Source organism: Nitrososphaera sp. (assembly GCF_037447015.1).
In the GTDB taxonomy this organism is placed as follows: domain Archaea; phylum Thermoproteota; class Nitrososphaeria; order Nitrososphaerales; family Nitrososphaeraceae; genus Nitrososphaera.
Genome location: NZ_JBBIHK010000006.1, coordinates 1 through 55,876 on the forward strand (window position 1 = coordinate 1; position 55,876 = coordinate 55,876).

General features: G+C 57.8%; 61 protein-coding genes and 1 pseudogene (1 of these 62 cut by a window edge). 17 read left to right on the forward strand and 45 right to left on the reverse strand.

The features are described from left to right. The 5 genes and pseudogenes from WKI84_RS03600 to WKI84_RS03620 all read left to right on the forward strand — a co-directional run. Positions 1-452 (forward strand): annotated as a pseudogene (locus tag WKI84_RS03600) (TIGR00300 family protein); the annotation flags it as partial. A 52-nt stretch (positions 453-504) separates the two neighbouring features. Next, positions 505-1,485 carry an SPFH domain-containing protein gene (locus WKI84_RS03605; RefSeq protein ID WP_337862158.1) on the forward strand — a complete coding sequence of 327 codons (981 nt, stop codon included), beginning with the start codon at positions 505-507 and terminating at the stop codon, positions 1,483-1,485. A gap of 51 nt (positions 1,486-1,536) precedes the next feature. After that, entirely contained in the window at positions 1,537-1,941 is a 405-nt protein-coding gene (gene msrB, locus WKI84_RS03610) for a peptide-methionine (R)-S-oxide reductase MsrB (RefSeq protein WP_337862159.1), read from the forward strand. Beyond that, positions 1,917-2,237 carry a hypothetical protein gene (locus tag WKI84_RS03615; RefSeq protein ID WP_337862160.1) on the forward strand — a complete coding sequence of 107 codons (321 nt, stop codon included), beginning with the start codon at positions 1,917-1,919 and terminating at the stop codon, positions 2,235-2,237. The genes msrB and WKI84_RS03615 overlap by 25 nt, the downstream gene beginning before the upstream one ends. After that, complete coding sequence (locus tag WKI84_RS03620; protein ID WP_337862161.1) at positions 2,234-2,356, forward strand: hypothetical protein; 123 nt, start codon at positions 2,234-2,236, stop codon at positions 2,354-2,356. The genes WKI84_RS03615 and WKI84_RS03620 overlap by 4 nt, the downstream gene beginning before the upstream one ends. A gap of 70 nt (positions 2,357-2,426) precedes the next feature. Here WKI84_RS03620 and gatB read toward each other — a convergent pair whose 3' ends face one another. From gatB to WKI84_RS03645, 5 genes are read right to left on the reverse strand one after another with little or no spacing between them, the layout of a single operon-like run. Next, positions 2,427-3,887, reverse strand: a complete 1,461-nt coding sequence (gene gatB, locus WKI84_RS03625) for an Asp-tRNA(Asn)/Glu-tRNA(Gln) amidotransferase subunit GatB (protein WP_337862162.1) — start codon at positions 3,885-3,887, stop codon at positions 2,427-2,429. Between the two features lies 1 nt (position 3,888). Next, positions 3,889-5,370 (reverse strand): Asp-tRNA(Asn)/Glu-tRNA(Gln) amidotransferase subunit GatA, encoded by a 1,482-nt coding sequence (gene gatA, locus WKI84_RS03630; RefSeq protein ID WP_337862163.1) that lies wholly within the window; start codon positions 5,368-5,370, stop codon positions 3,889-3,891. Next, positions 5,367-5,645, reverse strand: a complete 279-nt coding sequence (gatC, locus tag WKI84_RS03635; protein WP_337862164.1) for an Asp-tRNA(Asn)/Glu-tRNA(Gln) amidotransferase subunit GatC — start codon at positions 5,643-5,645, stop codon at positions 5,367-5,369. The genes gatA and gatC overlap by 4 nt, the downstream gene beginning before the upstream one ends. 10 nt (positions 5,646-5,655) lie before the next feature. Continuing rightward, positions 5,656-6,987, reverse strand: a complete 1,332-nt coding sequence (gene aspS, locus WKI84_RS03640) for an aspartate--tRNA(Asn) ligase (RefSeq protein WP_337862165.1) — start codon at positions 6,985-6,987, stop codon at positions 5,656-5,658. Positions 6,988-7,024: 37 nt separating this feature from the next. Then, positions 7,025-7,984, reverse strand: coding sequence for a hypothetical protein (locus WKI84_RS03645; protein WP_337862166.1), 960 nt, complete (start codon positions 7,982-7,984; stop codon positions 7,025-7,027). A gap of 82 nt (positions 7,985-8,066) precedes the next feature. Between WKI84_RS03645 and WKI84_RS03650 the strand changes: the two genes are divergently transcribed. Both WKI84_RS03650 and WKI84_RS03655 read left to right on the forward strand, forming a co-directional pair. Beyond that, positions 8,067-8,981: a cation diffusion facilitator family transporter gene (locus WKI84_RS03650; protein WP_337862167.1), complete on the forward strand. Its 915-nt coding sequence runs from the start codon at positions 8,067-8,069 to the stop codon at positions 8,979-8,981. 34 nt (positions 8,982-9,015) lie between these two features. Next, a complete protein-coding gene (locus WKI84_RS03655; RefSeq protein WP_337862168.1) occupies positions 9,016-10,107 on the forward strand; it encodes a formate--phosphoribosylaminoimidazolecarboxamide ligase in 1,092 nt (363 codons plus the stop codon). Here WKI84_RS03655 and WKI84_RS03660 read toward each other — a convergent pair. The 11 genes from WKI84_RS03660 to WKI84_RS03710 form a co-directional block, all read right to left on the reverse strand. After that, positions 10,100-12,103 carry a CFI-box-CTERM domain-containing protein gene (locus WKI84_RS03660; protein ID WP_337862169.1) on the reverse strand — a complete coding sequence of 668 codons (2,004 nt, stop codon included), beginning with the start codon at positions 12,101-12,103 and terminating at the stop codon, positions 10,100-10,102. The two genes, WKI84_RS03655 and WKI84_RS03660, sit on opposite strands and share 8 nt — an antisense overlap. Positions 12,104-12,204: 101 nt before the next feature. Beyond that, positions 12,205-13,080, reverse strand: coding sequence for a hypothetical protein (locus tag WKI84_RS03665; protein ID WP_337862170.1), 876 nt, complete (start codon positions 13,078-13,080; stop codon positions 12,205-12,207). Between the two features lie 33 nt (positions 13,081-13,113). Then, positions 13,114-14,286: a hypothetical protein gene (locus tag WKI84_RS03670; RefSeq protein WP_337862171.1), complete on the reverse strand. Its 1,173-nt coding sequence runs from the start codon at positions 14,284-14,286 to the stop codon at positions 13,114-13,116. Positions 14,287-14,417: 131 nt separating this feature from the next. Then, positions 14,418-14,933, reverse strand: coding sequence for a hypothetical protein (locus WKI84_RS03675; protein WP_337862172.1), 516 nt, complete (start codon positions 14,931-14,933; stop codon positions 14,418-14,420). A gap of 275 nt (positions 14,934-15,208) precedes the next feature. Then, a complete protein-coding gene (locus WKI84_RS03680) occupies positions 15,209-15,763 on the reverse strand; it encodes a hypothetical protein (RefSeq protein WP_337862173.1) in 555 nt (184 codons plus the stop codon). 10 nt (positions 15,764-15,773) lie between these two features. After that, a complete protein-coding gene (locus WKI84_RS03685; RefSeq protein ID WP_337862174.1) occupies positions 15,774-16,313 on the reverse strand; it encodes a winged helix-turn-helix transcriptional regulator in 540 nt (179 codons plus the stop codon). Between the two features lies 1 nt (position 16,314). Next, the gene (locus WKI84_RS03690; RefSeq protein WP_337862175.1) at positions 16,315-16,734 is read right to left on the reverse strand and encodes a hypothetical protein; all 420 of its coding nucleotides are present in this window, start codon (positions 16,732-16,734) and stop codon (positions 16,315-16,317) included. A 113-nt stretch (positions 16,735-16,847) separates the two neighbouring features. Next, positions 16,848-17,639, reverse strand: coding sequence for a hypothetical protein (locus tag WKI84_RS03695; protein WP_337862176.1), 792 nt, complete (start codon positions 17,637-17,639; stop codon positions 16,848-16,850). A gap of 33 nt (positions 17,640-17,672) precedes the next feature. Beyond that, the gene (locus tag WKI84_RS03700) at positions 17,673-18,335 is read right to left on the reverse strand and encodes a hypothetical protein (protein WP_337862177.1); all 663 of its coding nucleotides are present in this window, start codon (positions 18,333-18,335) and stop codon (positions 17,673-17,675) included. Between the two features lie 115 nt (positions 18,336-18,450). Continuing rightward, positions 18,451-19,497 carry a hypothetical protein gene (locus WKI84_RS03705; protein WP_337862178.1) on the reverse strand — a complete coding sequence of 349 codons (1,047 nt, stop codon included), beginning with the start codon at positions 19,495-19,497 and terminating at the stop codon, positions 18,451-18,453. A 29-nt stretch (positions 19,498-19,526) separates the two neighbouring features. Continuing rightward, positions 19,527-22,541 (reverse strand): DUF4149 domain-containing protein, encoded by a 3,015-nt coding sequence (locus tag WKI84_RS03710; RefSeq protein ID WP_337862179.1) that lies wholly within the window; start codon positions 22,539-22,541, stop codon positions 19,527-19,529. A gap of 115 nt (positions 22,542-22,656) precedes the next feature. Between WKI84_RS03710 and WKI84_RS03715 the strand changes: the two genes are divergently transcribed. Further along, positions 22,657-23,361: a FixH family protein gene (locus tag WKI84_RS03715; RefSeq protein ID WP_337862180.1), complete on the forward strand. Its 705-nt coding sequence runs from the start codon at positions 22,657-22,659 to the stop codon at positions 23,359-23,361. Here WKI84_RS03715 and WKI84_RS03720 read toward each other — a convergent pair whose 3' ends face one another. The 3 genes from WKI84_RS03720 to WKI84_RS03730 form a co-directional block, all read right to left on the reverse strand. Beyond that, a complete protein-coding gene (locus WKI84_RS03720) occupies positions 23,362-23,925 on the reverse strand; it encodes a hypothetical protein (RefSeq protein ID WP_337862181.1) in 564 nt (187 codons plus the stop codon). It lies immediately after the preceding gene. A gap of 32 nt (positions 23,926-23,957) precedes the next feature. After that, positions 23,958-24,476 carry a hypothetical protein gene (locus tag WKI84_RS03725; RefSeq protein WP_337862182.1) on the reverse strand — a complete coding sequence of 173 codons (519 nt, stop codon included), beginning with the start codon at positions 24,474-24,476 and terminating at the stop codon, positions 23,958-23,960. A gap of 75 nt (positions 24,477-24,551) precedes the next feature. Continuing rightward, positions 24,552-25,337, reverse strand: a complete 786-nt coding sequence (locus WKI84_RS03730; RefSeq protein WP_337862183.1) for a plastocyanin/azurin family copper-binding protein — start codon at positions 25,335-25,337, stop codon at positions 24,552-24,554. 161 nt (positions 25,338-25,498) lie between these two features. Here WKI84_RS03730 and WKI84_RS03735 point away from each other — a divergent pair, with 161 nt between their 5' ends. Continuing rightward, positions 25,499-26,440, forward strand: coding sequence for a cobalamin-binding protein (locus WKI84_RS03735; RefSeq protein ID WP_337862184.1), 942 nt, complete (start codon positions 25,499-25,501; stop codon positions 26,438-26,440). On the opposite strand, the gene rpsJ is transcribed toward WKI84_RS03735, so the two are convergent. Then, positions 26,413-26,724, reverse strand: a complete 312-nt coding sequence (gene rpsJ / locus WKI84_RS03740) for a 30S ribosomal protein S10 (protein ID WP_337862185.1) — start codon at positions 26,722-26,724, stop codon at positions 26,413-26,415. The two genes, WKI84_RS03735 and rpsJ, sit on opposite strands and share 28 nt — an antisense overlap. 13 nt (positions 26,725-26,737) lie before the next feature. Further along, a complete protein-coding gene (gene tuf / locus WKI84_RS03745; RefSeq protein WP_337862186.1) occupies positions 26,738-28,051 on the reverse strand; it encodes a translation elongation factor EF-1 subunit alpha in 1,314 nt (437 codons plus the stop codon). Between the two features lie 268 nt (positions 28,052-28,319). On the opposite strand from tuf, the gene fbp reads away from it, so the two are divergent. The 3 genes from fbp (at position 28,320) to WKI84_RS03760 (ending at position 30,396) form a co-directional block, all read left to right on the forward strand. Then, complete coding sequence (gene fbp / locus WKI84_RS03750) at positions 28,320-29,465, forward strand: fructose-1,6-bisphosphate aldolase/phosphatase (protein ID WP_337862187.1); 1,146 nt, start codon at positions 28,320-28,322, stop codon at positions 29,463-29,465. Further along, entirely contained in the window at positions 29,462-30,154 is a 693-nt protein-coding gene (gene tpiA / locus WKI84_RS03755; protein WP_337862188.1) for a triose-phosphate isomerase, read from the forward strand. Before fbp ends, tpiA begins: the two co-directional genes overlap by 4 nt. Before the next feature lie 122 nt (positions 30,155-30,276). Further along, entirely contained in the window at positions 30,277-30,396 is a 120-nt protein-coding gene (locus WKI84_RS03760) for a C2H2-type zinc finger protein (RefSeq protein WP_337862189.1), read from the forward strand. A gap of 88 nt (positions 30,397-30,484) precedes the next feature. Here the strand turns inward: WKI84_RS03760 and WKI84_RS03765 are convergent, their stop codons facing one another. Beyond that, positions 30,485-31,111 (reverse strand): trimeric intracellular cation channel family protein, encoded by a 627-nt coding sequence (locus WKI84_RS03765; RefSeq protein ID WP_337862190.1) that lies wholly within the window; start codon positions 31,109-31,111, stop codon positions 30,485-30,487. A 118-nt stretch (positions 31,112-31,229) separates the two neighbouring features. Between WKI84_RS03765 and ppdK the strand changes: the two genes are divergently transcribed. Both ppdK and WKI84_RS03775 read left to right on the forward strand, forming a co-directional pair. Continuing rightward, positions 31,230-33,926 carry a pyruvate, phosphate dikinase gene (ppdK, locus tag WKI84_RS03770; RefSeq protein WP_337862191.1) on the forward strand — a complete coding sequence of 899 codons (2,697 nt, stop codon included), beginning with the start codon at positions 31,230-31,232 and terminating at the stop codon, positions 33,924-33,926. 61 nt (positions 33,927-33,987) lie between these two features. Continuing rightward, complete coding sequence (locus WKI84_RS03775; protein ID WP_337862192.1) at positions 33,988-34,197, forward strand: hypothetical protein; 210 nt, start codon at positions 33,988-33,990, stop codon at positions 34,195-34,197. Here the strand turns inward: WKI84_RS03775 and WKI84_RS03780 are convergent, their stop codons facing one another. Continuing rightward, a complete protein-coding gene (locus WKI84_RS03780) occupies positions 34,198-34,425 on the reverse strand; it encodes a C2H2-type zinc finger protein (protein ID WP_337862193.1) in 228 nt (75 codons plus the stop codon). Between the two features lie 21 nt (positions 34,426-34,446). Beyond that, entirely contained in the window at positions 34,447-34,824 is a 378-nt protein-coding gene (locus WKI84_RS03785) for a hypothetical protein (protein WP_337862194.1), read from the reverse strand. Positions 34,825-35,016: 192 nt separating this feature from the next. Here WKI84_RS03785 and WKI84_RS03790 point away from each other — a divergent pair, with 192 nt between their 5' ends. Next, a complete protein-coding gene (locus WKI84_RS03790) occupies positions 35,017-35,361 on the forward strand; it encodes a P-II family nitrogen regulator (protein ID WP_337862195.1) in 345 nt (114 codons plus the stop codon). Positions 35,362-35,428: 67 nt separating this feature from the next. On the opposite strand, the gene WKI84_RS03795 is transcribed toward WKI84_RS03790, so the two are convergent. The 9 genes from WKI84_RS03795 to purM form a co-directional block, all read right to left on the reverse strand. Then, entirely contained in the window at positions 35,429-35,563 is a 135-nt protein-coding gene (locus tag WKI84_RS03795) for a hypothetical protein (protein WP_337862196.1), read from the reverse strand. A gap of 51 nt (positions 35,564-35,614) precedes the next feature. Beyond that, positions 35,615-35,959, reverse strand: coding sequence for a P-II family nitrogen regulator (locus tag WKI84_RS03800; protein WP_337862197.1), 345 nt, complete (start codon positions 35,957-35,959; stop codon positions 35,615-35,617). Between the two features lie 109 nt (positions 35,960-36,068). Beyond that, complete coding sequence (locus tag WKI84_RS03805; RefSeq protein ID WP_337862198.1) at positions 36,069-36,836, reverse strand: SDR family NAD(P)-dependent oxidoreductase; 768 nt, start codon at positions 36,834-36,836, stop codon at positions 36,069-36,071. Between the two features lie 42 nt (positions 36,837-36,878). After that, positions 36,879-37,829 (reverse strand): hypothetical protein, encoded by a 951-nt coding sequence (locus WKI84_RS03810; protein ID WP_337862199.1) that lies wholly within the window; start codon positions 37,827-37,829, stop codon positions 36,879-36,881. A gap of 34 nt (positions 37,830-37,863) precedes the next feature. Beyond that, entirely contained in the window at positions 37,864-38,526 is a 663-nt protein-coding gene (locus WKI84_RS03815) for an HAD family phosphatase (RefSeq protein WP_337862200.1), read from the reverse strand. A gap of 45 nt (positions 38,527-38,571) precedes the next feature. Further along, entirely contained in the window at positions 38,572-38,991 is a 420-nt protein-coding gene (locus WKI84_RS03820) for a hypothetical protein (RefSeq protein ID WP_337862201.1), read from the reverse strand. 82 nt (positions 38,992-39,073) lie between these two features. Next, entirely contained in the window at positions 39,074-40,732 is a 1,659-nt protein-coding gene (gene lysS, locus WKI84_RS03825; protein ID WP_337862202.1) for a lysine--tRNA ligase, read from the reverse strand. 6 nt (positions 40,733-40,738) lie between these two features. Continuing rightward, a complete protein-coding gene (locus WKI84_RS03830) occupies positions 40,739-42,424 on the reverse strand; it encodes a tRNA uridine(34) 5-carboxymethylaminomethyl modification radical SAM/GNAT enzyme Elp3 (protein ID WP_337862203.1) in 1,686 nt (561 codons plus the stop codon). Positions 42,425-42,442: 18 nt separating this feature from the next. After that, positions 42,443-43,534, reverse strand: a complete 1,092-nt coding sequence (purM, locus tag WKI84_RS03835; protein WP_337862204.1) for a phosphoribosylformylglycinamidine cyclo-ligase — start codon at positions 43,532-43,534, stop codon at positions 42,443-42,445. A gap of 525 nt (positions 43,535-44,059) precedes the next feature. On the opposite strand from purM, the gene WKI84_RS03840 reads away from it, so the two are divergent. Then, entirely contained in the window at positions 44,060-44,266 is a 207-nt protein-coding gene (locus WKI84_RS03840) for a hypothetical protein (protein WP_337862205.1), read from the forward strand. Between the two features lie 219 nt (positions 44,267-44,485). Here WKI84_RS03840 and WKI84_RS03845 read toward each other — a convergent pair whose 3' ends face one another. The 11 genes from WKI84_RS03845 to WKI84_RS03895 form a co-directional block, all read right to left on the reverse strand. Beyond that, positions 44,486-45,442 (reverse strand): urease accessory protein UreD, encoded by a 957-nt coding sequence (locus tag WKI84_RS03845; RefSeq protein ID WP_337862206.1) that lies wholly within the window; start codon positions 45,440-45,442, stop codon positions 44,486-44,488. Beyond that, entirely contained in the window at positions 45,439-46,104 is a 666-nt protein-coding gene (ureG, locus tag WKI84_RS03850; protein ID WP_337862207.1) for an urease accessory protein UreG, read from the reverse strand. Before ureG ends, WKI84_RS03845 begins: the two co-directional genes overlap by 4 nt. 48 nt (positions 46,105-46,152) lie before the next feature. Beyond that, positions 46,153-46,896 (reverse strand): urease accessory UreF family protein, encoded by a 744-nt coding sequence (locus tag WKI84_RS03855; RefSeq protein ID WP_337862208.1) that lies wholly within the window; start codon positions 46,894-46,896, stop codon positions 46,153-46,155. Then, complete coding sequence (locus tag WKI84_RS03860) at positions 46,886-47,500, reverse strand: hypothetical protein (protein WP_337862209.1); 615 nt, start codon at positions 47,498-47,500, stop codon at positions 46,886-46,888. The genes WKI84_RS03855 and WKI84_RS03860 overlap by 11 nt, the downstream gene beginning before the upstream one ends. Next, positions 47,500-47,898 carry a hypothetical protein gene (locus tag WKI84_RS03865; RefSeq protein WP_337862210.1) on the reverse strand — a complete coding sequence of 133 codons (399 nt, stop codon included), beginning with the start codon at positions 47,896-47,898 and terminating at the stop codon, positions 47,500-47,502. The genes WKI84_RS03860 and WKI84_RS03865 overlap by 1 nt, the downstream gene beginning before the upstream one ends. A 10-nt stretch (positions 47,899-47,908) precedes the next feature. Then, positions 47,909-49,384, reverse strand: a complete 1,476-nt coding sequence (locus WKI84_RS03870) for a TCP-1/cpn60 chaperonin family protein (RefSeq protein ID WP_337862211.1) — start codon at positions 49,382-49,384, stop codon at positions 47,909-47,911. 346 nt (positions 49,385-49,730) lie between these two features. After that, positions 49,731-51,458, reverse strand: a complete 1,728-nt coding sequence (ureC, locus tag WKI84_RS03875) for an urease subunit alpha (RefSeq protein ID WP_337862212.1) — start codon at positions 51,456-51,458, stop codon at positions 49,731-49,733. A gap of 22 nt (positions 51,459-51,480) precedes the next feature. Continuing rightward, a complete protein-coding gene (locus WKI84_RS03880) occupies positions 51,481-51,849 on the reverse strand; it encodes an urease subunit beta (protein WP_337862213.1) in 369 nt (122 codons plus the stop codon). A gap of 115 nt (positions 51,850-51,964) precedes the next feature. Beyond that, positions 51,965-52,267 (reverse strand): urease subunit gamma, encoded by a 303-nt coding sequence (locus WKI84_RS03885; RefSeq protein WP_337862214.1) that lies wholly within the window; start codon positions 52,265-52,267, stop codon positions 51,965-51,967. Positions 52,268-52,440: 173 nt separating this feature from the next. After that, the gene (locus tag WKI84_RS03890) at positions 52,441-53,040 is read right to left on the reverse strand and encodes a hypothetical protein (RefSeq protein ID WP_337862215.1); all 600 of its coding nucleotides are present in this window, start codon (positions 53,038-53,040) and stop codon (positions 52,441-52,443) included. 142 nt (positions 53,041-53,182) lie between these two features. After that, positions 53,183-54,295: an urea transporter gene (locus tag WKI84_RS03895; RefSeq protein ID WP_337862216.1), complete on the reverse strand. Its 1,113-nt coding sequence runs from the start codon at positions 54,293-54,295 to the stop codon at positions 53,183-53,185. 239 nt (positions 54,296-54,534) lie between these two features. Here WKI84_RS03895 and WKI84_RS03900 point away from each other — a divergent pair, with 239 nt between their 5' ends. Then, entirely contained in the window at positions 54,535-55,344 is an 810-nt protein-coding gene (locus WKI84_RS03900; protein WP_337862217.1) for a hypothetical protein, read from the forward strand. Positions 55,345-55,367: 23 nt separating this feature from the next. Here WKI84_RS03900 and WKI84_RS03905 read toward each other — a convergent pair whose 3' ends face one another. Further along, positions 55,368-55,876, reverse strand: partial view of a sodium/solute symporter gene (locus WKI84_RS03905; protein ID WP_337862218.1) — the 3' end only. Its footprint extends 1,873 nt past the window's final position; the window shows 509 of its 2,382 coding nt (coding positions 1,874-2,382); its start codon lies off the right edge, out of view; its stop codon occupies positions 55,368-55,370.

Here is a 55,876-nt window from a genome sequence, read left to right on the forward strand (position 1 = left end):
ACATGCAGGCGATAAACGAGGTGTTCAAGGCAGGCGGCCTGAAGGCGATGGTCGACAAAAAGATACTGAAGAGTGGGATCATGTACGAGTGCATCAAGAACGATGTTCCATTTGTCCTGTCAGGCTCGATACGCGACGACGGCCCGATACCGGACGTGGTGACTGACGTTGTAGAGGCGCAGAGAAAGTACAAAGAGGTATTGAAGGGCGCCAGGATGGTCCTGATGTTCTCCACCATGCTGCACTCGATAGCAGTGGGCAACATGCTGCCCTCCACAGTCAAGGTCGTCGCAGTGGACATCAGCCAGCCGGTCGTGACAAAGCTGATAGACAGGGGGACGGCGCAGGCCATCGGCATTGTGACAGACGTGGGCGCGTTCTTGCCCATAGTGGCAGGCCACCTTGAAAAGATGGCCGATGGCGAGAAGGGCAAGAAGCGCCACAGATCATAGAGATTACGGCTACAAGCCCTATATCCCCGTGCGACTATATACTTTTTAGCGTATGTCGGCCACCAGATCGTTCTTTAGCTTTGACAGGCTCGTGAGCCAGAAAGGCTCCGGCTCGCACGTAATAGCCGGCCTTGTTGTGCTCATCCTAGGAGTCGCCTTTGGCGCCGCCGTCGGCGCCGACTTCATAGGCTGGGCGTTTGCTGCGATAGGGATTGCGATAATAATATCGGCTTTCCTGATGATAATAAAGCAGTACGAGCGGGCCGTGGTGCTCAGGCTCGGCAAGTACCAGAGGCAGGTTGGCCCCGGCGTGCAGACTAGGATCCCGTTCGTGGACAGCATACTCGTAGTCGACATCAGGGAAAAGGTGCGCGAGTTCAAGGCCGAGAGGATGCTGACCCGGGACAACGTGCCAGTCACGATAGACGCGATACTGCGGTACAGGATAATAGAGAGCAGGGCCAAGGACTCTATCCTCAACGTCGAGAACTTTAACGAGATAATCCAGCAGGTCTCGCAGACGACATTGCGGAACAACATCGGCTCGTCGGCGTTCCAAGACATACTTTCAAAGAGAGAGGAGATAAACCAGCACGTCAAGACGATAATCGCGGCAGAGGCTGCCAACTGGGGCATAGAGGTGACCGGAGTAGAGATCAGGCAGGTGATAATCCCGCAGGAGCTTGAGGCGGCCATGTCGATGGAGGCGCAGGCAGAGAGGGAAAAGAACGCCAGAGTGAAATACGGCGAGTCCGAGGTGCAGGTCGCAAGGCAGTTTGAGGAAGCCTCCAGAGTTTACGAGAACAACCCGGTGGCGTACGCGCTCAGGCAGTCCAACATGCTCTACGAGTCGATAAAGGTACAGGGCAACACGATAGTGATGGTTCCCTCAGAGTCGCTCAACGCGATAGGGTTTGGCAACCTTGCGCTGACGCAGGCGTATCTTGAAAACACGAAAAAGGCCGCCAAGCCCCACCAACAACAACAGCAGCAACAGCAGCAACAAGACAAAGAGGCAGCCAATCCGGAATAGATCCGGAACAAGTCTTATACGTCGCGCCAGCGAGATAAAAAAACAGCTGATATGGAGATAGTAAACAAGAACCTCACCCCAGAGCAGAGGGAGGTCTGCTTTAACAAGGGCACCGAGCGCCCTTTTTCCGGCGAGTACTGGAACAGCCACGAGAAGGGCACGTACAGGTGCGTCAACTGCGGCGCCGAGCTGTTCAAGTCGGACACCAAGTTCGACTCTGGCACAGGCTGGCCCAGCTTTTGGGCGCCTGCAAGCGAGAAAAACATCAGGGAGGAGGTTGACACGAGCTACGGCATGGTCAGGACGGAGGTGATGTGCGGCAGGTGCGGCGCGCACCTCGGCCACGTGTTTGACGACGGGCCCAACCCGACCGGCATGCGCTACTGCATCAACTCGCTTTCGCTCAAGCTGGAAAAAGATAAAGAGGAAGCTTGGCAGCAGAACAAGAAGAAATGAGCGTCTGGTCTGACTGGCTCGACTTTGACAGGGCCGGCGTCGAGCAGGTGCCTGAAAAGCCGGGCGTGTACCTGATGCACGCAAGCATGAAGGTGATGCACATAGGGGGCTCAGACAACATGCGCCAGGCGCTTCTGGATTTGCTGGCAGACCCGTGCGCAGGCAAGGCCAGGAGGTTCCACTACATGCCAACAGAGTCGTACGCCCAAGTCAGGGAGCAGATGCTAAAAGAATACGCAGACAAGCACGGAGGAAAGCTGCCGTCTTGCATGGAAGGGGAGGAAGACAGGAAATGATGCTGGTCCGCTGCTACACGTGCAACAGGGTGTTTGACATTGACAAAAAGAGCGAGCGCAAAGAGGCGGCAGAGCACAGCAGGGCGTGCCACGAGATGACCCAGGGGTTCAAGGGCTAGCTTTTCAGGAAACTCCTCGGCCACAATCACGTCAGCCTTCTTCTTTTTCCCTGCCTGCTGCCGGAAAAAATCACGGCCTTTGCAGCTTTTTGCGTATCAGCTCAAGCGTCACCTTTGGATCGGCCCTGCCCTTTGTGTGCTGCATCACCTTGCCGAGGATAAAGTTGGCAGCGGCCGGGTTCTTTTTTGCGTCTTCCACCGCGGCAGGCTCGGCTGCAAACACGGCGTCGATGGCCTGCTCCAGGGCGCCGGCATCTCCGATTTTTGAAGCCTGCATGGTTTTTGCTACTTCAGAGGGCATCTCGCCTGACTTGACCACCTGCGCAAGTATCTGCTTGGCAGTTGCGCGGTTGATGACGTTTTGCTCGACGAGCCGTGCAAGGTCGGCTATGTGGGCCGGGCCAGCTTTCAGGCCGGCAAGCATCGAATGTTCTTCTCCTTCCTTGGCCTTTTCGTCGATAAAGCCCATCAGGTCGGTAACAACCCAGTTTGCTATCTCTTTTGGCGAGTCGTAGACCTTGATGGCAGACTCGAAAAAGTCGGCAAGCTCTTTGTTGTCTATGAGCACCTGCGCGACGTGGGGCGTCAGGGCATACGCAGACACGAAACGGGCCTTTCTTGCGTCTGGCAGCTCGGGCATGGACGACCGGAGCGACTGCACGAACCTTTCCCCGAGGACGACGGAGGGTATGTCCGGCTCTGGAAAGTAGCGGTAGTCCTGCTCTTCCTCTTTAGAGCGCGACTCTTTTGTCACCTTTCTTGCGTCGTCCCAGTGACGGGTCTCCGCCTTGACCTCTATTTCGCGTGAGACCATGGTCTTTTGCCGGGTTATCTCGTAGCGCAGCGCCTTTTCCGCGTCGCCAAACGAGCCCACGTTCTTTATCTCGACGCGCCTTCCGCCTGCGACTGACACGTTCACGTCGCACCTGACTGCTCCTTCTAGCCGCGTGTCGCATACCCCAAGGTGCTCCACTATCGACGTTATCTTGTTGAGGAACTCCCTGACATCTTTGGGGTCGTCAAAGTCCGGCTCGGTCACTATCTCTACAAGCGGCGTGCCGGCCCGGTTATAGTCGACAAGTGTGTAGGTGCTCTTTTCCATGCTCCCGCCTTCGTAGACGAGCCTGCCAGGGTCCTCTTCAAGCTGGACGCGGCGTATGCGCGCAGACTTTATTGTCTCGCCACTGCCGTATTCAAGCGTGCCGTCGACTCCGATGCTCGTCACGCCGTACGCGTTGTACTGGGTGAGCTGAAAGTTCTTGGGCAGGTCTGGGTAGAAATAGTTCTTGCGGTAGAACATTATCTCTGCCGGCACCGCGCAGCCGAGCGCGCGGGACACCATGCCGGCGAATTCAACGGCGCGCTTGTTCAGCAACGGCAGCGTTCCGGGCAGGCCCGTGCATATCGGGCAGGTGTTAGAGTTTGGCTCCTTGCCCCTGTAGTCTGAAGCGCAGGGGCAGAACAGCTTGCTCTTGAGGCCGGTGAGCTGGCAGTGGATTTCAAGCCCTATCTTGACCTGCAGTATTGTCATGTCAGAGGTCGGGGCTCCTTTGCATGCCGGAAGAAGACGATGATTCAAACGTTGCTGCCGCGTCGAGCATGGTCTGCTCCTGGAACTCGTCGGCCATCAGCTGGAGGCCGATTGGCAGGTTATCGGCAGAAAAGCCGGCAGGCACCGACATTGCAGGGATGCCGGCAAGGTTTGCGACCACGGTGTCGATGTCTACCAGATACATCTTTAGCGGATCGTCCACCTTTTCTCCTATCCTGAAGGGCAGTATCGGCATCGTCGGCCCGACCAACACGTCGTATTTTGCAAAGAGCGACTTTAGCTCTTTTTTCAACACCGAGCGGGCCTGCTGCGCCTTCAGGTAATACTTGCCATAATAGCCCGACGAGAGCACGTACGCTCCCGTTATTATCCTGCGCTTTACCTCCTCGCCAAAGCCCGCCCTCGCCTTGGCAAAGTACGCGTTCCACTCGTAGCCTTCTGGGCTCATGTCAAAGCCGTAGCGGACGTTGTCATAGCGGGCAAGGTTGCTCGACGCCTCGGCCATGGCAATGGTGTAGTAAGAGGCAAGCGCGTACTGCACCGACGGGAGCGAGGTCTCCTCGCACTTGCAGCTCTGCCCCGCAAAAACGTCCAGTGAGCGGTATACTGCCTTGGCTACCTGCTCGTCTGCGCCCTCTACCAGCTCCCGGACCAGCCCCACGCGCAGGGCCTTTTTTATTCCAGCGGCAGAATAGTGAGCCGGCCTGTTGCCGTCTTGCGGAGCAGCAACCGTCGTGTGGTCCCGGTCGTCGTGTCCTGCAATCACGCTCAGGGCCGCTGCGACATCGGCCACGGTGCGCGCGGCGGGCCCCACCTGCTCGAGGCTGTTTGCGTACGAGACCAGCCCGTACCTGCTCACAAGCCCGTACGTCGGCTTGAGCCCTACAATGGAGCAAAAGCTCGCAGGGCACCTGACCGAACCGCCGGTGTCAGAGCCCAGAGATATGGCGCACTCCATGGCGGCCACGCTTGCGGCTGTGCCGCCTGAAGAGCCACCGGGCACCCGCGATATGTCCCACGGGTTGCGGGTGGGGCCGTGCCTGCTGAACTCGGTGGTAGAGCCCATCGCAAACTCGTCCAGGTTTACCTTGCCCACGATTATGGCGCCGGCATCCTGCAGCCTCCTTACCACCGTGGCGTCGTACGGCGGCACAAACTCTTCAAGCATCCTTGACGCGCAGGTCGTCCTCATACCCTTTGTGCAGATGTTGTCCTTGATGCTGACTGCGACGCCGGCGAGCGGGCCGACCTGGCCGCCGTCGCGTATCTTTTTGTCCAGCGCGCGCGCCTGCTCGACTGCGCCCTTGTTGACCGTGACAAACGCGTTGACCTTGGGCTCGACCTGCTCCATCCGCTCCATCACCTGGTGTATGTATTCTTCCGCAGAGAACTGGCGCTCCCGCACCCCCTGCGCGACCGCAAGGGCGCCAAGAGAATACAGTTTTGTGGCAGTTGCGGTCATGTCATCCGGGGCCCCTTTACAAAGCCGTCCTTGCGGTATTTAGTCCCAAGCGGGTCGGCGCCAAAAGGCTCGGCAGCGTCTTCCCGCAGCTCCTCGTAGCTCTTGGCCGCCTTGACGGTGCCGGCCTCCCCGAGGAAGGGCATCGAGTCAAGCTTGTCCAGATATGATACTATCTGCTCTATCTGGGAGGCGTACCGCTCGACTTCTTCATCTGACAGCTCTATACGGGAGAGCCAGCCGAGGTGCTTTACCTGCTCTTTTGTGATCGCTGTCATGTCTCTCTATCTAGGGCGCCAGCCTGTCAATGTCCCGGGGATAAAAGGTAGCGTCGCGTATGTTCTCTATTTTTGCGATTGCCATCATGAGCCGCTCAAGGCCGAGGCCAAAGCCTGCGTGGGGCGGCACTCCATAGTCAAACACGCGCAGATGGTAATCAAAAGCGTCCACCTTGAGCCCCTGCTTTTGCATCCGCTCCACCAGCTGGTCCTTGCGGTTGATTCTGGTGCTGCCGGACGACAGCTCCAGCGGGCCGAACATGAGGTCGAAAGACTCGCAGACCCGCGGGTCGTCGGCCTTGGGCTTGACGTAAAAGGGCTTGGTCGACGTGGGCCAGTCGACTATAAAGTAAAAGCCGTCCAGGCGCTCGTCCTGGAGGTTCTTCATCACCTGCGGCGAAATGTCGTCGCCCCACTGGATGCGCTCGCCGGCCTCCTGCAACCTGTCTATCAGGTCGGAATAGGCGTACTTGGGGAGCGGCAGTTCCAGCTTGGGCATCTCTAATTCCAGAAATTTCAAATCGGCAGGGTTGCGCTCCTTGACCGTGTCGATGATGTTCACAATCATCCTCTCCAGAAGCGCCATCACGTCGTGGTAGTCGGCAAACGCCCTTTCCACATCTATAGAGATGGCCTCTGAGAGGTGGCGGTTGGTGCGCGAAGGCTCGGCCCGGAATATTGGACCGATCTCAAACACGCTTTCAAACGCCATGGTCAGCTGCTCTTTGTACAGCTGGGGGCTCTGGGCCAGAAACGCCTCCCTGTCATAGTAGAATATCGGAAAGAGCGCCGCCCCTCCCTCTGTGGCAGTCGCTATCATCTTGGGCGTGCTGACCTCCATGAACTGCTGACGCAGGAGGAACTCTCGCACCGAGTTCACCACTGTCTGCCTTATCCTGAATATGGCGCCCAGCTGGCCCCTGCGCAGGTCGACTGCCCTCAGATCGAGGCGCGTGTCGATTCCCACCGGAGAGGTCTTGCCCTGCGTCATGAAGGGCGCGGCCTTCCTCGCAACAGAGAATGCCCGCATCTCGGTTGGAACGACCTCTGCCCCGTTTGGCGCCTTTGCCTGCGGCCTCACCTTGCCCTTGACGCCCAGCGCAGTGTGCTCCTTCACCTCCTGCGCCATCGAGAACAGCTGCTCGCCGGCCTCGCCCTTTTTCGCAGTAACCTGGACCTCGCCCTGCGAGTCCTTTATTATTATGAACTGGATGTTGCCGTGGTCCCTCACGCTAGAGACCCACCCCATCACGACCACTTCTCTGTCTGCCATCGAGGGCCCTATCTCTGACGAATAGTGGGTCCGCCTCCACTGGCCGAGGTCTTCTTCCTTGATTTCCAAATTAAATAGAGCCTGTTGTACCAGAGAGGTTATTAATTTAACCGTGCAGGACCCGCTCGGCCAGCCTAGCTATGATGTCTGCCGCCTTTTCTTTCTTCAGCACCCCTGTGACAAAGTTGGGCCTGCCCCCTCCCCTCCCGTCCGGGCCGGCCACCTCTCTGAAAACCCTGTTGCAGTCAAGGCCGGCAAGCGACTCGCTCCTTGCAAACACGAAATGCGAGCCATCGGCGCCCTCGTTAGAGATAGCGACCACCGTGCCGGGCGCCTCCTCTATAGCCTTGCCTGCAAACTCTTGCAGCGCCTCGTCTGCAAGGCCCGAGAAGGCACCCGAGTAGACCTGCCTGATTTCGCCACCGGCGCTGCCAACAGCCGGCTTTATGCCGGCAAGCACCTGCTTGCTGAGCGCCTTTAGCTTTTTCGAGCTGGCCTCGCCCTCTGACCGCACCTTCCTTGCGGTGCTTGCAAGGGTGTTCGGGTTGGCGCCCAGCTCCGCGCACACCTGCATCACGAGCGTCGACAGCGTGATTGCGGCAGCCCTCGCATGCTTGCCGACCACAAAGTCGACCTCGTACTCGCCCCCGCTCTTGGCAAGCCGGGTGACCAGGAAAAAGTCGCAGTCGCGCAGGTTGGCGGCGTGCTCCATGGAGCAGGCAGTCACGTCATGGCCCCTGATCTCGACTACGCGCACCTCCTCGCCGGCGGCTGCTATTCGCTCCTCGTTTGCACGCAGGCCAGGGTTCTGGGCGCGGGCCTCCTCAAGCGAGCGGTAAGTCCGGGTTTCGACGGGGTGCCCCTCTGCGATGAGTGCGTTCACCATCTCTTCGGCCTTGACTACGGCTGCAAGGTCGAGCTGCGGCAGGACTATGAAAGCGGTGTTGCTGCCGCTCTTGCCGTCGTGCTCCACCTTTCTCACCCGGAGCGTCTGCCCCAGGATCTTTTGCAGCGCGCCGGCAAACGCGTGCTCGGCGGTGTGCGCCTCCCTCATGTTGCTGCTCATGGCCTGGCTGCAGAAGGGATTATGAAAGTGCAATAAAAGTTGAGACGCTTTAATAGCGCGGATGGCTAGTTTTTCTGCCCCGATGGCAGCAGAATCATCATCGTCACCACATCGACACGAAAACGGGGGCGTCCCGAAGACGCCAGCCCGCCGGCTCGCACTCGTGCTGATCCTGACGGCAGGGTACTTTGCCACCGAGGTGGTGGCCGCGCTGCTGACAGGCAGCCTTGCGCTCCTTGCAGACGCCGGCCACATGCTGACAGACGTTGGCGCACTCGCCCTTGCGCTCCTTGCCATCTCGTTCCGGCAAAAGCCGAGCACCCCCAGGCGCACGTACGGCTTTTACAGGATGGAGATACTTGCCGCCCTAACAAACGGCATAGTGCTTGCGTCGCTTGCAGTCTTTATCATGTTCGAGGCGTACGGGAGGATACTCGACCCGCCAGAGGTGCAGGCGCTCCCCGTGGCAGTCGTGGCCGCAATAGGGCTTGGAGTCAACCTGGCGGGCCTGAAGATCATAGGGCACAGCCACCACGGGAACCTCAACGTAGAGGGGGCGAGGCTGGAGGTGTTCAGCGACGCGCTGGGCTCCGCCGGCGTGGCAGTGGCAGGCATCACGATAGCGCTCACCGGCCTGCAGATAGTCGACCCCATCGTGAGCATCGGCCTTGCCCTCTTTATCCTGCCCCGGATCTGGTCGCTCGCAAACCGCTCGATCCATATCCTCATGGAGGGCGTGCCGCCAGACATACCGTACGAGCAGGTTAGGGACGCCATGCTCGCCGTAAAGGGCGTCACCGGCCTTTTCGACCTGCACATCTGGACCATAACGTCCGGCATGGACGCGCTGTCTGCCCACGTGGTGGTCCTCAACCCAGGCATGGCGCAGGAGATACTGCGCGAGATGACTGCCATGCTGGAAAAGCGCTTTGGGATAACGCACGCGACAATACAGATAGAGACGTACCACCCGCCTGCAGGGAGCCCCCACCGGTAAGGGTTTTAATCCCCCGGCAGGCAATCAACCCCGTTTGGTCAAGGCTAGCAGCAGCAACAAAAAAAGAAATACCATTGCCAGTGGGGGCATCGGCAGCGGCGGCAGGACGACGATGGTGGCGACTCTCGGCTCGCACTGTGCGCTCCAGGTGCTAAAGGGGGCAAAGGACGAGGGGTTCAAGACGCTGCTGGTGTGCGAGGAAAAGCGTGTCGGCCTTTACAAGAGGTTCCCGTTCATAGACGAGATGGTCGTGGTCAAAAGTTTCCGTGAAATCCTCGACGCAAAGGTCCAGGAAAAGCTTGCCGGCTCTGTTCTGGTGCCCCACGGCACGCTCATCGCCCAGATGTCAAGCGACGAGATAGAGGGCATCCAGGTACCGATCTTTGGCAACAAGTGGATACTGCGCTGGGAGGCCGACAGGGAGATGAAGCAGAGGCTGATGGATGAGGCAGGACTAAAGACCCCCCGGCCTGTCAGCTCAAAGGACGAGATAAAGGGGCTGTGCATAGTAAAGCTGCACGGCGCGGCCGGCGGGAGGGGCTACTACCTCGCATGGGACCGCGCAAGCTTTGAGGAAGGCGCCAGCAGGCTGATCTCGCAAAAGATGATAAAAAGCGAGAAGGACCTCTACATCCAGGAATTCATCAGGGGCGTCCCGGCCTATCTGCAGTATTTCTATTCTCCACTCACAAAAGAGATCGAGCTCCTCGGCGTCGACAGGCGCTACGAGTCAGACATTGACGGCATCGGGCGCATACCGGCCAGACAGCAGCTCGGGGCAGGCGGCGAGCCATCGTACACCGTGGTGGGCAACATACCCCTTGTCCTCAGAGAGTCCCTCCTGGAGCAGGTGTACAAGATGGGCGAGGACTTTTGCGCCGCGGCGGAGAGGCTGGTCAGGCCTGGGATGCCTGGCCCCTTCTGCCTGGAGGGCGTCTACGACAGCGAGGGCGGGTTCACCACGTTCGAGTTCTCTGCCCGCATTGTGGCAGGGACGAACCTCTTTGTGGACGGCTCGCCGTACTCGCAGCTCCTCTACAAAGAGCCGATGAGCATGGGCCGCAGGATCGCAAGGGAGATCAAGCTGGCGAAAAGAAAGGGCAGGCTCGCAGACGTAGTTACTTAGAAGAGAGGAGGATGAGCCTGCCTGCAAGCGACGCGACGGCAAGGGCGGCCGCTGCCGTCAGCGACGCCACAAACGCCGAGGTCGCAACGGACAGCGCCGCGGCGGTGGTGGTGGTGATGCTGCTGCCGCCAGTGGCAAGCAGTAGCGCGGTTGCAGCAAGCGAGCCCGCTGCCACTGCGAGCGCGACTGCCGCCGGCCTGACGCCAATACTCTTGCTCCTGTTCCTTTTTGCTGCGATGATCACGCCGGCCGCAAGCGCAGGCGACACATAGACGGCTCCTATCAGCGAGCTTGCAGTAGCGCCTGCAAGGAGCGCCCCGGCCTCGCCTTCCGGCGCCACCGAGAACGCCTTTTCAGAGGCAAGCAGGATGCCAAAGAGCGGGTACAGGCCCGTCTTTACGGCCGACTGCAGCCAGGGCTGCTTGCGCTCATAGTCGGCCACCTGCGGGCTGAAAGAGTAATAGGCAGAGTTGAATGCGCCCATGAACGCCGAGCCGGCCTGCGAATCCATTATATAGTTGTCGCGGAAGCCCCGGAGGAACTGCACCTGCGGCGTAAGTTCAGAGCCAAACGCTGCCGTGGCTATGAGGCAGCCGGAGGGCGGCTGTTGTTGAGGCGGGTTTGCAGAGTTGCTGCCCGTTGTTGCTTTTCCCTGCAGCACCACGATGTCCAGCTGCGCGCTCTCGCCAGAGCCGTTAATGTTTTCGGCTGCTAGCCTGTACGTCCCTGCCTCTGAAAACGTGTACTTGTGCGAAAAGGTGCCCTGCCCCGACGACAGGTGCTGCCTGTACACGACAACATCGCCGCCGTTATTTCCCCCTCCTCCATCTTCTTTTTCAAGCACAAAGTCAAACGAGGAGTTGCGCACGAGGTCGCCTGTCTGCGTGTCCTGCACGTTCATCACAAACGTGGTCTCTGCCCCGGTCTCGATCACTTCAGGCCCCCACGACAGCTGCCACAGGTATTTCTCGGTGGTGGAGAGGATGTCGATAGGGAACTTGGGGGTGCCGGCCGGCGCCAGCGCAAACAGCATCCTGTCGCCGGCAGAGCCCCCTACCCGCTGCGACAGGCTGGCAAGTTTGTCGTTGTTGAGCACAAAGTGCACTATGCGCAGGTTCTCGCTCGAATAGTCGTCTATCAGCACGGCCTCCGGCGACAGCTCGACGCCGTTTATAGCGCCCCGGTAGCCGTTCACCTGCAGGTCCTTGACCGCCTTTGGGAACTGGACTTCCATGTGCACCAGCTGCACCTGCTTGACGTATTCCGTGCTCCAGTCAAAAGGCATGGAGAAGCTTATCCCGGCAGCAGGGTCGTACGAGAAATCTGTTACGTCGGCATAGTAGGTCTTGACCGACATTGTGACGTTTTCTTGTTCGCCGCCCTCTCCAGCCTTCACCGGGACTGCAAAGTTCTGGGTCTTGGACACGCTGACATATAGGTCAAACGTCCTGTCGCTTTCAAGTGCAAGCCCCGTGCTCGACTTTTCAAGCGTGACTGCAAAGTGATAGAGGCCGCCGTCTGACATTATCCTGCTCCGTATCTGCACAGGCTTGTCCTTGCTCACCTCGACGCGTCCTGCGTTTGTCTGGCCGTTGACCTCGGCCTGCTGGGCGCCGGCGTCCGGCACAAGGTTTGCCACCACGAGGCCGTCCGGCGAGCGGAACTGCTGATCCAGCAGAACGTCGCTGCCGCGCTCTATTACCACACGGTAGTCCATGCCTGCGATGGTCGAGTTGGTGCCGGCGTCGTGCGCCCTCACGGTAAAGACTGGCCTCTGCTGCCGCCCGTCTGCTGACACCTGCTCTATGCTGCTTGGCGACATGGTCGCCTCCACGGAAACCTGCCTGTTGCCTATGACTGTGGGCTGGGTCTCGTCAAAGCCCAGGCCGTGGCCGTACGCGCTGCCGGCAGTCGATGCGACCAGCAAGGCGCCGATGATAGTAGTAATGGCGACGACGGAAGCAGGAACGGCAAAAGCAGGTCTCCTTCTTTGCACGGGACTGCTATCCTAAAACGCAAAATAAAGATTTGTCCAAAAAAGCGGACGGATTATTTTTTCCTGCCGGGTTGTTGCCCTCGCTTGGCTGCCGCTGTTCCTTATGTTGCAGTGTCATCCGGCAGCTTTAGGTCGAACGCCTTGATCAGGTTCTCGTGGATCTGGCCGTGGACAATTATCGCCACGTCGTCTGGCGACTCTTTGTGGTTGACGGCAGTCCTGAGCTTGCCAAGCCCTGCCTTGACCTGGGCCATCTCTTCTTCCGAGCCGGCGGGTGCGAGGTTCTTTACCTTGCTGAACATGCCAGACGCCTTGGTCACAAATGCCTTGGAGACTTCGTACGCGTCCTTGTCGTACACCTGGTCCATGTGGCCGTCCATGACGCCAGACGAGCTGTGCGAGGCGGTGGCGTTCATGCTGTTGCTGCTGCCGCCGTGGCTGTTGCCGTGGCTGCCGGCCTCTCCAGGCATCATCATGCCAAAAGCGCGGTTGTATGCGTCGAGCGCCTCGGTGACCATCTGCGCCATCACAATAGCCTGCACGTCGCCGTCCTTCAGGAACTTTTTGTCTATCCTTGCGCTCTGCGCCTCGCCAAGCAGCGAGTTGACGGCCTTGATCTGCTTTTTGATGTCGGCCCTCGGTGCCTTGTCGCCTATCATCCCCTCCAGCTTGTCAAAGGCTGCGCCAAGGTCGGTGGCCACCCGCTTGTTTTTCTCGGCAACCTCGCCAAGTATGTGATCGTCAAAGTGCATCCGGGCGTGTTCCACGTGCGCCAGAGCAACGTCTGACTTGCGCAGGTTCTTGTCTGCCAGCTGGAGGTGCACCTTGGCCTTTTCCACGTTAGCAATAAAGTTCGCGCTTTCGTCGCCAGTGAAATTGTGCGCAAACGCCTGCTGCAGGCCAGCAGATGTCGAGGCGTACGCGAGTCCCGCAAGCACCATCCCTGCCAGAGCAAGTGCCGCGATCTTGGGTTCCATGCCGGTGCTAAGCAGTATGCACTAATTAATATTCTAGTACATTTCTCGAACCAGCAGCAGACGACGGCCTGCAAACGCAACGACCCCTGCAATCGCTGCTGCAAGCACCAGCGCGCCGGCCGGGAACTCGGGCACCACCTGCATCGGCACTTCAAACGTCTCTCCAGGGTCGTTGTTAATGTTCTCCATGCGGAGCGTATAGCTGCCGGGCTCGTCAAACGTATAGTACTGCACCAGCGCCTCCTGCCCGCCCCTGTGCGTCTCGTCAAGGTGCTCCCCATCCTTTAGCAGCATGATGTCGTAGGTGACCACGAACTGCTTGCCTTCCCCGCTTGCAGGCTGGAAGTCGAGCCTGAACTCGCTTTCGCTTCCAATGTCGGCAGGCGTCCAGACTACTGTCACGTTGTACTTGCCGCCCGTGCTTGTGCCGTTGAACGTTATGGGCTCGCCTTCCCCGGTTGTTGATCCGCTTGGCGCCAAGTTGAACGCCTTCCTCAGGTTCTCATGCACCTGGCCGTGCACTATCTCTGTCACGTCGTCCAGCGGCTCTTCTTGGCCGACGGCGCTTGCGAGCCTGTCTATGCCCGACCTGGCCGCGTCAAACGCCGCAGCTGCGTCCGGGCCTGCAGGGGCGTCGATCTCGCCAGACAGCTCCTGCATCCTGGCGGCAAGGGCCTGCGCGGTCTGCAGCGCGCCAAGGTCTACGACCTCGCCCGCCCCGGCAGAGGTCATGGTAGCATTATTGTTGCTGCTGCCGCCGTGGCCGTCGCCTTCTGCCCCAAAGGCGGCGCCGTACTGGGCCAGGACTTTGCCGGCAAGGTTTGCAATAACCAGCGCCTTCACTGTCGAGTTGGTCAGCTGGTCGCGGTCGACCCTTGCAGAAATGGCTTCGTCGAGCAGGTCCTGGGCGTCCTGCACGTTCGTGCCGATGTTTGGCGGCACCTGGACGGCAAGGGCGTCCTGCAGGCCAGAGAGCGCGGCAGGCAGATCAGACGCAATGCGCCTGTTCTTCTCAGCGATCTCGCTAGCCATGTCGTCTGTGAGGAGCTCTGCCGCGTGGTCTGCGTGCTCTGCCGCAAGCTGGGTGTCATCGGCTGCAATGTTGCGGAGGATCAGGCCGAGATGCACGCGTATCTCTTCCATCTTGGAGATAAAGGTGGCGCTCTCGTCGCCGGAAAACTCGTGCGCAGACGCGGTTGACGGCAAGAACGCGAGACTGCAGATCAGCAAGGATAGCAACGTGCCAAAAGCGATCGGGGCAGTGGCTCTTTTCATGGTGTGTATATGCAGAGAACGAATTGTAACTTATCGTTAATTAGTCTTGTAGTACAACCCGCCTAGAGCATCTTTCTAGAATAGAGGTAGACGGCTATGCTGGCTGCAGCCGCGGCAGGTGGAGTGGCATAGTATATCATCAGCTCGTCGATTGGAATGCCAGGCAGGAATGCCGACACGTCAAAGCTGGCAGATAGCGGAACCTCCTGGTATTTTTCATGGCCCGGTATGCGCGCCTGTATCGTGACAGAATAATCGCTCACCCTGTCAAACGTGTAGGGGACGGTGATGTCGCTTGTCTCGTAGAACCGGTAGGGGTCCTGGAACACTGTGGCGCCTGTCTTTTTGTCTGACACTGTCACCGCAGAATACACGCCGAGCAGGTTGGCCCCGCTCCCCTCTTCTAGGATGCTAAAGTTCAGGGTCGCACTTTGACCTACGACAGGCGACTGCGGAGAGGGCTGGAAGATGATGACAAAGCCGTCGACGCTTTGCTGTGCGCCGAAAAAGTGGGCCTCCGCAGGAGCGGCAGCTACCACCACTATCTGCTGCAATGTGAAGAGTGTGAGCAGAAGCAAAATGATGTATCGGCGCACGCCAGACTTTTTCTGCAGCTGCGCATATTTCAATATTGGCGGCGCAGCATCAGCAGTAGCAATGGTGGTACATTCGCAAAATGTACCGGAACTCCTAATATCCAGACAGCAGTAGACATTACGCATGGCACAGTACTAGAGAGGAAGGACCAGCTAGACCTCCCTCTCTCTGCACCGTCACACGCAGCCGCTGTTCATCCACGGGCGGGGGCGGGAGACTTTTTTCCCTCCTCCCCTCTTCCGTGTCTCTTTCTTTCTTACGCGCTTGCATTCTTGTGCCGCCGGCGTCGCACTATCACGATTGCCCCGGCGGCCCCTGCTGCGGCTGCCCCCACGCCGGGCACCAAGAGAAAGAGGTAGTCGTTTGGCCCGGCCACGTTGAGAAAGAACGTAAAAGTCAGCGTCTCGCCGCTGTAGGCATAGTCCTGCAGATCTGCGTATATGACGTACCTGCCCGGCTCTGAAAACACGTGATCAAACTCATAGTGGCCAAACGGGACGACAAAGGGGCCGATGGCCCGCAGCTCTCCTTCCCCGCCCCCGGCCGCCTTGCCTATTCGCAGTGTGAGGGGCACGTCAACTAGGTCGTCGCCGTTCACGCCTGCTATCCGGAGCATCACCTTGGCTGTCTGGCCCGCGACCGGCGGGTTTGGTGTCGTGCCCACCTGAAAGTCATAGTTGCCGATCCGCTGCCGGGTGACGGCGTTGTTCAGCGGGTCGGCTGCGGCGGTATGCGGCAGGACCGGCGCAACAAGAAACATCAGGACAAACTCGATCGCGACTGCTGTAACAAGAGTCTTCTTTCCCTTCACGGCATTTCTTTTACAGCTCGTCCAGCATTTCAACATAGTTGTCGACGACCCTGTCTGCAAACGTCGGCCTGTACTTGGCAAGCACGTCTGCAACCAGGTCGCGGTTTGCCAGGCTGTACAGCTGGTACTCGCCATACCTCACCGACACTATGCCGGCCTCCTTCAGGCGCTTCAGGTGCGACGAGACGGTCGAGGGCGCCTTGCCAGTGTGCTCCACTATCTCGTTAAACGTGGACGTGTCATGCTCCAGCAAAAAGGAAATGATCTCTCGCACAGGTTCGTGGCGCACGTAGCCGAGAACCTGCGACTCGCTCTCTGGCACGTTGACCGGATAGTAGCGGGTCATCCTCGCAGAGTGCCTGTCCACCCTTATCGTGCCGGCCTTTTCAAGGACCGACAGGTGGTAGGTCAGGACGCCGTTTACAAGGCCGGTCTTGCGGAGCAGCTCGCGGTAGCGTATCCCCGGCTCGCCCTGTATGGCCAGCAAGAGCATTTCCGGCGTGCTACTACTACTGCCGCTGCCATTATTATTGCTGAGTGAGAGATCCATGTCACTTGTTCACCTTCAGTACGCCAAGCCCGAAAAGGCTGAGCATTGCAAGCAGTATCAGGTGCGAAGCCTCCACGTTGATGTCCGGCACGTGCAGGGCCGCCAGCAGGCCCGCAGACTGCAGCAGGTAAAACACCTCTGCGACTCCAAGCGCAATAAAGCCCATCGTCATAAAGAGCGTGCGCGAGCCGCCTGCGCGCCTGTACGCCGCAAGCGAGACTATGCTGAGGAACGCGGCTATGGCGATGCTGGCGATATGGATGGCAATGTGGTAGATCATTGAAGGGTGCGTTACGTGCGGCAGCACTATTGGCGCTATCACGCCGACCACGATTGCGGCGGTGAGGCCAAAGAGCATGGGCTTGGTGACCGCCGGATCCGTCGCCGAGGGCTGGCTTTTGCTGCCCGTCTGCATCCCCACTTTATTGATGGCCGTTCTGCACTAATAAACCGACTGGTACATCACCCGAAGTTCGTCAGTTGCAGAAAAAGATGAGAGGAAAGGAGGGAGAGAAAAAAAGGCAGGCTATGCGGTCATTCCGTCCTTGTACCCTTTTTCTTTATCCGGCTCCTCCACCCAAATACGCCGGCTGCGGCGGCAGCCGCCGCGGGGAGCAACAGCGCGTACTGCTGCCCTCCACTGGAGAGCCACACTGACCACCACCAGCCGCCATCATCTTGCTGCTCGACGCCGCTGGTGCTCTTTACGTCCTTGCCACCACCGGTGGCGGCTGCGGGGAAGGCCTGGCCGCTGATGTTCTCGGTGCAGCCAAAACCGCCTGCCCAGCCGGGGCTGTTGAACCTGGACGACGTGTCGCCCTGCGACGACCTGCAAAAGACGGTCGAGTCGACCGGCACCTGAGCCACGCCGAAATAGCTTATGTTGCCGTACAGCCTGTAGCCGTATATGCCCTCCTTTTGCACCTGCCGGGTCACGTAGTGGCCGGTCTCGCCAAAGACCGCCCCCACGTTTACTCCCTTGACGATGGCGTCGGCGTCGTTGACCGACTTGGCCCGGGCAAACGACTTGATGTCCTTAAAGTAGTACTTGTCGGCCTTCAGGCTCGCCCCCGCCAGCGGTAGCTTGGTCGCGCCGTCGCTCAGGAGCACTTCCATCCCGTGCTTGCCGTCGTGGATACCCGGCCTGGCGCCGTAGGCAGGCTCGTTCGTGTGGCCAAGCACCACCTCTATCCTCTTGCCTGCGACCCTTTCGTCCGTGAGGACGAGCGACGTGTGAGCGTGTGCAAAGGCAGGCTGCATCGCAACCGTCGCGGCGGCCGAGGCCAGTGAGACTGCCACCAGAGCAGCGATCAGGGCTTTTGTCATAGTTATTGTCATTCTCCCCCTCAATTCAGCCGCTCACTCCTCTCCCTCTTGGTGCACAAAGCCCAGACCGTCGTTGTCCGGGTCGCCGTCGTTCAGGTCAAAGACAGGGTTGCCGTGCGACAGGTCGGCAGGCAGGCGGGACTGGCGGTATGGCGACTGCGCCATGCTGCCCAGCACGCGCTGGACGTTGATGTCTGCCGCGTCGCCAGGGTTGAACTCGACGTCTTTTCCGGACAGGTTTGCGATGGCGATGTCTGTCACCTGCGGCGCGCCTCCGTTGAGCGGGTCGGGTATGTGCGCATGGTAGACGCAGCTGCCCGTCGCCGGCGAGGAGGCGTGGGCGATGTAGTAGAGCGGCACCTTGTCGACGTACGTGCCGTGCGCGCTCTCGTCGATGTGACCTGCGATCACCGTGACCTGCGGGACGTGCGTGTCAGGGTCGCACGGCGACCGCATCAAAAAGTGGCCGGATACAAAGTTTGGGCTCGAGTCGTACAGCGGGAGCACGGCGCCGGGAGGCAGCGTCAGGCCGTCCAGCCTGACGTGGGTGTTGTCAGGGATGTTGCTCCCCTGGACGCCTGCCTCAAAGCTGTGGCTTGCAAAAACGACAGCCCCGCCATAATAAAAGGCGGCGCCTGTTGCAGCGATAGCGACGCCTGCCGCCAATAGCAGCAGGCTTTTCTTGACATTTACCATTGCCCAAAGTGGCAGGGCATGTTTGAAAAGCCGTGTGGTACATTCGGCAAATGAACCGGAAATGTGGCGGTAGTAGTGGCGGTGGGGTTTGGACCGCGTCTGCTATTTTTCCACGCTACAGGTCAAAGTACCATCCCTTCACTTCCTTGCCCTGCCAGTACTCTAGTCCTCCCTGCTTGGTGGTCGTCTCCACGATGGCGGAAAAGCTGTCTGTCTCGACGTACAAGGCCACGTGGTTGACGTTGTCGGCCCTGTCGGGGTTGGCAGAGTCAAAGTAGGCCATCTGTATCTTCCAGTCCGAGGTGTGCGCCGACGCCTTGAGCATGCTTGCCATCAGTATGACCAGGTCCTCGCAGTCGCCCCCCGACTCGGTGAACGTTTCAAGCGGCCAGCGCGGGTCCTCGCCAATGTCTGTCGAATACCCGGCCAGTTGCGACGTGATGAACCACAGCTCGTACACAAAGTCCCTGTCGCCTGTCGATTTTGCGTACACCTCGTCCACCACGTTTGCAAACGACCAGCCGTCGACGAACCGGGTGTGATCCCGCACCGAGATGAAGGAGCCGCCAGTCGTCTTGAGGCGCAGCTTGTCTTGCGGCTCCGGCGACTCGATGATCTTTCTGTATGTGTCTATGGGCAGGTGCCACTCGTACAGGTTGCCCTTGCTGTCCTTGAACACCCAGCTTATCTCGCGGCCCTTGACGAGAGTGTAGGGCGGCCTGGCGGCAGTCGCAAGCTCGGCCTCGGCGTTCTGCCTCTGGCTGCGCTCGCTTTCGGCCACCTGTTTCAGGAGCGAGCCGCTTGCTCTGAGAGACTCGTTCTCCCCTGCCAGTAGCCGGTTCTGGCTGTCAAGCGCGCCATAGTCCTGGCTCAGCTTCTCGTACTCGGCGCTCTTGGCAGCGTAGCTTGCCTTCCACTGCTGTGCGTCATGCTCGGCGCGTGACTTTTCCCCGGCCAGGGCGGCCGCCTGCGCGTCGAGCCTTGAAACCTGCACGGTTTTTTCCTCTATGTCCTGCTCCATTGCAAAAACGCGGTCTGACAGGAGGCTTGCCTGCCGGAACTGGTACGCTCCAAAAAGCGCGGCGGCTGCAAGCCCCGCAGCCAGGGCTATCGACAGATAACGGTACGGGTGGCGGGGGCGGTGGTGGTGACCCACGGCCAATTGCGGAGTATGCGCATAGATAAAAGGGTTCAGGCGGCCAGCTTTTCGGCAGACCTCACGTTGCGCTTCAGGTCAGACGCGCTCTTGGCGTAAAACAGCGCGGCAAGGGCGACGCCGGCCACTATGCCAGGCCCTGCCACGTCGGCGACTGAAGAGCCCTTGAGGAACGACGGGCCGCTGCCGGCTCCTCCGTCCGGAGAAGGCGGCTGCGGCGGAGGCGCCGTCTGCGGCTTGGCAGCCACGGTGACGACCCCGATTGCGGCGCCGCGCTGCTCTGCAAACCATATCCTGCCCCGGTCGTCTGAGGTCAGCCACTGGACAAACGAGCCGGCAGTCGGGATCTTGACCTCCGTGCCCCTGCCCGTGCGCGGGTCGATCACCGCAAGCCGGTCAATCTCGTGCTGGGCGTACCACAGGTTGCCAAAGTTGTCCTTTGCCATGCCAAACGGCAGGCCGCCCTCGTTCAGGACCGGGTATTCTCTGAACGTCCTGAACAGCGGGTTAAAGGCAGTCACCGAGTGTCCGTCGTGCTCGGCGACATAGACGTCATAGCCGTCAGGGTCTGGGAACACGGCTGTCGGGACGGCCAGCTTGTTCGACCCCTGCGGCTCAAACTCGGAAATTTGCAGCGTGGCGGGGTCAACCATGGCTATCTTGCCGGTCGACTCTGCAAACCAGATGTTGCCGGACCTGTCTGCTGCGATGCCGACTGGCCGCGACTCGGGCGTGGGTATGTCAAGCTGGGTAAACTGGCCGCTTGCAGGGTCAAAGCGCACCACCTTGTTTGCCTGCACCACCGGCATCCAAAGGCTGCCGTCCAGTCCCTGCGCGAGACCAGATATGACGCCCGGCGCAGGCAGCACGTGCTGCTCCACGTTTTCCCGGGTCTCGGGGTTGTACAGCCCAAGCTTGTTCTGGGTCGGGTCTATGTACCACAGCCCGCCCGACTTGCCGTCGACCACCACCTGCGTGACGAGCGTGACGTTATCTACCCTGTGCGCGGTATAGTTGCCAGTCTGCATGTCAAGCTGCCATATCCGGCCGCTGCGCGGGAGGGTGTCGCCTGCCCAGATCGACTGCCTCTCTGCGTCGTAAACAGGAAACAGCGGCAGGCTCTGCGCAGGTATCCTGAACTCTTTCAGGTCAAAAGACAGGCTGGAGATGGCTGGCCTGACCTGCACGTCAAGGCTGGCGACGATGTTGGCCGAGCCGGGCCTGACGCCTTCCACCTGCACGTTCCACCTGCCGGGGAGCGTAAAGGCGGCGTCGGCAGAGAACACGCCGGGCGACGATTCCTGCTTATTCAGCCCGACTGCTATGGGCCCGATGTTCTTTTCCACCTGCGTCAGCTTGACGGTCGCCTGCGTCACGTCGGAGGCGATCTTGCCTCCAGAGTCGTAAAAGGTCAGCGTGAACTTGTTCTGGCCCCCTGCAACGAACGGGTCTATCTTTAGATCGGCCCTCCCCGCCCCGGTGTAGAGGGTCTGCACGTATTCTGTGCCAGTGGCAGTAGTAGCAGCAGACGCCGTTGCGGCCGTAGTCCCGGGCTGCGCAAAAGCCTGCTGTTGCTGCTGCGTATCGATCCGCCGGGCCTGCTGGAACTCGCCGGCCGGGAGCGTGCCGTTTGCCATGAGCGAAACCAAGAGCAAGAGCGCGATGCCGACTCCGGCCTCGGCCTTTAGGCTTCTGCCAAACGAGCGGCCCGGCGCACTGACAGCGGAGCTGCTGCTGCCACCGCTGACCATTACGCCTGCCGCCTTTTTCTGGACTGCAAACTGCGAGTACGCCCCCATCGCGACCATGACGCCGGCAAGGCCGAGCTTGGCGGCAAGTATCTTGCCGTACGTCGAGGCAAGCGTGAGGGAAAGGTCGCTCTCTATCAGGTAGAGGAGGAGCGGCCCCGTTATCACGGCAAGGCCAAGTATTGCGACCACCACGGTCGAAAACCGGGGTATCAGTACCGACACGGCGGCAGACCTGGCCCGCTCGTCTGCAAGCTCTAGTATCCGGGGCACCGCCACGAACCCCATGAGCACGAGGCCGCCTATCCATATGCTTGCCGCCGCGTTGTGGAAAAAGTCGAGTAGTATCGCGGCGATGTTTTCAGTGGCCGCCGCGTGCGCTATCAGGCTGGACGTGACGAGCACCGCAAGCCCCATGACCAGTATTGCAAGCACCTCTGCCCGGCTTGGCGAGGCGCCTGTCCTGGCCACCTTGCGCCACGTCGCAAGGGCTATGAGCATCAGTATCGACGACTCGATCATGCGGGTCATCCAGACCATGCCAAAGCGCGTCCCTATCACGTCCTGGACGCTTGCGTTGATGTCCACGGCCTGCACGAGGACTATGGCGACGTTTGACGCGATCACAAGGCCGGTGCCTATCACGATCAGCTTGACCATGCCTCTGTCTATCGCAAGGCGCTTGCCAGAGACCGCAGAGGCAAGCCACGGGATGCGGTCAAGCGGCTTCCAGAGCCACAGCGTTCCAAACGCCGCTCCGACCACTACTATCTGCCCGACCATCCCCGGAAACCGCGAGGCAGATTCGGCCGGCGAGATGATCACTTTGGACGAGCCGGGACCTGACGGCCCGCCAGGGGAAGTCACTGCGGGCGTCGTCCCTATGCCAAACGTGTAGGCGCTTTCTATCACGTGGCCGTCGACTGCCGACAGCACCTTGGTAGTGACCGTATAGACGCCCTCCGGCAGGCTCGGCTGCAGGCTGACTGCCATCGTGGCGGTGTCGCCGTCGACGTTGTGCGGGTCGTTCAAGTCCACCCTAGAGCCGCCGGGGCCGAGCACCTTGATCTCGCTGTACTGCAGCTCTATCGGCTCGGAAAAGTAGACAGAGACCTGCTTTGGAGTCGAAGGCACGCTTGCAAAGGGCCCGGGGTCAGAATCTATGGTCACGGGGTGGGCAAAGGCGCGGGGCAGCAGCCCCGCCGGCACCAGTAGCAATAGGATGACGACGATGGCGGCTGCAAGGGCGGCAGGCAGTGCAGGTTGCACCAGGCGCGCAGGCAACAACGACGACATCATCATTACCGATAGACGTTGTAAATAATGTCCACACCGTATTTGACTCTTGCGTGATTTGTAGTACAAAGCCCGAACTATTGCTAAAAGTTATATTCACAGCAGGAGTAGTTTTGGCTGCATGATGATGATAGACAAGGCCGCCTTTTTGCTCATGGCTGTTGCTGTCCCGATTCTTCTTTTGATGTTTTCAGCTGTCCTGCCTGCCGCGCCGCCGGCCTTTGCGCACAAAGAGGCCAACTTCGGAGGTATCACCGTGGCCGCAGGCTGGGGCGTCGAGCCGCCGCTGCAGGGCCAGCTGAACACCATAGAGCTTGAAGTGACGCGGGGCGGAGAGCCCGTTGCAAACGCGTTTGCAGACGCCGAGGTAAGCATCAAAAAGGGCGGCTCTGAAAAGACGCTCGATGTCAAGCCGGGCGAGCAGGCGGGCACCTACGTCGCCGACATCATCCCAACCCAGCTGGGCCAGTATTCCATAGTCATAAACGGCACAATCGACGGCCAGACCATCAACAGCGGCGAAATAGCCATCGAAGACGCCCAGGATACAGGCAGCATCAGCTTTCCCGATGCAGGAGGCGCCGGCCAGGGCGACGTCCCCCAGGGCTTTATCGACCAGATGCGCTCCGTGATAACCGACCTCACCACCCAAGTAGAGGGCGCCAAGGGAGCCGCGCAGAGCGCAGGCGACGCGGCGGCAAGCGCGTCCGAGTCTGCATTGCAGGCCAAAGGGTCGGCTGACAGGGCCTACCTGGTCGGCATGGTGGGCATTGGAGTCGGCGTCGCAGGCATTGCGATAGCAGTCATGGCCCTCAAGAGAGCCTAGTTATCTCAGCCTTTTTGCTGCAAGCCCGGCAGACGCGGCCATGGCGGCGGCAAGGGCGACTGCGGCCATGGCTGCCGCTGCGGGGAACTCGGGCGTGACCTGGATGTTGAATGAAGCCTTTTCGTCGGTCGGGATGGCAGGCAGTCCCACGCCATAGATCCTCACCTCGACGGTGTAGCTGCCGTTCTCTGCAAACTTGTACGGGACTGTGATCGTCCCTTCCACGTTGTGTATCAGCTGCTGGTTGACCTGCTTTGCCGCGCTAAAGACTTCCCTGCCGTCCTGCAATATCACAAAGTCATAGTCCTGGTGCTGGTGGAGGCTGCTGGTGGATCCGGGCTCAAGAAAGCTCACCTTGAAACGGGTGGTGTCGCTGCTCCAGTCCGGCTCCAGCTTTATGTTTAGCGAGTTTCCGCTCGTTGGCTGTACCATGGCGCCGCTACCGTCATCAGCGCCCTGCGCGTGCGCGGGCAGGGCGGCTGCAAACCCGGAGGCCATCACAGACAGGACGGCGACAGTGGCAAGTACTGCAGATACCGTATGCAGTGATTTCGGCTGTGTCAACGGCTTTTTGTATGCACCAGAGTAAATAAAAATTATCTGATCAATCTTCTGCACGCTGCCATACCGGCAAATGCAGCTGCCGCTATCGCGGCGGCTGGAACCGAGGGGAACTCGGGCGTAACGTTTATCGAAAATACGGCGCTTTCGCCCAGCCCGTCAATGTCTGCCACCGTTATCGTGTGCGAGCCCATTGCATCAAAGGTGACGCTGTGCGGGGATCCCGATGATGATAATGACGATGCCTGCGTATCGCCGTCGACCAAAAGGCTGTACGACACGTCTTCGATCTCTTTGCCGGTCTCGGCGTCGCGGAACGACACGGAAAACTCGCTGGTGCCAAGGCCGACCTCTGGCGGCCGGGAGGAACCTGCCGTCGCATTATTGGCAGCAGTAGCAGCATTTGTCCATTCCAGCTGTATAGTGAACGTGCCCTGGTCGCTTTGCGCCTCAAGCGTCGCCTGCGCATAGGCGTCATCAGCAAGCCCGCAGGGCAGCATGACCAGCGCCACCAACGCGGTCATGAGCATCAGAGGAAGAGTGGACGACAACAACGACATATAGATACACCCGCAGCTGTGTCACAGGAAAGAGAAGGAATAATAAAAAGAAAGGGGAAAAAGAGAAGGCTAGAACCTTCCGAATCCCAGTGAGCTGCCCTTGAAGCGAGCAATGCCCACCATCGCAACGAGCGAGGCAGCAAGTACAAGGGCTGCTATCACGCCAAACTCGGGTACTACCTTTGTGCCCGTGATCTCGGCAAACGTCTGGCCTTCAGGGAGCGTGAACGAGATTGTCGTGTCCGTTGCAGTAGAGTTCACTTCCTGGAACTCGATCTCGCCCTCGTCCGTGCTGACCATCGTGATGTTTTCGATCATGCTCCTTGGCAGGGTCAGTTCGACAGGGCCGGAGCCTTCAAAGTCCACGCCCACCGACTCGCTTGGATTGATCGTGGCGTCTATGACGTGTGCGTTCTCGGATTTGCTCTTTATTGTGTATGTCTGGCCGTCATACTCTGTCTCTACCTCGGTTTCCTTCGTCGCGCCGTCGCCGTTTCCATTCTCGCCACCATTACCGTTGTCGCCACCGCCGCCTTCGCCCACGAGCACGGTGCCTACCATGGTCGGGTGCAGGAGGCAATAGTATGCAAAGTTGCCTTCTTCATCAAAAGTGTGGCTGAACGTCTTGTTCGGGCCCATTATCCCGGAATCAAACCCACCTTCCACCTGGCCTTCCGACGGGTTGCCTTGCGTCACCGTGTGGGCCGCGGTGTCGGCGTTTGTCCACGTCACCGTGTCACCCTGCGCGGCATTTATCGGGTTTGGCGAATATGCCTTGTCTGCAAGGTTCGTCGCACCCTTGACGATCGTCGCATTTATGGTGGCTGCGAATGCAGATTGGGCTGGTAGCGCCATGGCTGTCGCAAAGATGGCCACCAGTCCAACGACTAGTGCTGTATGTCTGTTCATCAAAATCAAGCTTGCTGGTGAACTTAAAACAGTTTTGAAGTATTATTCTATTCGTGTGTTCTATAGTACGTCGCCACGTTTTTAAAATTCAGCCGCAGAGTACCGCTGTGCGCATAGTATCCTTTCTGCCCAGCGCGACAGAGACGCTGTACGGCCTAGGCCTTGGCAGGAGCATAGTCGGGGTGACGCACGAGTGCAAATACCCGGCCTCTGCAAGGAGCAAGCCGCAGGTGATACACCCGTCCTTTGATCCGGCCAGGATGACAGGGAGGGAGATAGACATCAAGATAGTAGAGCTGGTGCGCTCCGGCAGAGATATCTACGTCGTCGACGAAGAGCTTTTGAAAGAGGCGAACCCGGACCTGATAGTGGCACAGGGCCTGTGCGAGGTCTGCTCGCCCTTTACAAAAGAGATAACAAGGGCAGTGGGCGTGCTCAAGGGCAAGCCGGAGGTGCTCGTGCTCGACCCGCACGACCTTGACGACGTGCTAGTCAGCATTATGGACGTGGCGGAAAAGGTCGGCAGGGTGGACAGGGGGCGCAGGATGGTGTCATCGCTCCAGAAGCGGCTGGACGCCGTGCGCCTTCTAAAGACAAGGAGCAGGCCAAAGGTGGTGTGCGTCGAGTGGGCCGACCCGCTGTTCACCGCAGGCCACTGGGTGCCCCAGATGGTAGATTATGCAGGTGGCGTGAACGGGATAAGCGCGACAGGCGAGCAGTCCCGGCGCATGGACGTCAAGGAAATCGCGGCGTTTGACCCGGACATCATCGTGATGATGCCCTGCGGGTTTGGAGTCAAACGGACGCTGCAGGAGATGCGGCCGCTCAAAAATAACAGGGAATGGACGTCGCTTCGCGCCGTAAAGGAGGGAAACGTCTACGCAGTGGACGCAGGCTCTTACTTCAGCAAGCCCAGCCCGCGCACCGTGACAGGCGTCGAGATCCTGTCAAAGATAATGCACCCGAAAGAAGCAAGGGAGATAAAAGTGCCGAAAGGCTCGTACAAAAAAGTGGAAAAGAGTTACTGGGTCAGCGAGACTTCGATGTAGACATCGTCAGGGATCTTCAGCCTCATCAGCTGCCTTATCGCCCTGTCGTCGGCGCCCACGTCGATTACCCGCCTGTGGATCCTCAGCTCGTACTTGTCGTACGTGTTTGTGCCCTGGCCGCAGGGGGATTTCCTCGTCACGACCTTCATCCTCTTTGTCGGAAGAGGGTGGGGGCCGCGGATCTTGATCCCGCTCTTTTCGCCCATCCCCTTTATCTCGGTGCATACGCCCTCAAGCGTGTTGAGGTTCGTGCTTGTCAGTTTGATTCTTGCTGCCTGTGGCATCTGGGTTCACTTTCTACTTTTTGGTCGGGTCGTACTTTTCGGTGATGCTCAAGACCACGCCGGCCGCGATGGTGGTGCCCATGTCGCGCAGCGCAAACCTGCCGATTTCTGGAAAGTCCTTGAAGGTCTCTATCGGCAATGGCCTCACTGGCTTTATCCTGACGATTGCGGCGTCGCCGGTCTTCAGGAACTTGGGGTTCTCCTCGGTGGTGGCGCCGGTCCTCGGGTCAATCTTGGACACGAACTGCGAAAGCGTTGCTGCGACCTGCGCAGTGTGAGCGTGCAGCACCGGCGTGTAGCCGGGCGCGATCGCTGTCGGGTGCGAGATGACGATGATGCGTGCCTCGAACTCTTTAGCCACCATCGGCGGGTTGTCCACAGGGCCGATGACATCGCCGCGTTTGATCTGCTTCTTGTCGATGCCCCTGAGGTTAAAGCCGACGTTGTCGCCTGCCTCTGCCTGCTCGAGCTGCGTGTGGTGGGTCTCTATCGACTTGACCTCGCCCACCGCGCCTGACGGCATGACTATTACTTTGTCGTTTGGCTTCATCCTGCCAGTCTCTACCCTGCCGACCGGCACGGTGCCTGCGCCGGTGATGGTGTAAACGTCCTGCACCGGGATGCGGAGCGGCTTGCCTACCGGCTTCTCTGGCGGCTCGAACGCGTCGAGCGCCTCTGCAAGCGTGAGGCCCTTGTACCAGGGCATGTTCTCGCTCTTCTTTACCAGATTGTCGCCCTTCCATCCCGACACCGGGACAAAGTGCGTCTTGGCGGTGTTAAAGCCGACGGACTTTAGCATCTTTTCCACCTGCTCCTTGACCTCCTTGTAGCGGGCTTCGGAGTAGCCCACGTCGTCCATCTTGTTCAGCGCGACGACGATCTGGCCCACGCCCAGCGTCTTCGCCAGGAATGCGTGCTCCCTGCCCTGTCCTCCCGGCTCTATCGAAGCTTCGGTCTCACCTGGCTTGACAGAGATGACCAAGATTGCGGCGTCTGCCTCGGAGGCGCCGGTGATCATGTTCTTGATAAAGTCCTTGTGGCCGGGTGCGTCTATGAGTGTGAAAAAGTACTTGCTGGTCTCGAATTTCTGGAACGCAAGGTCGATGGTGATACCCCTCTCGCGCTCGTCCTTGATCGAGTCCATGACCCAGGCGTACTTGAAAGTATCGCCCTTGCCTGTCGCTTCGGATTCCTTTGCATATGCGTCGATGGTTCTCTGGTCAATAGCGCCCAGATCAACCAGCAGGTGACCCACAGTAGTAGATTTACCATTATCAACGTGGCCGGTGACCACGATGTTCATGTGCGGCTTTTTGCTAGCGCTCATAGAAGAACAGCGCTCCATGGGCTTTATTTATATTTCGCCCTCGGTTTTTGCGAAATATTGTACGCCTCATTGGCGAATTTTTCAGCTGGCTGCTTTTATCCTCCCGGCACCTTGCGAAATAGGCTGCAAGGTCGGTGTGCGGCCCCGTACAGACGATGCCATTACCGAGCAGCAGAGCCCCGCAACGATACAACAGCAATCACACAGCCCACTTTATGCAGAGAAACTTATCGCAAGAGTTTTAAACCAAGGATAGCGGTTTCAAAATATGCGAGTCACAATCAGCGCCATCAAGGCTGACATAGGAGGCATAGGCGGCCACACGCGCCCAAGCGACGAGCTTGTAGCGGCGGTCAAGAACCACGTGGCCAAGAACGCAAAAGGCATGTTAATCGACTATTACATCGGGTTTACCGGCGACGATATACACATCATAATGACCCACCAGCTTGGAGTCGACAACGAAAAGATCCACAAGCTTGCGTGGGACGCCTTTACAGTCGGCACGGAGGTAGCAAAGGAGCAGGGCCTCTACGGCGCAGGCCAGGACTTGCTGAAGGACTCGTTCTCCGGCAACGTCAAGGGGATGGGCCCAGGCGTGGCAGAGATAGAGATGGAGGAGAGGCCAAGCGAGGTGTTTTGCATATTCGCGGCAGACAAGACAGAGCCGGGCGCCTACAATTTCCCGCTGTGGCGCATGTTCGTCGACGCGCGCAGCAACACAGGCCTTTTGATTAACGAAAAGCTGGCGGCCGGAGTCGTTTTCAGGGTGCTCGACGTTATGACGGGCAAGGTCGCAGACCTGAAAATGTGGGAGGACAAGGCCGAGCTCGAAGCGGCGCTGATGTATCCGGGCAGGTACGTCGTTTCCGCAGTCTTTTCGGCAGACATGGAAGACCAGATCGTCTCTGCCTCCACAGACAGGCTCCACAACATCGCCGGCACCTACGTCGGCAAGGACGACCCGATAATGATAGTGAGGACGCAAAAGAACTTTCCTGCCACAGAGGAGGCCGGGAGCGCGTTCAACGACCCGCACTATGTGGCAGGCAACACGCGGGGCAGCCACCACATGCCGCTGCAGCCGGTCAAGCTGAACTCGGCTGCGTCGCTCAACTACTCTATCCCGATAGTGTCGTGCCTGCTTTTCAGTATGCACAACGGCAAGCTGACCGGACCACACGACGGCTTTGGCACGGTCGACTGGGATCTCCAGAGGATGTGGGCCGCAGAGAGGGCGATGATAATGCGCAACCAGGGCTTTATCCACCCCGCCACACTGATACCGGAGGAGCTTGAATACAACAAGGGCTACCAGGCGCGCATGGACAAGCTGTCGTCCAAGTTCAGGGACATGGACGAGAAATCGACAACAGCAGCAACGGCGACAAAGAAGGGCAAAGGCAAGCGTTGATCCGGCGGCCCCCCCTCATCATCAATTTCAAGAACTATATCGAAGCGGCGTCTGCCGACAGGACGGTCGGCCTTGCGACGGCCGCGCAGCAGGTCGCAAGGCAGCTCGACGTAGAGATAGTGCTGGCTCCCCCGCAGCCGTCGCTTGCGCTCGTCTGCAAATCAGTCGGCATACCCGTGGTGTGCCAGCACGTCGACGACGCGGATGCGGGCGCCACGACGGGATTTTTTGCTCCAGAAATAGCAAAGTTGTACGGGGTGGCAGGCTCGCTTGTCAACCACAGCGAGCACAGGATAATAACGGAAAAAGGAGAGGGGATGCAGGCCATCCAGAGCATCGTCGAGCGGATGCGCAGGGTGCAGATGACTTCCATAGTGTGCGCAAGGACGCCTGACGAGGTCAGCGCGATAGCGCAGTTCAGGCCCGACTTTATCGCAATCGAGCCGCCAGAACTGATTGGCAGTGGCAGGGCCGTCTCGAAAGAGAACCCAAAGATAATCACCGACTCTATCGAGGCTGCTGGAGGGAGGTCAAAGGTGATCTGCGGCGCAGGCATCACCGACGCAAGCGACGTCAGCAAGGCGATGGAGCTTGGCTCGCAGGGGATACTGGCCGCAAGCGGCATTGTGAAGGCCAGGTCGTGGGCCGAAAAGATAGCCGAGCTTGCGCGCAGCATGAAACATAGATAGACAGATACACGTCGCTGCCAAGCCTCCGCCCCGGATTGTCAGGTCAGGCGCAGACGCAGATGTTAGATTTCACAGCAAATGCAGCGGGACACCCATTAAAGTTCTGCATCCCATATCCTGCCATGTCGTCATCAACCAGCCAGCAAGGCGGAGATTACACGTGCCAGGCGTGCGGCGCATCGTTTGGCTCGCAGCAGGATCTACAGCAGCACAACCAACAGCAGCATGAAAGCAGGATGTAAAAAGAAAGACAAGCCATAGCGCCCTGTATTTTTTCCAGCAACCACGTACGCGCGCGCCGCTATGTATGTACGCGTACGCACGGTATCGTCAGGTGTGGGCCCGGGGCAGGTTCCAGTTGTACCTTATGGCAGTCAGCCGGAGCGCCGTGACTGCGGCCATGCTCGGGATTGCCGCCACGTAAAGGTCGACGCCGGCGTACAGCAGCGCAAACAGCGCAACCACGCCGACAAAGCTTGCCGAGGCGTACAGCTCTTTTACGAACACTATGGGCATCTCCCTGACAAACACGTCGCGCAGTATCCCGCCGCCGACTGCCGTTATCATGCCGGCAAACGCCATCGCAAGAAAGTTGAGGCCGGCCAGGTTGTACGCGATTGACGCCCCCAAGACAGTAAAAACTCCAAGCCCTATCGCGTCGAATTTCAGGAACAGGCTCTCGTGTTTTTTAAATGCACGGTAGAGGAAAAAGATGGCGACTGCCATCGCTATGGTTATCACTACGTAAAGCGGGTTTGCGATGGCCGTTGGCGGGAACCTGCCAAACATGATGTCCCTCATGACCCCGCCTGCCACCCCCGTTATGGTTGCAAGGATTATGAGGCCGACTATGTCGGACTTGTGCTCGACTGCCTTGAGTGCCCCCGTGACTGCGAACGCGGCGGTGCCAAAAAGATCCAGGACCTGGAGAAAGGGCACCACTGCCAAGCTTGACACAGGGTCTGCCAACTGCCAGCAGCAGCCTTAGCTCGCCATTGATTTGAAACTATCGCTTGGATGGGCTCTGCCGCACAACATTTTAAACCAGCGGGCGGGAAAAATACCGCATATAAAGATGAGTGGCCCCCCTCTTCCCCCTTCTTCCTTTGCCGCCGTCAAGCCGATCTATTTCTTCGACGAGGCTGACGGGAGCAACAGGGCGCTGCTAGGCGGCAAGGGCGCAGGGCTTGCAGAGATGACCCGGCTGGGCCTGCCGGTCCCGCCCGGCTTTATAATAACCACGGACATTTGCGAAAAGTTCTACGAGGCCGGCCGGCGCCTGCCGGACGGCCTCATGGACGAGGTGCGCAAGTCTATCAAAAAGCTCGAGGCCGCGACTGGCAAAAAGTTTGGCGACCCGGCAAACCCGCTCCTCGTGTCGGTGAGATCGGGCGCGGCAGTGTCGATGCCGGGCATGATGGACACCATCCTGAACCTCGGCCTCAACGACCAGGTGGTCGAAGGGCTTGCCCGGCAGACGGGCGACCCCCGGTTTGCGTGGGACGCGTACAGGCGCTTTATCCAGATGTTTGGCAAGATAGTCCTCGGGGTGGACGACAGGCAGTTTGACAAAGTAATGAGCGCAGAAAAGGATCTGGGCGACAAAGAGGCGCTTCGCAGGCTGGCAGCGTCGTTTAGGGCGCTGTGCGCCGGCACGGGCAAAAAGTTCCCGGACGACCCGTACGACCAGCTCAAGCTTGCCATCGACGCCGTGTTCAGGTCGTGGATGGGCAAGCGCGCAGTCGAGTACCGCAGGCAGTACGGCATCACGCCGGACATGGCAAACGGCACTGCGGTTACAGTCGTGGCAATGGTGTTTGGCAACATGGGCAGAGACAGCGCGACCGGCGTCGTGTTCACCCGCGACCCTGAGACGGGCGCCAAGCGCCTCTACGGCGACTACCTTGTGAACGCGCAGGGAGAGGACGTCGTGTCAGGCAGGGCAAACCCAAGCCACATCGATCAGATGCCGTCCGAGTTGCCGGACGTCTACAGGCAGCTGCAGCAGGTCTGCGAAAAGCTGGAGAACCATTTCAGAGAGTGCCAGGACGTCGAGTTTACCGTCGAGAAAGGCAGGCTGTACATACTGCAGACAAGGACCGCCAAGATGAGCGCGCTGGCAAGCGTCAAGACGTCTGTGGACATGTACCACGAGGGCCTGATAAACAAAACAGAGGCGTTAAAGCGCATTGACCCGGAGGGCCTGGAGCAGCTGCTGTACCCGAGGATAGGGTCGCAGGTGAAGATGAAACCGGTGGCGACAGGCGTGGCCGCCTCGCCGGGCGCGGCAAGTGGCGTCGCAGTCTTTGACGTGGCAAGGGCGGAGGCCCTTGGCAGGCGCGGCCAAAAAGTAATCCTGGTGAGGGAGGACACCAAGCCGGACGACGTGCCCGCCTTTTTCCAGTCTGTCGGCATCCTGACCACAAGGGGCGGCAAGACATCACATGCGGCCGTCGTCGCAAGGGGCATGGGCAAGCCCTGCATAGTGGGCTGCTCGCAGATAGAGATAGACCAGGAATCGTGCAGCTTTTCAGTAGGCGGCAGGGTGGTGGCAAGCGAGGGCCAAAAGATAACCATCGACGGCTCGACAGGCAGGATATACGTCGGCGAGGTGCCGACTGTCGAGTCCGAGATAACTTCCGAGTTCAAGGAGATGCTGCAGTGGGCGTCGGAGATGAAGGCCATCCGGATCAGGGCAAACTCGGATACTCCGGAGAGCGCCACGCTTGCCAGGAAATACGGCGCAGAGGGCATCGGCCTGTGCAGGACCGAGCGCATGTTCAACCAGCACGACAGGATAGCGATTTTTGTCAGGATGATAATGGCTGAAAGCGAGGAGGAGCGCAGGAAGGCGCTTGCCGAGCTGGAGATGCTGCAGCGCTCTGACTTTAAGGCGATCCTCAGGGAGATGCAGGGGTTGCCGGTCACGATACGCCTGCTCGACCCGCCGCTCCACGAGTTCCTGCCAAAGGAGGAGGAGCTGATGATGCAGATATTTGAGCTCAAGTCGTCCGGCGGACCCAAGAGCGAGGCAGAGATGCTCAGGCGCGAAAAGATGCTCAGGCGCGTGCACGAGCTGTCCGAAATAAACCCGATGCTCGGGCACAGGGGTGTCAGGGTCGGCATAACCTCGCCAGAGATATACGAGATGCAGATCAGGGCCATCTGCGAGGCTGCGGCCGAGCTGGCAAAGGAGGGCGTCAAGGCAGAGCCGCAGATAATGGTGCCGCAGGTTGGCATCGTCAACGAGCTTGTGCACGTGCGCCACCTGTTCGAGTCTGTCAAGAGGGAAGTCGAGCACAGGCACAAGATCAAGCTAAAGATAACGTTTGGAAGCATGATAGAGGTAGTGAGGTCGTGCCTGGTGGCAGACGAGATAGCGCACGTCGTTGATTTCCTCAGCTTTGGCACCAACGACCTGACGCAGGCCACCTTCAGCTTTAGCCGCGAGGACGCCGAGGGCAAGTTCCTGCCGGCCTACCTCGAAAAGGGCATAGTGCAGGCAAACCCGTTCCAGACCATCGACCAGAAAGGCGTCGGCAGGCTGATGAAGATGACGATAGAGGCTGCAAGGAAGGTCAAGAAGGACATGGAGATAGGGATATGCGGCGAGCATGGCGGCGACCCCAAATCGATAGAGTTTTGCTCGGCGGCCGGCCTGAACTATGTGAGCGCGTCGTCGCACAGGATACCTATAGCGATACTTGCCGCCGCCCAGTCGGCTATCAGGAGCAGCAGGGACAGCAAGCTGTCAAGGTTCCTGTCCGACTAGCTCTGGCCGATGAAATATACGAGGTCACAGGCCATTTTGCGTCGCCTGCTTAAAGCTTAAAATGGGGGAGTGGCGCCGAAACCCTCTGCACATAGAGATGGCTTCTTCTTCAGATAGTTCCGGAGCAAACGTCACGTACGAGTGTATGCGCTGCGGCACGCCCGTGACAGTCGAGGAGCTGTCCAGGCTGCCCGAGATCAAGTGCATTTGCGGCTTCAGGGTGTTCCGCAAGGCAAGGCCGCCTATAGTAAAGCAGCTGAAGGCAATCTAGCTACAGCTGTTGGCCGCCTTCTTTCTTGTTGCGGTCTTGAACTGACCGGTTGTACGAGTGGAACTTTTTTGCGTGGTCGCGCATCTGCTCCATCCCCTCAAAGCCCAGGCCGCACTTTTCGCACTCGTACAATTTTGACTCGTGCGCCACCTGCTGGTGCTGCATCAGCTCCTCTACCTTGCGGTACTTTTTCCCGCACTTGTCGCATTCGTGGCTCTTTAAAAACAACTGCCAACCACCACCTCCCCTCTATTGCTGCTGTTTGGTGCTGTTCCTGCCGTCCCAGCACTTGCGGCAGAGCTGGCCTTCCACCTTCCATGCGGGTTTTGGGTTGTAGCGGATGATCCCCATCTTGGTTCCGCACAGGGCGCAAAAGTTCAACTTTTTGTTATAGTCGGCCTCTTTTTTGTTAAAGCATGGCTGGCACAGGAGCGTGCCGGCCTCCATGTTCCACTGCCACCGGGGCTTGACCGCAATGTCGCCAAGGTCTTGCTTGCACAGCGCGCACGTATCCGGCTCGGACGGCCTGGCGGCAAACTCTTTGGTCTTTTCTATCTGGCAGTCGCTGCACAAATAGCCCTCTATCCCCCACTCCTCTCTGGGCTTGTACTTATGCTTCAGCTCCATGCCACAGACTGCGCAGTTCATCTTTTCCTTACTAAAGAGTCCCAAGCAGCCAGTGCTTGTCATCACGGGTACAAAAAGTATATCCCTTTGCCCACACCGCACAGCGACCACCGTGACATAATTTACTTCTCAAATCTACAAAATATTTTAATAAAAGCAGGCGATTGAACAGGCAGTAGGTATATCTGCAATATGAAAAAGATCGAGGCTGTCATACCCCATGCGCGCATGGAAAGGGCGTTTGCCGCACTCAAAGAGCTCAACCTTGGCGGCATCACGTACTTTGAGTCAAAGGGCAGGGGCGAAGTCCCAAGGCCCAAGATCCATTCCGGGAGGGGCACAGGCACCTACACGCCCGAGTTCAACGTCAACTCGACCATAATGATCGTGGTGGCAGACTCGATGGTTGACAGGGTCGTCGAAAAGATCCTGGAGAGCACCAGCTCGGGGCTCAAGGGAGAGGGTAAGATCTTTATCTCAAACGTGGACGATGTAGTCGACATTGGCACGAGAAAGCGCGGAGAATCGACGATATAATTACATTTCTTTGCGCATTTAATTTTGTAAAAAGTGCAAAAGAAGAGAAGAAGAAAAGATAGATAAGTTAGTTGGAAGCCAGCTCTTCGATCGCTTGGCTTGCGTTCAGCATGCCCTTGCTCTTGGCATACTCTTCGACCACCTTCAGCTGCTCTGGCGTGAGGCAGACCGGCATTGTCCTCTTTTCTTCAGATGTTTGCATGCCACATACTATCGGTCGCAAGATTATAACTCTTTCTTCCCTCTCTCCCCACTAAAGAGCAGGGTCGCCCCTTTCCTTGCTCCCGATGTCGTACGCGTCCGCCACGTCGTAGACGAATATCTTGCCGTCAGACGCCGAGCCGGTGCTTATCTTTTTCATGATGTCGTCGATTATCTCCTTCACCTTGCCCTCCTGCACCAGCACTTCTATCTTGGTCCGGAAGCCAAACTCTGGCACGTAGCGCATGACGCCCCTTCCAACCGCCACCGGCTCGCGCTTGGCCCTGCCCCGTCCTTTGATGTCGTAGAAAGACATTCCTCCCACCTTGTGCGCATGGAGTATCTCATTCACTTCCTCCAAGCGCTCGTGCGGGATGATGATATCCAGCCTCTTCATATGCCGCAATTAACAGGAATGAAACGTAATAAGGATTGCTGTATATTGAAAAATAATGAAAATATCATAAAAAGTCGGTTTTATGTCACTGTCAGACCCTGTCCTTCTCTCACTGCCGGGCAGTCACCCCGCCGTCCACCATGAGGACTGTGCCGGTGACCCAGCCTGCATCGTCGGAGCACAGGTAGCTCACGGCGCCGGCGATGTCGTCCGGCTCGCCTATCTTGCGCAGGGGAAAGGCCGACTCGAGCAACTTTTTGGCGTTCTCGTCCTGCAGGTACGGCTCGATGAGCGAGCTCTTTATGGTAGAGGGGCAGACACAGTTGCAGCGGATCCTGTGCGGGCCGTACTCGACTGCGATGCTGCGCGTGAACATTATGACGCCGGCCTTGGTCACGCCGTAGACTGACAGCGGCACCTTGGGTATCGCCCTGACGCCCAGCACCGACGAGATGTTGACTATGTTGCCGCCTGTCTTGTTCTTCATCATTATCGGTATGGCCGCCTTGGTCATGCGGAACGTCCCGACGAGGTTGGTGTCTATCAGGCTGTTCCACTGGTCGTCGTTCATCTCGTGAAAGCACGCAGGGTCGTTTATCGTGCCGGCGTTGTTGACCAGGATGTCCACGGTATCAAAGGCCGAGATCGTCTGCTCCATCGCGCTGAGCACCTCCGCCTCCTTGGTGATGTCGGCGACTGCGACAAGCGTGCTCTTTTTGTCGCCTATCTCTTGCGCGGCCTTGGCAAGCTTGTCGCGGTTGCGCCCCACGAGGACCACCTTGCAGCCTTCCAGAGCCAGCCTCTTTGAAATCGACCTGCCGACGCCACCGCCGGCGCCAGTTACTATTGCGACCTTGCCCTTTAACCCGCTAGACATATACGGCATGTAAATCCGGTGTCTGTTCTTTTAAAGTTGATGTTAGGGGACGGTGGCCTTGGCTACAGCCGCGGTGAGCTCTTCGACAACTGACTTGGCGTCTGCAGGGTCGCTTGCAAACGTCGCGCCTGCCGCATAGTCGTGGCCGCCGCCTTCCGGGAGTGCAGAAGCCACTTTCCTGCACGATATGCGGTCTGTAGAGCGCCGGATGCTCACCTTGCCCTTGCTGCTGTAAAACATGGCAAGGTCGGCGCCGGTTGCGGCGAACACCTCCTCTGAAAAGAGGCTGCTCTGCAGGTACTGCGACGCCTGCACGAACGCGACTTTAAAGCCGTTCACAGGCTTTACCTGCAGCGACGCAAGCGCCTGCAGTTTGGCCTCGTCGCGCAGCTTGGCGTACTTGGCATAGTCGGCGTGCATCTCCACGTCCCACAGTATGCCCCGGGCCGATTTTCTGGCCAGGTCGGACAGGCGCTCGTAAAAGTCCGGGAGCGTCTGGTAGTATTTTATCAATTCCGTGATCGGGGTCAGGTACTGGTCCTTGGTGAAAAAGTCCATCGTGTGGGCCATGCTTGCAAGCCGGGCCGCAAAATCGTTGCCCGGCAGCAGTTTCTCTGCCATCAGGTCTGCCGCGCACTTTGTTCCAGACGGGTCGTGCACGAGCTCGACGTACTGCGCTGCTGCATCGAGCGCGGCCTGCGACCACGGGTGGTGGTCCACCCACATCAGCTTCCACCCGTTGCGCACCGCGTCTGCAAAGATCTGCCTGCAGAGCTCGATGGTGTCGTCGTTGAGGCCCAGGTCTGCGATTATGACGAGCCCGCGCTCTCTGGAGAAATGAGTCGCAGAGCTGATAAAGTTGCCCATCTTTGTAAAGTTCTCGGCGCCGTAGCCGAGAAAGACCGTCAAGGCCTGCGGGTAGCGGAGCAGGCCGATGGCGGCCGAGTACAGGCCGTCAAGGTCGGCCTCATGGGAAAATATCATCACTTTCATGGCGCTTCTTTCTTCTTTTTTTACTACTATACTATTATCCTTCTTCCAGCACGTCCCTTAATGAACTTGTTCTGTCAAATATCCGGCTTTTGTCTATCAGGCCGTCAAAATCCCGGGGCGAAAGGAGTGTGTTGTTGAGCGCAACGTAGCAGGGTATGCCGGCCCGGTTTGCCGCAAGCACTCCGAGTGGCGCGTTTTCGACGACCACGGCTTTGCCGGCAGGCACGCCAAGCTTGCGGAGCGCAGCGGCAAACGACAGCGGGTCGGGCTTGCCCTTTTTCACGTCGTCTGCCGTCACCAGCACGTCAAAGAGGTCCTTGCCGATGCCCGAGTCGAGCACCGCTTCGACGTCGCGCCTGCTGGAGCCGCTCACCACAGCCTTTGCAGACCGCAGGCTTGAGACCATGTCCTTTACGCCTTCAAAAGGAGGCGGCAGCGTCTTGGAGTGAAAGATGCGGTCCTTTTCCTTGACGACCTTTTCTGCAAGCGCGATGTCTTTCTTCCCCTGCTCTGCCAGCACCTTTTCGACGAGCTCTATCCCCCGCATCCCCTCCAGCTCGTAAAAGAGCCGCCGGTCGAGGCTGACGCCGGCGACCTGCCGAAAGGCGCTGATCCAGGCGTCGATGTGGGCCGGCATCGAGTCTACCAGCACGCCGTCAAGGTCGAATATTATGCCCCTCTCCCTGCTTGTCGTCATCTCCTTTACGCTGCAAAAGGACGCGAGGACGCGTTATAAATTCGGTTAGCGCAGCTTTTCCATCCAGTCGTCGTTGCGGTAGTTTTCAGGGTCGAGCCTGAACCCGCGTGCCTGCTCTGTCGGCACGTCGCTCAGCTTCAGGTTGTATTCCAGCTTTTTCTTTTTGAACTGCTTGTTGAGCCATATCACGAACCGGTCCTCTGTCGTGTTTGCCTCCTGCTTTTCAATGTCTGGGTAGAGGTCCAGCAGCAGCGAGATAAAGCCGGGGTCAAAGTACATGTAGAAAAAGTCCCATCCCAGGTATTTTTTGCCGACTGACGAGCACTCGACGTTTCCCTTTTCGCGCGCGCCCATTTCAAGAGTGGCGATGAAATCCATTATCCTGGCCCGTTCCTTTTCAAAGTCGATGCAAGAGCCTGCGACCACTATCGCGGGCGGCCTGTCGGCGAGCTTGCGGTTCACCAAGTCATGTACAGAGAGCCCTTTTCTCTATATAAGCCGATTGCCTTTTCCTTCTCATTCTCCTTACTGTTGTTGTTGTCGCCGGCTAGAGGTAACGGTCAAGGACCGAGCACACCCGCTCGGCGCCAAGGTCAAGGAAATAGTTGCCGATCCTCGGCCCCCGCTCTGCGTTCAGGAACATCCTGTAAAGAAGGGTAAAGAGCTCTCTTGGCTCCATGCCGTTTGCGCGCGCAATGTCAAAGACTTTGGACTGCAGCGCCTTGGCGTTTTCCGGCGTTTCAGGGATTCCGGAAAATTCGCCTTTCACAGTGTCGCGTATCTGCGCGACTGCTTTTTTCTGCGCGTCTGAAAGCTCGACTTCAAACTTTTCTTCCGCCCTGGCGTTGTCATCGGCCCAGTTTGACGCAAGGGCTATCCTGTTCATCAGGCCGTCCGTCTTGTCCTTTGCCATCCCGTACTTTGTCAGGCGCGCAAAGACCTTGTCGTGCCTGTCAGGGTCGCCTGCCGGATAGATGGCCGCCTGCTGCACCAGGAACCGGTATGGCGCGTGCGGGCCCGGCTGCTTGGGCGGGTTCAGCTTGTTGACGTATTCATAGATGCCCTTTACCTTGGCCAGCTTGGCAGCGTTTTCCTCCTTTTTCTTGCCAAAGTACAGGTCTTCATAGTCGTCGTACTCGTCCATGAGCGCCGGCACGTCGTCGAGCCCGACGTGGCGTGTGCCTGAGATGCGCTTGAACAGCAGCAGCAGTATCGACTCGGGCGTGCCGTACCTCAGCCACATCTGGGGCGTGAGAACGTTGCCGGCAGACTTGCTTATCTTTTTGCCAGACTTGTCAAGGAACATCTCGTACTTGACGTGGAGCGGGTGGTGGTGGCCCAGGATCTCGTCGCAGACCCAGTCGTTGACCCTGACCGAGTCCATGATGTCCTTGCCGTACGCTTCAAAGCGGATGTCAAGTGCCTGCCAGCGGGCGGCAAACTCGACCTTCCATGCGAGCTTGCCCTCCCCCTTTGAAATGTCGGCCGCGCCGGCGTGTCCGCAGCCCCTGACCTCCTGCTTGCCTATCCTGCCCCCCTTGCACGTGTAGAGCACCTTTTTCTCATCTGGGAGGTATTTTTCTGCAACAGCGGTATAGAGCCGGCCGCAGCCTGCGCACACTGGGAAATATGGCAGCACGCTCACGTACTTGTCCTGCCCCACAAACTCGGCTATCTTGGGCCCAAGCCGGGCGGTGTTCTTCAAGATGACATCGATCTGGCAGGCAAGCTTGCCGGACTTGTACGCGTCACGGCCGCTCTGGAAAGTGTATTTTATGCCGGCCCTGTCAAGGCCGTCAAGCAGCAGGCTGCTCATGTGCGCGCCGTACGAGGCGTGGCAGTCGCCAAACGGGTCAGGGATTTCAGACACGGGCCTTGCGATATGATCCTTGAGCCACTCGGGGAGGCCGGCAGGTATCTTGCGCAGGCCGTCCATGTCGTCGGAATACGCTATCAGCTCGGCCCTGTAGCCCATGTTCTGCAGCGCAAGCGCGATCCCGTACGCGCGCACTGCGTCGCCCATGCTCCCTATATGAGGGATGCCCGACGCGCCAAGGCCGCTTTCCACCCTTATCAGGTCCAGCTTGCGGCCCAGCTTTTTCTCCCTCTTTACCAGCGCGTCTGCCACCTTGTCAAGCCACGTGCCCTTGCCTATCAGGGGCTCCCCGCCCCCTTCTCTTCCTCCCTGCTGCGGTTGTACCACCATCTCTATCTATAGCACCTTTGAAACGTAGGGCCCGTCCTGACGGTACCCCCCGAGTTGTTTTTTATAGTATTCCCTGGTGCCGACTGCGCTGATGACTGCAATCTTGCCTGCGCCAAGCTCTTCCCTCGCTATCCTTTCAGCCTCCTGCATAAGTTTCATTCCATAGCCGCGGTGCTGGTACGATACCATCATGGGTCCGTCGCTTTTACTCCCCACGTTCACAACCTGCCCGTAGACGTGGAGCTCCCTGACTATGGCAGAATTGCCGCCGGCAAGCTCTGGCCTGTGCGACCTGCGCACGTGCCTCAGCCGCAAAAAGCCCAGGATGGTATCAGAGTCGCGGCTCTCAAACGACAAAAAGACCTCCTTGCCGCCAGAAGCGTCATAGTCCTGCCGCCTCATCACCACGTCTTCAGGAGCAGGATACCTCTTTTGCAGGCCGGCCTCCCTGCACCTTATGCACCTGCACCTGCGGCCCTGCGCGTGCAGCCGTGCAAGCACCAGCTGCCGCAGGTTGCCGCTTTTTGGCCCGGCTGCAATGTCCCCTGCTTCGATCTCGCGCTGGACGCGCATTATGCGCACGTACGGAGGCACGATTTTTTTCATCTCTACCAGCACGTTCGCAAGGTCGTCGTCTGAATACGCGCGGTAGGCGCCGCCTTCATAGAGTTTGTACAGGCCCGTGCCCTTGAGAACAAGCGTCGGGTAGACCTTGAGCATGTCTGGCCGGAACGAAGGGTCGCCAAAGAGCGTCCTGAAATCCTCGATGTCTTGCTCTGGCGACGAGCGCGGCATGCCGGGCATCATGTGCGCGACTATCTTGTAGCCTGCGTCCCGGGCGACCCTGAACGCGTCCCTTACGTCGGCAAGCGTGTGGCCCCTGTTCACGGCCCTGTATACGTCGTCCCGGAGGGACTGCACGCCTATCTCCACCCTCGTCGCGCCGAGCTCGAGCATCAGGTCGACGTGTGGCTCCTTGCAATAGTCAGGCTTGGTCTCGATGGTAAACCCGACGCAGCGGTTTGCCGCAGTCTCGTTTGCGGCCATGGCCTCCTGCAAGGTAGGCGAGCGGAATCCATTCAGGGCGTCGTAGCATGACTTGGCAAACTCCCTCTGGTATCCGGCGGGCATGAACGGGAACGTGCCTCCGACCAGCACTATCTCGGACTTGCCCGTGTCGTGGCCCCGCGCCTGAAGCTGCTCCAGCTTGGAGCTGACCTGCATGAATGGGTCGTAATCGAACTTTTGAGCGGCCCTCGTGGCCGGCTCTGTGCCCGTGTAAGAGAGAGGAGTGTTGACTTCGATGCCGCCGGGGCAGTAGATACACCTGCCGTGCGGGCACTCGTACGGCTTGGGCATCACGGCGATGACAGCGACCCCGGAGGCCGTTTTGGCCGGCTTGACCATCAGGAGCCGGCGGTACCCGCTGTCCTTTGCAAGGTAGCGCAAAATGTCCTCGTTTGCCGGCATCGTCGCAAGGCGGTATTCAGAGGCCGCCTCCCTTGCCAGCCTGCGCACGTCTGCAACAGACAGAGGGGAAGAAGAAGAGCTTTTGCCGTCGTCAGCAGCGGTGGCGGCGGCAAGCCTCTCTGCTATGGCCATGCATGCCTGCTCGTACGTGCTGTCTGGCTGGGCAGCAGAAGCAGCGGCAGTAGTAGGTGACGGCGGCGGGGACAAGGTATTATTTTTCAAAACGCCTTCTTTTGCATATTAGTTTTTGGAACTCTGCAGGTCGTGCATCCTGCCGTCGCCCAGCTTTGCCTCGACGCTGCCGGCGCCCCTTTCTATCCTGCCTACCACCCTGCACGCCATCCTGTGCTTTTTGAAAATCCTGATGGCAGGCTCGGCCTCTTCCTTTGGTGCGACGACGCAAAAGCCGACTCCCATGTTGAACGTGCGGTACATCTCGGCAGCCTCTATCCTGCCGTCGGACTGGATCTGCCTGAATATGCCTGTGGGTGCAGGCAGGCTGTCCAGGACGTACTTGACGTTCCGGTTAAGCCTCGGGAGCTTGGTGAAAGAGCCGCCTGTGATGTTGGCAAGGCCGTGCACCCGGATTTTGTCCAGGAGCTCCATGACCGGCCTGACGTAGATCCGAGTCGGGGCCAGCAGCTCCTCTCCCACGGTCTGCACAAGGTGCTCGGCGTTGTCGTCGACAGAGTATTTGGACAGGAGCACCTTGCGGGCAAGCGTGTAGCCGTTAGAGTGCAGCCCGCTGCTTTCCACGCCCAGAATAACGTCGCCGGGCTTTATGGCGCTACCGAGCATCGGCTTTTTCCCCTTTTTCACTACGCCCATCACCATGCCGGCAAGGTCGAAGGCGTTTTCCTGCCCGGCGATGATGTCAGGCAGGACTGCTGTCTCGCCTCCGACTATGGCCATGTCAGACTGCCTTGCACCTTCTACAAGCCCCCTTGCTATTTCTTCTATGAGCGCCTCGTTAGGCTCCCTCAGCGCGATATAGTCGATAAAAGCGACCGGCTGCGCGCCGACGCAGATTATGTCGTTGACGTTCATGGCGACGCAGTCGATGCCCACCGTATCGAATTTGTTCATGAGCTGGGCGACCAGGACCTTTGTGCCGACGCCGTCAGAGTGGAGGGCGATTGTCTGCCCTCCCAACTTTACGAGCCCCGCATAGTGGCCAAAGCCAGAGAGGACCCTGCCCTGCGAGATCATCTTGTGAGTGGCAGAGATTATGCCGCCGAGCGATTCCTGTGCTGCGCGTACCTTGCCCACGTCGACGCCGGCCTCGCGGTAAGTCATGCCCTTCTCCTCCCCTCTTTCCCCCTTTTTCTTCAAACCACGCTAGGTAGCCCCAGCTCTCTATAAATACAGAGCTAGCGGCAGCATAGGAAATAGAGAGATAAAGAAATGGAAGATGAAGTTACGCTTCAGACGACGTCTCTCATCAAGACCGTTTACTGCAGTCGCCCTACACGTATTTTGCCCATGTTACTATTGCTTTGCTATTGTTGCTATAATTCTTTAAAATGACGAAAACCATTCTAGAATATGCCCGATACGAACAACAGATACGGGTGCGACATATGCAAGACTTCTTTCAGCAGCCATGAAGCACTGATTCACCATAACATAAATGCCCATGGCGCAGCCTTGGGTGCCCAATTAAGGCAGAGCGAAGAAATCCAGAAGCAGCGGGCGCACGAATAACCTTCGCACTATAACAAAAAGCGCGCAGTGCACGACCTTTTCTTTCTTGCGTCTTTCTCCCCAACAGCACTGCTTGGAAAAGATGGCAGGTGTGTAGGCAGATAACAAATAAAAATACGGCATAAATCTGCCCGCTGCAAACAACGTACTGTTATGGAGAGCGAAGTTATTATGCAGGCTGTCTTTGACTTTGAAAAGATAACTGTCAGCGTTCGCATGTTCGGAGGCGACGTCTTCGTCACGAGGACGTTTGAAGGCACGGACGTTTACGGCAGGTTCCTCGATTTCCTAAAAGAGCAATTTGGCAAAGGGAATGCCGTACATGCGTTGATTGCTGTACAGGATAGCGGCAGCGGCTAGCAGAGATATGCTAATAGCATTGCTACATATATCAGAAAATATCATTTGAACGCATTTGACAAGAGCATCAGAGGCATCACAGCATGGTGCGAGGATTGCGACTGCGTTTTTGACAACAAATGGGAAGTGGAGGAGCACCGGGACGGGAAGGGTCACAGAATAAAGGTGACCGAGTTCTGGATCACCGGCCGCAGATGAGCAAAAAGCAGAAGGCGCTCATCAACCCTTCCTTATGCCACTGAACGGGGCGTCGAGGATTGTCTTCCTTGCTATCCGCACCCCCTCAAAGACGGCACTCCGGAGTGTGCTGAATGTGTCGCCGAGCATCCTGACCACCAGGCCTGACTCGTTTGGAAGTATGCTTGCACCGGCATAGAGGTTCTCCTTTGGAAGCTCAGACAGCATCGTGTTTACTTTGCTGTTCAGCTCCTGCACGTACTTTTTGGGAGCAAGTATGTACAGGTTCCCGACGGTGTCGTAATTTTCCATCACACCAAACACCCTCATGTCCCTCTTTTTCGGCTCCATCACAGCTACATCCATGAACCGCAGGGCACCATCCTGGTTTGTGGCATGGGCTTTCATGTAGCAAATGTCGTACGCAAATGACTCGCCCCGGGCCACCCTGCCAGACGCCATTATCTCTGAATAGAGCATAGTCGCATTGTCGTGGACGCGCAGGTTAGTGACCTGGTAGAAGCGCGAGTCTACGTAAGGTATTATCTGGTCAGGAATGTATTCAAAGTAGCAGCCATCGTCAACGTCGATGTTCACCATCTGGGTCGCAAAGTTCTTTTCCATTCTGTAGATACGCGTTGCCCCTTGCGTGGTGATGTGGGCATAGGCCTTGTTCCGAAGCGTAATGTCCATCCTATACCTGTCGCCCTGCAGTACGCCGCCCGACGGCGATATGATGTAGAGGTACGCCATCGGGGGGAGTGCCTCTTCGAGGTAGAGGGCACGCTGCGTGTAGAGCGGCACCTTGGAATACTGCTCCTTTACCGTTGTCTTGTCGCTGTAACTGTCCCTCTCCAGCCGAAGCACGAGCCCGCCCAGTTTGCCGGGTTTGCCGACCTCGAGCTGATCGAGCTTGGCGCCGTACGCTTGCACCTCTGCAGGTATGGGGTGCGGAGTATAGTGCTCCAGCTCTCCTACGGCAGTGATGGCGGCAGTCATTGCGGGGCCACGGCCTTTGGAGGAGACTCGAACAAGACATCTCTGATTATATGGTCGGCCACCTTCTGGACCCCTTCGCCGGTTTTGCAGTTAACAAACACAAACGGCTTGCTGCCCCGGACGATTTTGGAGTCCCTCTCCATAATGGAGAGGTCGGCGCCAACCAGCGGCGCAAGGTCTATCTTGTTTATGACAAGCAGGTCGCATGTCTCTATTCCAAGGCCGCGCTTGCGCGGGTACTTGTCGCCTCCCGACACATCTATGATGTATATGAAATAGTCAGCAAGGGCAGGGCTGAAGGTAGTCGTGATGTTGTCGCCTCCGCTCTCTATCATTATCAGGTCCAGGTAACCGTGCTTGGCCTCCATCTCTTCTACAACAGAGATGTTCATCGACGGATCCTCCCTGACTGCAGTGTGCGGGCAGCCGCCTGTTGCAAGTCCTACGACCAGTTCCTCAGGCATCAGGTGTTGCCTGACGGCAAGGTTTCGCCTCATCCTGTCGGCGTCCTCACGGGAGACAACATCGTTTGAAACGATGCCCACCTTGTATCCCTTGGAAGCTAGGATTGGCACTACCATCTCTATCAGCATTGTCTTGCCAGAGCCAACCGGCCCGCCTATCCCCACACGAGGAATCCTTTTTGTTGCTGCTGCGCTCATGTATCTCTCTTTCCTCCTCTTCTCTCTCCATCTTTTGATCCCCTTGGCTCAAGTAATAAACATTTTAGAGGCCATTTTTTCATGCGACATCTGCACGAGGTCTATTTGGGGAACAAACTGCCACATCTCCTCTATCGTCTTGTCGATGTTGTCGTTCACCGCTTTTACCATCACCGGCTTGAGTTCGTCGATTATTTTCTGGCCGTCAAAGTGCTGGAACATTCCGAGGCGTAGTGCCGCCCCCACCATTCCGACAGAGAACGAGTAGAGCATGGCAAGTCCGGCCTTCTTCTTTGGAACCGACATAGCGTTGCAAGAGACTGCCAGGGCCACAGGGTAGGGCCCGTATGCACGCCCCTGCTTTATCGCGGCGGCATAGTCGTTCATCATCTTGCTGCTGGTAACAAAAGAGTTGACGCATCGGAGCATCTGTGTCCCCGATCTGGCAGAGGCGTTGCGGATCTCCTGCACAAGCTTCATAGCATGGAGTGTCCTGTCGACCTTGATGAGACTCTCAAGGTCAGAGCTGGCCGCAAACCGGTAGGCGTTGCCAAGAGCCGCGGTGTCTGCCGGCCCCATCTGGCGCTCTATAAAGATGCGGACAAGATCTGTAAACTCGGCAGGCTTGAGCTTGCGCCCGCTGTAGAACAGTGCTTCTAGCCCATTTGATGTCGTGTACATGCCCGTTGGAAAGAAAGAGTCGGCCAGCTGCATTATGCTCAGGTCTGCCAAGTCGCTGTTGCTGCCGCTGTTGTTGTTGCTGGTGGCGGCGGTTGTGCTGCTAGTGCTCATGTACATCCATCCCCTCCTCCGGCTCGAAGACAATCTTGTCACCACTGATCTCCAGATGCTCGTTCATGTGCCCAAAGAGCTTGCGGAACATGTCAAGCTCTGATTCTGCCTGGATTGGAAAGTAGATCCTGTCCCCTTCAAGCTTGATTGGACGATGAAGGTTGCCTATGGTGTGGCCTATCCTCACAGGGATTTGCAGCAGCATATTATCTTCGTCGTCGTGGTGGTGATGATGGCCATGTTCGTGATCGTGCGAACGAGAGTGGTTACTGTGGCGGCCGTGCAGGGTGTCGCGCTTTATCTTCACCACTGCAACTCTCTCGGGCTCTAGCTCGACTACGACCATCCTGTTATCTGCCAGGAGCACCACGTCTCCATGTCGCAGACGGCTTCCAGGCGGCAGCGTGATGGCGATATCTGTCCCCTTGTCGGTGGACTTGCGCATCCTCACCCTCTGGGACTCCATCCGGTGTATGCGAACTATTTCGGTCATCGAGCGCGCCGACATCTGGCGGTACCGCTCCTGCATAGGCTTGTCGCGCCGGATGTTGCCAAGAACAGAGTTCACGGTTATCATGTTGCTGGCAGTATTGTTATTTCCCATCACACCGGCAGCTCCTTCTCCTCCTTTTTCTTCTCCTGTTCTCCCGTGTTCGCTTCGGCCATATTCGCCCTTACTGCCCTTATCATTTCCATGAGTCTCTGCGTATAGTCAACAGGCCCATAGTGCTGGTACGCGGACCTGTCAATGGTGGCAAAGATCATCCCATTGTCATCTATCGCCACCTGCGCGCCTGTCTCAAATTTTTCTGCTATCACGCATGTCGTAACCCTGTGGTCGGGAAAGTCCAGATTCAGGTGGGAAGCAGGGTCGATGAGGCCGGACATGCTTTCAATTCTGCCGGCGCGCACTGTGACGTGTCTTATCCTAAGCGGGTCTTTTACCACCATGGTTCCCGTGTCAACGTTTGACTCCTCGACGCAGTGTCTGATGAGCACCATTGCACCATCATTACCTCTTGGTCTCAGTCATCGCCTGCGCGCTCAGGTCTTCCGCCGCGAGGTTCCTGTCAATGCGGAGTACAGACTTGGCTATCTCGCCGGCAGCCTTGAGCGCTGTAGTCTTGACCATCAGAGGATCAACCACGCCTATCTTCCACATATCCACAGGCTCGCCGGTATTGATGTCTATGCCGTACCCCGGGGGCGAGGTCTTGGCCATCATCACCTTCTCGAGACCATTAAAACCTGCATTGGCTAGTATCTGGCGCATGATGCTCTCAAGAGCGGATGTCACCACTTCGAGGCCGACCTGCTCCAGCCCCTTGAGCCTCATGTCCTTGACCTTGTCGATGATGTGAAGCTCTGCAGCACCTCCCCCGGGCACGACGCCCTTGTTCAGGGCAGCCTCTGCTGCGTTGATACCGTCGATAGCTGCACGCCACCTCTCAAGCGAGGTCTCCTTGGTGGTCCCCGAAACTACCATCGTCACCATGTTGCGCCCCCTGCCACCCTCTATGTATATGATGCCATTGTCCTCATCTTCATAGATGCGCTCGGCCCTCCCAAGTAGGTCGGGCTTTTTCAGGTCCTCGCTCACCCTAGCAGGCCGGGCGCCGGTATAGCGTATGAGATAGTCGAGCTCTTCTGTTGATACCCTTGCGGCAAAGACGCCCTTTGCCACCAGCATGTCCTCGACTGCCTGGTCCACCTCCGGCGAGGCTATCAGGACGGCGTTTGCCCCCGTCTTGAGCATAGCGTCCACCGCCTCGCGAGACTTGGCCATCCTATCGTTTTCCATCACCAAGATCTCTTGGTAGTTCTTGTTTTCCTTGACCCACGACTCTTTGACCGGCTTGAGGTCCATCCTCGTTATCAGTATCTTTACGCCCCTTACCTCCTGCGGCAGCTCCGGGTCGAGCCTCTTGCGCTCAAGCACAACGCCGTCCACCACCTGGTCTTCCATGCTGGTCTTGCGCAGAACCATTATCGCCTTGCCAAAGTCGTACTCGCCGCCATTGTACTTGGCGTTCTCGCCCACGGTCCGGAGCGCCTTTATGACCATCTTGGCAAGCCTGGCGCCGTCCAGCTTGGACGACAGTGATGTATTCACGACATGCTCCAGTTCAGGCGAAGTTATCGAAATCGACTTGGCCTCTGCCTCAAGCAGCTGGCAGGCGTGTCTCACGCCGCTTTCGATGCCCTCCACGACTTTAGTGGGGTGGACGCCAAGCTCCTTCACTAGCCGCTTGCCTTCCTTGATCATCTCGGCAGACATGACAACCGCGGTGGTCGTTCCGTCCCCGACGAGCTGCTCCTGCCTTTCTGCTATCTCGACTATCATCCTTGCGACGGGATGGATGGCCTTGAGCGAAAGCAGGATGGTGACGCCGTCGTTTGAGACGTGCCTGTTCATGGCTTGGTCTATCAGTAGCTTGTCGAGGCCCTTTGGGCCAAGGGTTGTCCTGACGCAATCGGCCACGGCCATGACTGCGTTTGAATTGGACTCTAGAGCGTTATACTCTACGTGCTCTGCTATTGGACGCCAGACTCCATAATTTTGTGCAGACATATAGTGGCGAATGTCGGTCGATCGAGATAAAGATATTTCAGATATGCCAAAAAATTGTGTTTCCAGGACAAGGAATTGAAAAATAAAGAAAACGGCGTATACGAGAGGTATGGGCGGGTGGTTGAGAGAGAGAGAGAGAGAGACATCACACCCCCGCCCTTTTCCCTCCCCCTCCGCACGCATCACCTTAGAGAAAGAGATGTGCGTTCTGGCGGATGCCCCTCTTTTCTTTTTCCTGCTGTCGTTGTTATTGGTGGTGCGGCTATGCCATAAAGTAGCGCTGTGCCAGCGAGAGCTCCTCCGCAGGTCCCACGGTGGCAATCTTGCCGTCCAGCTTAACTTCGTACGTCTCTGGGTCGATGGTTATCTCAGGTGTTTCGTCGTTCCACATCATGTTCTTCTTGCTGATGTTGCGGCAGTTCTTGACAGGCAGACAGGTCTTTTCAAGGCCCAGCTTTTGCGGAACGCCCAGCTCCATCGCCCTCTTTGAGACAAAGGTATAGCTGGTCTTGTGCATAGCCTTGCCAAAGGCTCCAAACATGGGCCTGTAGTAGACAGGCTCGGGCGTCGGGAGCGACGCATTGGGGTCGCCCATTATCGACCATGCGATAAAGCCGCCCTTGAGCACCATCTTGGGCTTGGCAGGGAAGAAGGCCATCGGATACATTACAATGTCTGCATATTTGCCGACCTCCAGTGAGCCAAGGTAGTCAGAGACGCCGTGGGTTATCGCAGGGTTTATCGTGGTCTTGGCGATGTACCTGCGTGCGCGAAAGTTGTCGTTATCGCCTGTCTCCTGCTGGAGCCTGCCCTTCATCTTCTTCATCTTGTCCGCAGTCTGCCACGCGCGGATGACGACCTCGCCAATCCTGCCCATGGCCTGGCTGTCTGACGAGTACATGCTCAGTACGCCTTCGTCGTGCAGCACGTCCTCCGCCGCGATGGTCTCTGCCCTGATCCTAGACTCGGCAAACGCCACGTCCTCTGCCACCGCGGGATTGAGATGGTGACAGAACATCAGCATGTCCAGATGCTCGTCCACAGTGTTCTTTGTGTACGGCCTAGTCGGGTTGGTCGAAGACGGGAGCGCAAAGTTCTCGCCTGCTATCTTCATGATGTCCGGCGCGTGCCCGCCGCCTGCCCCCTCTGTGTGGTAAGTGTGGACAACCCTGCCGTCGATCGCGTTTATCGTGTCCTCGACGTATGCGCACTCGTTGATCGAGTCTGTGTGGATTGCAACCTGCACGTCTGTCAGGTCCGCCGCTTTGAGCGACGCGTCGAGCACTGCTGCCGTGGTACCCCAGTCCTCATGGTCCTTCAGCCCGCATGCTCCGGCCTCAATCTGCTCAAGCTGAGTTGCAAGTGTCGGATGTGAGTCATTGCCCTTGCCCAGAAATCCCCAGTTCATGGGAGTATCCTCGACTGCCTCTAGCATGCGGCTCATATTGTATATGCCAGGAGTGCATGTGGTGGCGTTGGTACCGTCTGCAGGGCCAGTCCCGCCTCCAATCATATTGCATATGCCGTTGCTGATGCCGTCAAGGTACTGCTGCGGCGAAATCATGTGTATGTGCGTGTCAAAGTGACCGGGCGTGCATATTGTGTGCTCGCCTGCAGTGGCCTCCGTACAGGCAGATACTATCATCTTGGGATCCACCTTGTCCATCGTGAGCGGGTTGCCTGCCTTGCCGATGCCGGCTATCTTGCCGTCCTTGATGCCAATGTCTGCCTTGACAATCCCGAGCACAGGATCGAGTATCACCGCGTTCGTGATTACAAAGTCGAGCGCGCCGTTCTTGTTTGTGACGCCGGGCGTCTGCGCAAGGCCGTCCCTCAGTGTCTTGCCTCCGCCAAACACACACTCGTCGCCAGGAGTAATCAGGTCTTTCTCTATCTGTATTATCAGGTCCGTGTCCCCAAGCCTCACCTTGTCGCCAGTGGTAGGACCAAAGAGATCAGTGTATTGCTTGCGTGTTAGTTTCAACACCATATCTTTTTCTCGCTCCTCTCTCCTATGCCCCGTTAAAGCCCAGTTTGCGGGCTTTTTCGACTGCCTGGCGCATCACCACGCTTGAGTTCAAGCTCCCCATCGTCAGGCCGTTGAACCCATAGCAGACCCTAGAGCCGCCTATCTCGCACAGTTCGACTTCTTTTGTGTCGCCCGGCTCGAACCTGATGGATGTCCCTGCCGGGATGTTGAGCCTGTAGCCAAACGCCTTTTCTCTTGGAAAGTCCAAGGCGCGGTTCACCTCAAAGAAATGCGTGTGCGACCCTATCTGGCATGGCCTGTCTCCCTTATTCCTGACCATTATCTTGACGGTCTTTCTGTTGGCGTTGCAGAGCACGGGTTCGGGCGCTAAAATATACTCGCCGGGCATCATTGTGCTCCTCTCCTCCTGTTTTTTTTTACCAAGGGTTTTTCTTTTTGCGGTTTTTGCTTGGTTACCATTTTTCTTTTCTCACTACCATCCATCCATTCATTCATACACACATTCACTACTGAACTGGATCATGCACGGTGACCAGCTTTGTCCCGTCGGGGAAGGTTACCTCTACCTGGACGGTGTGAATCATCTCCGGTACGCCGGCCATCACGTCGCCCCTCTTCAGGATATTTCTGGCAGACTGCATCAGCTGTGCAACTGTTTTTCCCTCTCTTGCGCCCTCGACGACGTAATTGGCTATATAAGCCACCGCCTCTGGGTAGTTCAGTTTTATCCCGCGCTTTTTACGCCCTTCAGCGATCTGGGCAGCCGTCCAGATCCACATTTTTTCCATCTCTCTTGGTGCAAGCATCATTGTTGCATGACCTCGAAGTAGAATATCGCGAAGTGAACTATTTTAGATTTAGAAAACGAAATAGTTCAATAGGGTACGCCCGGGGCAGGCGGTCTAAGCCCTTGCAAATCTGATTTAGCCGACGTCGACTTAATGTTACGCAGTGTACGCGCTCGCTCGCTCACACACCATCATTATTTTTCTATGACCCGCATCGGAAGGGCCACCGACAGCCAGAAACGTATGGATCCATAGGGCCCGTTTTTGTTCACCGGCAGGGTGAACCTGTAGGTCTTGCCGCTTCCGCCAGCAGAGGCGGTAATCGTCAAAAAGTTGGATACTATAGCCCTGCCCATCATGTTGGCCACGGTAGTCTCCCAACCCTTGCGGAGCGATAGCTCATCGATGTCTGAATAGAGGATAGCTCTTTCAAAGTTCTCGCTCAGGATAAGCTCCTCCGGATTCAGGTTCGCCTGCTTTCTTATCCTTGCAGGATCCATGTTTTTCGTAGTCAAAAGGTACGGGTACGGTGCAAGACCGGCGACAAATCCAAGGTCGGCAAACTTGGTGAGAAAGCTTTTGCGTGACACTATTACCCGCTCGGTGGTAAAGTCCAGCGCATAGTTCCTCGACCATCCGCCATTTTCCTCGGACGAGAGCCGCAGTATCACCTCTTCTATGCCGTTTTCCCTGCACCAAGAGATCAAGGTTTTGACCTTGTCCGAGTCTGACCTGCCAGGCTGCAGGCTTTTTCCTGACTGCTCAAGGAATCTTTCAAAATCTGCAGGTTTCATTTTGCTCGGTCTCCACCCCTGAAGATGGTTGCGTGAAAATAAAAAGTTGAATAAAGAAAAAGCAGGCAAGGAGTTGCTTTTTGAACTCCCTGCCTTCTGCTTCTTTTACTGCCCTGTTCCCTTCCTTTCTTCCCTCTCTTTCCTAGGGCCTCGACCATCCGATACCTGCAGGGATGTTCTGGAAACCCGACGTCGCCAGCAGGAAGACCCATGCCGTGAATACGAACGGCCCCGTGAGCGCCGGCAGCCCCCACTGCCCAAAGAACCTCTGTAGGGCAGGCATCAGGAACGAGCAGCCTATGGTGGCAAAGACTGCCATCATGAAGGATTGGGGCGTCAGCGGCACAAAGCTCGTCAGGGCTATCATCACGAGCACCTGGTTGAACCCGTGCAGCCCAAGCCGTATCTCGGCGGTCGGCAGCTTGGTCAGTATCGCCATTGCCACGCCTATCCCAGAGCCAAGCAGCGCCATCAGGCCGGCAAGATACAGGGGTGAAAACTCGTCCCACTGCGCGGTGTAGGCGTTTGTCCACCACGGCCGGTCCTGCACCCCGGCGATGAATGGCGCAAGTTCAAAAGCAAGTGTGAGACCCACAACCCAGAACACGCCGGTCTTCCAGTTCTCCACAAATGTGACCTGCGAGACACCCTTGAGTGTAGCTATCATGAACTCTTTGACAGTCCACTTGAAACCGTCGTTCGTGTTGGGGTTGTTGCTGCCCGCTATCAGCTCCTCCTTCTGAGGGGGCGGGGGCGCGGGCCATATGTCGTGGCCAAACCTCTTTGAAGCATACATCAGGGCCCAAGTGGTAAAAATGAATGACGATGTAAAGCCAGGGATGGCCCACGACTGAGCCAGACCATTGAGGACAAACAGATCCCCCATCAGGTGGGAAAAGGCCATCCACGTAAACGCCGTGATGGCTGCTCCAAAGATGGATATGAAGAACGTGGCCTTGTTGGCCTTGACAAATGGACCTGACCAGAACGCCATTCCGGTAAGTATAGAGTTGTATCCAAACAGACCAAACGTCACCAGCCCATACGGGGCGCCCGCCAATATCGCCACGCCGGCTCCGATAAGGCCTGCAAGTACCATCATTGCTCCTGCCTTGCGCGATGCCAGGAACACACCTGCTAGGATCAGTACGCCGGTGATCGGTGAGCTGAAGAGAGGCACTTCCGCAATCCCGTTGAAAAGGGTGTATAAGAAATCCAGCAGCGGATCTCCTGTAGAGTATGTTGGGACAGCCATTGAATTTTTTAGTGAATAGAGCAGAGTTTAACAATTTGTAAACAAGCAGAATTTATTAATCAAAATTTGATCGTGTGTGCACTCGCGCAGAAAAACAGGTCACCAATTAAGTCGACGTCGGCTAGATTTTTTGCTTCGATTTATAGCTGAGGCCGCGGCATCCCGCAGTTGTTATATTAAACGTCCCAAAACCAGCAAAGTTAATGTTAACAGCGCGACAACCTTGTCGCTGAACTTTTATGGTGCTGGAGATGCTCGACGCGCTTGCAAAGCCGTTGTCAGATGCATTCCAGCTTGTCGAGAGCAGCATCCCGGTAACCGCGCCTGCAGGCATACTGCTGCTGGGCCTCGTGACCGGCCTCAGGCACTCCTTTGAGCCAGACCACATTGCAGCGGTCTCGGCGATGGTGGCCTCCTCAGAAAAAGGCGGAAAGAAAGGCGGCCTCAGGAGTGCGCCGATACTGGGAGCAATATGGGGCGTCGGCCACACCGCGTCGCTCTTTGCCGCCGGCCTTGTGGTCCTTCTGCTTGCAACCGCGGTCCCAGAGTGGTTGAGCGCCAGGCTAGAATTTGGCGTGGGAGTTATGCTCGCCATCCTTGCTGTGACTACGATAACAGGATGGAGCGTCGGAAGGTTCTTCTGGGGCATCATCAGCCTGAATGCCCGCCACAGGCACATCCACAGCCACGGTCAGCTTGTCCACGATCATAACCACAATCACGCGCACGACGGCGGACATGCCCACGCACACAAATCGCTCATAGTAGGGATCGTGCATGGGCTTGCAGGCAGCGGGGCGCTAATGCTGTTCGTGCTTCCGGCCATACACTCCGTCCCGCTCGGCCTTGCGTACATAGGGATCTTTGGCGCAGGATCGATAGCAGGCATGGCTGGAGTGAGCACACTGTTGGGAATCCCGTTTGCGAGGCTCAGCGGCAACTCTGTAAAGGCAAGGCTAGTACTTCGCTATGTTGCAGGCGTCATAACGCTGGCCATAGGAGCAGGCCTGATGTACGAAATTGCGGCCGGCGGCCAGATCTTCCAGTAAAAACCCTGCCGCCTATCCCTTCTTCAATGCACAAGCGTCACAGGGATAGAAGACACCAGCTTGAGCACGTTGCGGGTCACGCTGCCCATCTCCTCTCTGGTATTGCCAAGCCCGCTGATCCCCATGACTATCATGTTTGCCCCCACCTTTTTTGCGACATCCACTATCTGGGAGGCAGGATCGCCTAGCTTGACTATTCTGATATAGTCGCCGCAAGCCCTGCGCACCGTCACAACGCTATTGAGAAGCACCCGCCCCTCCTTCTCCATCCTAGAAGTGAGCTCCTCGTCTACAGGGTTCTCGTTCTCCTCGGTCCATGGGATGACATACATGAGGTAGATCTTGGCGCGGCTTGTAGCGTAGACGCTTGTTGCAAAGTCCAGCGCCCTGAGCGACTGCCTCGACCCATCTAGCGCAACGAGTATCCTTTTTACGCCATACGCAGGCTCGTCGCCACCGGCCGCTGCTAACGACGACGCTACAGAGTCGTGCGGATGGTAATGCGGCTCTCCAGGCACGTCCCCAGTCACTG

Coding starts and splice junctions, on each gene's coding strand:
- WKI84_RS03895 (WP_337862216.1), bottom strand. CDS start 54,295: ATGGCTGTCCCAACATACTCTACAGGAGATCCGCTGCTGGATTTCTTA.
- ureG (WP_337862207.1), bottom strand. CDS start 46,104: ATGAGCGCAGCAGCAACAAAAAGGATTCCTCGTGTGGGGATAGGCGGG.
- msrB (WP_337862159.1), top strand. CDS start 1,537: ATGGAGATAGTAAACAAGAACCTCACCCCAGAGCAGAGGGAGGTCTGC.
- rpsJ (WP_337862185.1), bottom strand. CDS start 26,724: ATGCCACAGGCAGCAAGAATCAAACTGACAAGCACGAACCTCAACACG.
- WKI84_RS03795 (WP_337862196.1), bottom strand. CDS start 35,563: ATGCAAACATCTGAAGAAAAGAGGACAATGCCGGTCTGCCTCACGCCA.
- WKI84_RS03700 (WP_337862177.1), bottom strand. CDS start 18,335: ATGGTAAATGTCAAGAAAAGCCTGCTGCTATTGGCGGCAGGCGTCGCT.
- WKI84_RS03855 (WP_337862208.1), bottom strand. CDS start 46,896: ATGAGCACTAGCAGCACAACCGCCGCCACCAGCAACAACAACAGCGGC.
- WKI84_RS03620 (WP_337862161.1), top strand. CDS start 2,234: ATGATGCTGGTCCGCTGCTACACGTGCAACAGGGTGTTTGACATTGAC.
- WKI84_RS03880 (WP_337862213.1), bottom strand. CDS start 51,849: ATGATGCCCGGCGAGTATATTTTAGCGCCCGAACCCGTGCTCTGCAAC.
- gatC (WP_337862164.1), bottom strand. CDS start 5,645: ATGACAGCGATCACAAAAGAGCAGGTAAAGCACCTCGGCTGGCTCTCC.
- WKI84_RS03710 (WP_337862179.1), bottom strand. CDS start 22,541: ATGATGATGTCGTCGTTGTTGCCTGCGCGCCTGGTGCAACCTGCACTG.
- WKI84_RS03845 (WP_337862206.1), bottom strand. CDS start 45,442: ATGACTGCCGCCATCACTGCCGTAGGAGAGCTGGAGCACTATACTCCG.
- WKI84_RS03650 (WP_337862167.1), top strand. CDS start 8,067: ATGGCAGCAGAATCATCATCGTCACCACATCGACACGAAAACGGGGGC.
- WKI84_RS03805 (WP_337862198.1), bottom strand. CDS start 36,836: ATGTCTAGCGGGTTAAAGGGCAAGGTCGCAATAGTAACTGGCGCCGGC.
- WKI84_RS03860 (WP_337862209.1), bottom strand. CDS start 47,500: ATGGGAAATAACAATACTGCCAGCAACATGATAACCGTGAACTCTGTT.
- tuf (WP_337862186.1), bottom strand. CDS start 28,051: ATGAGCGCTAGCAAAAAGCCGCACATGAACATCGTGGTCACCGGCCAC.
- WKI84_RS03870 (WP_337862211.1), bottom strand. CDS start 49,384: ATGGCCGTGGCCGATTGCGTCAGGACAACCCTTGGCCCAAAGGGCCTC.
- WKI84_RS03790 (WP_337862195.1), top strand. CDS start 35,017: ATGAAAAAGATCGAGGCTGTCATACCCCATGCGCGCATGGAAAGGGCG.
- gatB (WP_337862162.1), bottom strand. CDS start 3,887: ATGACAATACTGCAGGTCAAGATAGGGCTTGAAATCCACTGCCAGCTC.
- WKI84_RS03715 (WP_337862180.1), top strand. CDS start 22,657: ATGATGATGATAGACAAGGCCGCCTTTTTGCTCATGGCTGTTGCTGTC.
- WKI84_RS03900 (WP_337862217.1), top strand. CDS start 54,535: ATGGTGCTGGAGATGCTCGACGCGCTTGCAAAGCCGTTGTCAGATGCA.
- ppdK (WP_337862191.1), top strand. CDS start 31,230: ATGAGTGGCCCCCCTCTTCCCCCTTCTTCCTTTGCCGCCGTCAAGCCG.
- WKI84_RS03645 (WP_337862166.1), bottom strand. CDS start 7,984: ATGAGCAGCAACATGAGGGAGGCGCACACCGCCGAGCACGCGTTTGCC.
- ureC (WP_337862212.1), bottom strand. CDS start 51,458: ATGGTGTTGAAACTAACACGCAAGCAATACACTGATCTCTTTGGTCCT.
- lysS (WP_337862202.1), bottom strand. CDS start 40,732: ATGGTGGTACAACCGCAGCAGGGAGGAAGAGAAGGGGGCGGGGAGCCC.
- WKI84_RS03775 (WP_337862192.1), top strand. CDS start 33,988: ATGGGGGAGTGGCGCCGAAACCCTCTGCACATAGAGATGGCTTCTTCT.
- WKI84_RS03730 (WP_337862183.1), bottom strand. CDS start 25,337: ATGGCGCTACCAGCCCAATCTGCATTCGCAGCCACCATAAATGCGACG.
- fbp (WP_337862187.1), top strand. CDS start 28,320: ATGCGAGTCACAATCAGCGCCATCAAGGCTGACATAGGAGGCATAGGC.
- WKI84_RS03890 (WP_337862215.1), bottom strand. CDS start 53,040: ATGAAACCTGCAGATTTTGAAAGATTCCTTGAGCAGTCAGGAAAAAGC.
- WKI84_RS03840 (WP_337862205.1), top strand. CDS start 44,060: ATGGAGAGCGAAGTTATTATGCAGGCTGTCTTTGACTTTGAAAAGATA.
- WKI84_RS03605 (WP_337862158.1), top strand. CDS start 505: ATGTCGGCCACCAGATCGTTCTTTAGCTTTGACAGGCTCGTGAGCCAG.
- gatA (WP_337862163.1), bottom strand. CDS start 5,370: ATGACCGCAACTGCCACAAAACTGTATTCTCTTGGCGCCCTTGCGGTC.
- WKI84_RS03685 (WP_337862174.1), bottom strand. CDS start 16,313: ATGGATCTCTCACTCAGCAATAATAATGGCAGCGGCAGTAGTAGTAGC.
- WKI84_RS03760 (WP_337862189.1), top strand. CDS start 30,277: ATGTCGTCATCAACCAGCCAGCAAGGCGGAGATTACACGTGCCAGGCG.
- WKI84_RS03810 (WP_337862199.1), bottom strand. CDS start 37,829: ATGAAAGTGATGATATTTTCCCATGAGGCCGACCTTGACGGCCTGTAC.
- WKI84_RS03815 (WP_337862200.1), bottom strand. CDS start 38,526: ATGACGACAAGCAGGGAGAGGGGCATAATATTCGACCTTGACGGCGTG.
- WKI84_RS03695 (WP_337862176.1), bottom strand. CDS start 17,639: ATGACAAAAGCCCTGATCGCTGCTCTGGTGGCAGTCTCACTGGCCTCG.
- WKI84_RS03785 (WP_337862194.1), bottom strand. CDS start 34,824: ATGGAGCTGAAGCATAAGTACAAGCCCAGAGAGGAGTGGGGGATAGAG.
- WKI84_RS03665 (WP_337862170.1), bottom strand. CDS start 13,080: ATGGAACCCAAGATCGCGGCACTTGCTCTGGCAGGGATGGTGCTTGCG.
- WKI84_RS03885 (WP_337862214.1), bottom strand. CDS start 52,267: ATGATGCTTGCACCAAGAGAGATGGAAAAAATGTGGATCTGGACGGCT.
- WKI84_RS03800 (WP_337862197.1), bottom strand. CDS start 35,959: ATGAAGAGGCTGGATATCATCATCCCGCACGAGCGCTTGGAGGAAGTG.
- WKI84_RS03865 (WP_337862210.1), bottom strand. CDS start 47,898: ATGGTGCTCATCAGACACTGCGTCGAGGAGTCAAACGTTGACACGGGA.